Below are 57,671 nucleotides of genomic sequence, written 5' to 3'. Positions count from 1 at the left end.
TCCATGAAACTGGATATCGACAAAGGTCATCACAGCGATGAAACCGATGAAGGCAATGGCGGTAACGCGGGTGGCAAGTCCGATAAGGATCAGGATCGGCAGGATGAATTCTGCGAGGGTCCCCGCCAGCACAATAAGGCCCCACGGCAGAAAGGCAATCTGACTGCTGTCATAGCCAGCCGCTTCAACAATGGGCGGGACAATCTGGGCGTAGGCTCCGATCGAGGGTGAAAAGAGCCCTAAGGGGCCATCGCCCAGCTTTGTCAGTGCGGAATTGAGGAAATAGAACAACAGCACACTGGAAAAGATCAGCCGGGCACTAAGACCGAGGAACCATGGTTCCAGTTTGCGCTCTAGCCAGCCAAACTGGCGATCATGAAGCGAAGCAGCGGTGGTAAGGATGCTCATGGTGGGTCAACTTTCGTGATGCTGATTGGCGCTGTTATCTTGGTACGGCTTTGGCTCTCTCTGGTCTTTCACGTCGATGGAGGGAAGATGAAGGCCAGCCAAGGCGCCGGTTTCCAGAAGGCCTCCCAGATTGCGGGCGAAGTCAAAGGCTGGTGCTGCTTCAAGGGCCACTGCCGCTGCCTGACCAAGCGTTAGGCCTTCTCCGAGTGCGTTAAGAAAGGCAAAGCCGCCAGCAGGGAGTTTGATGGCCATGACATCCCATTGCGGGCGCGTAATAAGGCTGGCTTCTGCTTCTTGGGGCAAGGATGCCATTGTCTCTTGCGGTGCATCTTGCTTATGGGCGGCCCAAATGCTGTAGGCAGGATAAGGGGACGCCAGCAGGCGACAAGCCGGATGGAGCGTGAAGGTCAGCTCTGCCAGACGGTCTGGTGGGATCTGTTGCAAGCTGGTGGGATCTAGCGGGGACTGATCTGCGGCATGATAGGCTTCCTGCCACGCAAACTCGATGCGGGCCACATCGCCCATATAGGGAAAGGCTTGTACGGGCTCGAAGCCATCAAGAAAGCTGGCGAACTGGTCGCCATAGCGGCTGAGAATGGCGGTGCGCGGCGGGTGGTTGGTGATGTAAACACGGGCCATGGCGCGGAAATAATCCTCCCCAACCAACGCTGCGATCGTGGGGAAAGAAGCCATCATAGCTTCGGTGAGGCTGACGATCACATTGTTACGATAGACACCGAAGCGCTTTTGCGCCTTCTTCTCCGGCTTTGGGCCGATCACGTCTTCCGGCGTGGGATGATCGGGCTTTATTAGTGCGCTGGAAAAAGACGCCTGCCCGGTATGAAGGGATGGGCTAGCTGACATGGCGGTGCCCCAATATCAGGTCTGGCTCAGGTTCCTTGAGCCTTGTTGGCAGTGCCCGCAGCTTGTCTTCCGCCCGCATGGCTTCGGCAAACAGAATGTCCCAATCGGGGATGTTGTTGTCCCATTCGATCAGCGTAGGGACAGCGCCGGAGCGCGCCAATGTTTGGTCATAAAGAGCCCAGACAGCATCTGCGACTTCTCTGTCATGGGCGTCAATCAGTAGGGGCTCGCCTTCGTCATCTTCATCGCGGGCGAAACCTGCCAGATGAATTTCTCCCACATGTTCGACGGGGAAGGCATCAAGATAAGCAACGGGGTCATAATTCTGGTTGGTTGCCGAGACATAAACATTGTTGCAATCCAGTAGCAGGCCGCAGCCCGTGCGTGCAACCAGTCGCTCAAGGAAGGTGATTTCCGACATGGTGGAGCTTTCAAAGGCCACATAGACGGACGGGTTCTCAATGAGAATGCGTCGGCTCAAATGGTCCTGTAGCTGGTTCACATGATCAACGACACGATCAAGACTGTCCTGACGGTAGGGAACGGGCAGAAGGTCGTTGAAGAAGACCTCGTCATGGCTGGACCAAGCCAGATGTTCTGAAAAGAGGCCGGGCGCGTAGCGCTCATTGAGGGCCTTGAGGCGATTGATGTGATCTGTATCGAGCGACTTGTCTGCGCCGATGGAAGCTCCGACGCCATGCAGGGAAAGGGGATAGCGCGCAGCGATTTCGCTAAGATAGCGGTGTGGTGGCCCTCCGGCGCCCATATAATTTTCAGGGTGCACTTCAAACCAGCCGATGTCCGGCGCGGTTTCCAGAATGGTCTGGTAATGCTCCGCCTTGAGGCCGACCCCGGCTCTTGGCGGGATTTCTTTGGGTGTCGTGCCAGATGAGGCAGGTGTGATCTGGGAGATTGGCATCGGATCATTTCCTTCAAGCGATCAGACGGGCACCCCTAGAGTTTGGCGAGGAAAAAGCGATCGCGGTTGGTGCTGATGAGAAAGGTGAGGGGCGGGTTCAACTCAGGGCTGGAGCCCTTCCGGCACGGATGACCATGCCAAAAGGGCCCTGGCGCGTGGTTATATCAGCCTTCAATCGGTTCGAGGCTGCCCATACCGTTCGGGGTTTTCATGGTCGTGCAGGTGCCTTTCGGGACCAGCTTCCATGCATTGCCCTGATAGTCTTCGGTGGAGGTGCCTGCACATGTGGTGCCTGCACCCGCCTTGCAGTCATTCTGGCCTTTCAGTGCGACGCCGTAGCATTTTTCCTTTTCAGCAGCCTGAGCGCCGTCAACGGACAATGTGGTCAGAGCGCCAGCAGAAACGATGGTGGCAATGGCACCGGCGAAAAATGTTGCAGAAAGCGTATTAACTTTGGTGGACATGGTTGTCTCCAGAATATGATGAGTAAGTGAGTGGGGTCTAACGAGTATCTGTTGCCCCGGAACGCCTTCAATGCTGCCCAGAATGCCGTTCAATAGGAAATGAAATGGGAGTGAGGCCGCGCGCACGCTGCTTCACCATGCTGTGAGGGCTGCGTTATAGTGGCAATAAGTGCGACTCTCGGTTGTTTTGCGCTTGGGGCTTTTTCGTAAACTGGCAATATTTGCATCCCAAATGAGCAAAAATGTTGGATTGCGCGAGTTGCGCAAAAAATATGCACATTAATTGCTTGCCATGGAAGGTCGCTTTTGAGGCATCTAAAAATAAGTAATTTCAGTTATTTGGTATATTGTGATTAAATATTGTGCAAGTTTTTAGCGTTGTGGTGCGCTGTGTGGCTTGGAACCATTCTGGGTTTGCTTGACAGTTTCGGGATGTAAATGCGACCCTATTCTTGCGGAACATTTTTCCCGCCGCCCTTGCTGGGCGTTTCCTCCTTAGACTTTTCGGGCCGCGTTAAGCGGCCTTTTTTTTGTTTTGAGATCAAGTCGATAGGAGATGCCGTGTCTTCAAGGGCAACTGGTCAGAAGAGAGCTTGGCTCCAGGTGTCTCGCGTTTGTGAACGCGCTTGATCAGGGAGGCGCATCAGAAGAGAAAGTACGGTGTGGAGACGCAAATAAAATTACTCTGCGGCAGCTGCTGTTGGGTATAGAGCGTCGCTTGCACATTGTATAAGCAGCTCAGTGAAGCGTCCGAACAGGTCCACCAGCTCCTGAAAGTGAGGAACAGGCTCGAAAGTGTCCTCATTCATATAGAGGCTGCGATCAATTTCGATTTGCAGAGCATGGAGACCTTTTATCGGACGCCCGTAGTGCTGGGTGATGAAACCGCCGGCATAGGGGCGATTGATATCCACACGCAGCCCCAAATGGCCTAGAATGCTTTTGGCCGCACTTATCAAGGACGGGTGACAGCTGGCGCCATAGCGATCTCCCAGAACGATATCGGGGCGGTTGTTCGGATTGGCATTTTGAAACACCCGCGACGGCATCGAGTGGCAATCGATAAGGCAAGCATAGCCGAAATTCACATGCGCCAAAGCCAGCTCTCTACGCAAGCATTGGTGATAGGGCTTGTAAAGCGTTTCGATCCGCTCCAGCCCTTCCTCAAGGCTCAGCTTATGCCGGTAGATTTCCTTGCGTTCGGAAACGATGCGAGCGATGGTGCCCAGGCCGCTGCCAACCCTTGTACCGGACGTTTTGGCATAGGAGGGCAGGGGATCCTTGAAGACAATCGGGTCCAGCTCGTAGGGTTCACGATTGAGATCAAGATAGGCACGGGGAAAATTGGCCGCCATGAAGGGCACACCCAAGGACGTCACTTTCGAAAAGAGCAGATCGACATAGGAATCTTCAGAGCTACGCAATTCTAGCTCGGTCAGGCGACTGGCCTTTTTGAACTCTGCCGTATAGCATCGCCCTGAATGGGGCGAGCTGAAGAGAAAAGGCGCCAATTGTTGTTCGGGCCTCTCTATCCAAAATGGCACATCCAGCGTATCGGTTGGCTGAAAATCGTCAGGGTTCAATGCGCTCTCGGTTCTTTTCTTGTCGCCGCAGAGCGACTGATCTTGATGGACCTTCCGCACTCTTTCTGGTTTGCGCCATTTTGAGAGTCGGTCAGGGGATAAAAGTCTAAAGCTTGGCTATCTTATCTCTTGTCAGATAAGTGTATTTCAATATTATCGGGATTAAGTGCGTCTGTTACAAGGAAAAAGGGATGAAATTCGCCTGAATCAATGAGAAACGGGTTGAAATCTCTTTTGGTTCACGGGATTTTTACCCCGAGCCTATTGAATTGTAGCTTGCCAAATCCCGAATTCGGGTTAAGACGAATTTGCAAAAATATGCCCGGCTGCGGGCTGGAGAAAAATATAACATGTCGCAGATTTTGCTTGCTGAAGACGACAATGACATGCGCCGCTTCCTTTCGCGTGCGCTGCAGAATGCGGGATATGAAGTGGTCTCGTTTGATAACGGGAAAAGCGCATATGACCGACTGCGCGAAGAGCCATTCACCTTGTTGCTCACCGATATTGTCATGCCGGAAATGGATGGCATTGAGTTGGCACGGCGCGCAACGGAGCTTGATCCTGATCTGAAGGTGATGTTTATCACCGGATTCGCCGCTGTGGCACTGAACCCGGACAGCAACACGCCAAAAGACGCCAAGGTGCTTTCCAAGCCTTTCCATCTGCGCGATCTGGTGAATGAAGTCAGCAAGATGCTGGCTGCCTGAACAGGGGCTACTGGGCATCATACGCCAATTGGGGCTGTTGATATTTATGGTTTTTCACAGCTTCATTGCCCATTGATGACAGAATTGTAAAAGGGGGTTGCAATCCCTCTTTGAGGGCGGTAGAAGCCTTCTCACCGCACAGGCTGAACTCAACAGCCAACCAAGGATGGGCGTATAGCTCAGCGGGAGAGCACTTCGTTGACATCGAAGGGGTCACTGGTTCAATCCCAGTTACGCCCACCATCCTTTCCTCTCTATAGATCAAGAATATAAAGCAGTTTCTTCGCAAAAGTTGCTGGCTTCAGAGTTTTCGTTGCTTGAATGGCATGAATAGGCGATTGGCTTGATGCAGATGCTCAGTGGTAAATGTTGCCTTTGGTCGCGCTTGTTAAGCGCGTGTCTGTCCTGGCGTTCTTCGCTGCAGTCCGGTTCGGACCCTTTTTAGGATGTGCTTTGAGGCCTCTGCTAATCTGGCTCTAGCTGACAGTATAGTTGATGAAAGTTGCTGCTCATTGCCGCCAAAAGCGGGGATGCGTTGGGGCAGGGCACTTAACGCTGCAAGCAGTGAGCTGTCGCTATATGAGTGGGCGGCACTTTTCAGGCATCCCTTCCCATCCTGCAACTTGCAACAGACCTTTAACGTTGAGGACCTCACAACCACGTTCTTTCCATATAATAAGATCTTTTTGCGCCAATTTGCGCAGGGTCTTGTTTGTGTGAACGATCGACAGTCCCAATGTGTCCGCGATATGTTGCTGTGTGATCGATAAATCTGAGCATTCTTCTTGCGCAAGTCCAACTGCGGTCGCTTTTTGATGGAGATAGGCCAAAAGATACGCTGCGCGTTCTAGCGCCGTCCTGCGGCCTACACTAACCAGATGCTCATCGAGAATGCGTTCTTCTGTTGCGGCAATCCACGTGATGTCATAGCCAAGGTCAGGGTGTTTTTCGTACAATTTCATCATGTATTCGCGTTCGAACACACAAAGGGTCATGGCGGAAAGCGCTTCTACCGAGTGTTCCATCTCTCCCATGATGGATCCTTGTAACCCGATCATATCTCCCGGCATAATATAATTCAGGATTTGTCGACGACCATCTTCCAAAAGCTTTGAGCGAAAGCCCCAGCCGGTCAGTACGGTGTATATATGCGGGTTGTTGCTCCCTTCCACCAGTATCGTTGCACCGGGGTCGGTGTGTAATTCCCCCTTCTTGAAGTTGGAAACAAACTCCAACTCGTCAGGGCCGAAGTCGCGAAACTTCTTAATTTCCCTTAGAGGGCATTTTTCACAATCTGTACGTTCAGCACGCGCTTTATGGTTCTTCATGTCATCACCGGCCGTTCATCTGTCAAAGAAAAACGAAATAAAAGGACAATAGTTCCAAAAGCGTGATTTGACATGTCTTTTTTAAATGCTGTGCCTTCTGGTTTGGAGCATATTCGGCCATTCATTTATTGAGGCGCTTATCATGACTACTATAGAACCAAATTTTCTGATCGTTGAATCATGGTATGTTGTTGCCTTGGAGTTGCAGTATCACGTTGAGCGGTTCTTCGGTGGGCGGTGTCGTATAGTTTCATCAAATGATCTTGATGCTGTTCTTTTAGGCGAGGGAGCATTTGCGTGCATTATTTGTGATACGGGGCCGGTGCAGGACCTGCCCGATGATTTTTTGCGTGCGATCCAAGTCTCAAAAATCCCACTCGTTTTCACGACCTCTTGTGACACGTTTTTGATGGGGGTTCCAGGCTTTGAGACAGTTCCTGTCCTTGGCAAGCCTTATCAAGTCCATGACTTAGTCAAAGCGATCACTATGGTGATGCGAGCCTCATCGGTGCCGCCTGATTCATCCGCCCAGCAATAAGGCGCGCCTGAATAAGTCAGAACTGGTCTGAAATAGAGGCATCTTCCAAGTTGATTTTCCTCCAGATTGCTTCCGCGAAAGAATATCCGGCAAAGAGGATGACGCCGAGGCCAAGGGCAGTTAAGAACCAAACACCAAAGGGCAGATATTGAACATATGTCAAAGCGTCTTTCACATCTGGAGGCGCGCCATCACCGCTTTCGACACCCAAAAATCGTAAGATCATAATGGTCGCAATGACGGCAAATACGATGCCACGCGCGGTGAGCCCCACCATCGAGACCGGGTGAATAATCGCCATTATTTGCGTGTTGGCCTGAAAATGATCTGCATATTTCCGGGAGAGCGCTTTCCACCAATGGGCAAGAGCAATTCCGATGAAAACACAGCCAAGGGCGAGTGCGACATATTTCTGGCCGATCACCTGACCCATCTGCTGTGCCAGCCCACCGGCTTCGTTCTCACTCTCGGAGGCAAATGCTCCTGTAAGTGAGGCCGCATAAAGGGCCAACCCTGAATAGGTGAAGGCACTGGAAAGCAAACCAAGCCGTATCGCCAGGCCTTTGGCTGCCCAGCCATGATTGTCGGTATCCAGAAGCGATTGCACCAATCGCCACATAATATATCCGACCAGCCCCACGATCAGGATAAGGACAAGTGTCTCTCCGAGGGGCTGCTGTAGAATCTTGAGAACCGCACCTTTGGGGCCTTTGCTTTGAGCCGCTCCCCACGCGGCAAAAATCGCAAATCCTCCCACGATCAGATAGACGACGCCGCGTGACAAATAGCCAGCTCGCGCCAGATATATGATCCAGGTCTGTGAGTTGCTTTGCATAGCGTTGATATTTTCCTGTTCGGGGGAATTTTTCCCGGCTTCATCATGGAGCAGATGCTGCGATGACTCTAAGCGGTTTTGTCGATTGCAAATCGATTGGCCAACAGCCAGCAGAATGCTGCCCACGCAAGACCAAGGAGCCACCCTGCGACCACATCCGATGGCCAATGGACACCGAGATATATGCGACTAAGGCCAATCAAAATTACAAGGGAAAAAGTGCTGTAATAGATAAAACGACGAAGGATGGCGTGATCAATGAAACGGGCAATGATTGTCGCGATGCTGATCCAGTAAATCATCGATACCGTCGCATGTGCGCTGGGAAAGCTGGCGGTAAATGTGCGATCCAGATGGGCTACTAAATCCGGTCGGGGGCGATCAAACAGGAATTTGAGGCCGTAGGGGATAATTGTTCCACTGACAAGTGTCGCCATAAGGGTCAACCCAGCGCCCCTTTGGCGCGTGATGAAGAGGCCGGTCAGTACCAGCAACGCCACCAGCGTCAAAACTGTGCCACCGCCCAATGCCGTGAGTTCGAGGAATATTTCTTCAACCCATGGGGGGCCTAACGGACTGACTGTTTCCCCTCGTTCGATGAAATGGGACATCACCGAGAGATCAAACGCCGTTGTTGCGTCCGTTGATACAAGATAGGCAATTGCAGCAAATCCGAGTAACCCGATGATCATCACACTCCAGACAAAAGTGTCGGTCATCTTGAAAGTGTCATTCTCAACGTCGCCCTCTGTCCGTGAACCAGAGAGGGGACGCGAAGGCATTTCAGAAGCTGGGTCAGGATTTTGCATATAGTTGAACCATCAATTTTTTCGGGAATGAAATTGACTGCCCCGGCCTTTGGAGGCTTGGAGTTGGAGTTATGTCGGCAAGATTTCTTTAAAGTCGGCCTGAGGATATATTGCCTTTGCCCAAGTCTCGTCTGGTGCTGTGCTTTGCTGCTGACTTTTTATCGTTGTTCGGCATGTTGATCTCCTTTTGTATCCGCTAGATCAAACGAAACAGGAGCGTGATTGGTTCCAACAAGGTTCCTTGCCTTTTCGCGCAAAGTTACGGGTGGGCATGCGCTGGCACCGCGCAGCTTCTTTCATCCAGATAAAGCAAACTGCTATATTTGTGCCGTAGGTCTCTTCACTAGGCGGCCCAGAGCATTGCGCTCGCAACAGCGCCGATGGCACTTGCTATAATCAGCATAAGGCCATCACGAGCCGTGACCGCAAAACCGATGAACGCAAGTGCGACGGATGGGACAAACACTCCGCCGGGCACCAGTGCCAAAGGGACCATGCTCAACGCAAAAGCCGCGATCAGGATCGCTGTCAAAATGGCCCATGGTGATCGGGTCATGAAAGTCAGTCGTTCTGAAAAAAGAAAGCTCAATTTTCCGGCATAAGGCCTGACTTTCTCAATGGCTGACGCAAGGCGTTTGCCGTCAACGCCGCCCACCTGTATGAGGTTTGGTAGGGAAGGGGGAGAGTCTTTAAGCGCATATTGCCCGGCCAATATCAGGCATATAAGGCCCAGAAATATGCTTGCACCCGGGATGGCACCAATGGGCGATGCAGACACCAACCCCACAACAGAAATGACAGGGCCGTGGGCGCGTCGACCGAAGGCATCAAGGAGATCGCCGATGGTGAATTTTGCTTTGCCGTCAGCCTTTTCCTCTATGGTGTCGAGTATTTCAGATATCAGAGCGTTCTCACTCACCTGCTTGCTCCGTCATTTAAGTGGTGCGTCTCTATATCCAATGCTCCATGTCTTGTGATGTTCCCCCTTTTTGAAGGGCTTATTGTCTCTTTGGAAACTCAAGTCGGTGTTTTCCGTGCTTGTTGCAAGGACGCTCAAGCATATTTGCCAAGTCTTCTTGGAAGAACAGAGACCCGCCTTCATTGTGGTTGCAAAATCGACTGCCTTCAAAAGCTTGTGATCAGCAGGTTGGGAGCGGATCTAGGCAGGGAAGCTATGTCTGTCGATATCACTAGGATCAAGCGGTTCTGTGGTCTCGGTTGCGTGCTGGTATCGGTATGAAGGGGATTGGAATATTTCTAGTCGGTGAGAAATTCTACGTGCGAACTGTTGTCTTTCGGTAGGCTTTATCGCATTGAAAACATTGATTATTCGCAAAGTGTGGGCGAATGGATCCCATCTTTCCCACAAGAATTCTGGAACCCATTCACCTTGGCTACGTTGACTAGACAACGGCACGTGAGGTTCGAAGGTCGCGTGCAGTTCGCAATCTAATCTTGCAACATTAGGAGCTTGCCAAATGAAACGCATTCTTGCAACCACTGCCATGACACTTCTTCTTTCCACGGCTGCTATGGCTGACGATCACATGTCTTCGTTCAAGACCTATGATGAGCCTGGCGTCATGGACATTTACGCTTCTGACTTCATCGGAATGCGCGTTTACTCCGCCCAGAAGGACTATGACACGTTTGATGAGAATGCGACCGTCGATGCTGGTGCTGAAACAGAATGGGATGATATCGGTGAAGTCAATGATATCATTCTCAATCGTGATGGCAGCGTGAAAGCCGTTATTCTCGGAGTTGGTGGCTTCTTGGGTGTTGGCGAGAAAGACGTGTCTGTTGATATGGGCAGCATCAAGATGGTCAATGAAACAGGCGATGAGGGCGACTTCTTCCTGGTTGTCGATGCAAATAAACAGGTTTTGACCGACGCTCCGAATTTTGAGCGCATGATGGAAAATGCAGAAGACAGGATGGATGCTGCTGGCGCCAAGATCAAAAGCTATGCTGATGATACCGTTGAAGATGTCTCAAAGACCATGAAAGATGCCAAAGACAACATGGCTCAGACAACGAGCGAAGCAAAAGATAGCATGGTCAAGACGATGAACGAGATCCAGCGCGAGACGTTTGGGGCTCCAAACATTGAGCGTGATGGCTGGAATGTCGTTGAGATTTCGGAACTCACTGCCGATGATCTGACCGGAGCCCGTCTTTATAGTGTAAAGGATGAAGATATCGGCGAAATTGACAAGCTTCTGGTCAACGAAACCGGTGAGATCGAGAAGGCCGTTCTTGACATCGGTGGTTTCCTGGGGATTGGCGAACGCCGTATCGCCGTGCCCATGGATGAATTGGAAATCCTCCGAACCGATTCTGGCGCTGACGTGCGTGTTTACATCGACGCAACGCAGGAAGAATTGGAAAATCAGCCTGAATATAGTGGCTCTTAAGGTTTGCGGACCAAGAGAGCCTGACAGGCTGGCCATTTCTGAATTTTAAAAATGCCTCTCGTCAAATCCGGCGAGAGGTATTTTTATATAAAGATCATTCTTTCCCAATGCGCATCCGCGCTTTCAAATATGGCGCTTTCAATGAAGTAGAACATAGTCTGACGGAGGAAATTCAAGCCATTGCGCAGGGTGTAGCGACAAGGCATTTGGGCTTTCTGTCCCCTTGCGGAGCGTCCGTCCGGGACTGTAACCAACTGAAAAATCGGGGTGCCCGCGCGAGGGGACAAGTCGAGAAGACCTAAGACACAGTCTGGCCTATGCCGCCTTAATTATCTGCATAGCCAAACAGGAGGGAGCTTTATTGGTAGTTTAGCCATCTTTGATGGATTCTCCCAGAATGTCAGCCTTGGTCGCCCCGCGTGAGCCCATTGGTTTTGCGGGGCCGATGGTGGAGTCTATTTTGGTTTGCGCCTCGATCTCGGCGTTCAACTCCGCTCCCATCAAGATGATGAAGCTCGACATCCATAACCACATCAGCAGGATGATTGCTCCAGCCATACTGCCGAATGTTTCATTGTAGCTGGCGAAGTTGGAAACATAGATCGAGAAGCCGATTGACCCGATCAGCCAAAGCGCGCAAGCGGTCATTGCTCCCGTTGTCAGCCATTGCCATTTGGCCTCTTTGCGCGATGGGCCAAACCTGTAGACAATCGATAAACCGGTGACGACCAGCAGGGCCATCAGGAACCAACTCGCGGTAGAAAAGATCCCTTGTATCCAGCCCGGGATCGCGAGAATGTTAAAGATGGTCGGCAACGCAATAGCTGCTGCCACAGCGAAAACAAATCCAACAACCATAATGAGGGTCAAGGCCAGCGTGATCAGGAGCAGTTTGAAAAATCCGCGTTTTTCCTTCTCGTCATAAACAACGTTCAATCCCTGAACCAGACTGGCCATGCTGCGCGAAGCGGAGTAGAGCGACAAACTCAATCCCAGAACCAGCGCCACACCCAAGCCTCGCTCTTGTGAGCCTGCTACAGATTTCGCCTGATTGAGGATAATGGCGGCTGCGTCTTGGGGAACGAAATTTGTGATCAATTGGAGCTTGCGGGCGACTTCTACGGGCTCGACCACGAGGCCCGCGATTGCCATGAGGGCTGTTATCGCAGGAAAGACTGCAAGCAATGTGTAGAAGGCAACGCCAGCTGAGACGAGGCTTATGCGGTCTTCGATCAGCTTATTCTTAACCCTGAACAGTATGTCTATCCATCCTGAAAAGGGAATTTGAACCGGGCTTTTTGCTTGTCGACCTCTTGGCATTTCTTGCTATTTCCTCAACATCATTATGCTTGTGGCAGGACGTGAACGGCCAGACACTCTGTCAAAGATAGGCCCGAAAGGCTGGCTTCCATGTTGGATTATGGGCTACTTATATTCAATGGCGAATATTGCATTTGGTTCCCAATTTTATCGGAAGCGCATATCCGTGCGTAAACTGTATGATGGCTAGGGAGACCGCAGTTCAATGATGGTTGCTAGAACGAAGAGGGCTGCTGCTGGAAGCCTCGTTTTTCGTTTCTTGATCCGCTGTTCTGCCAAATGTCCCCAAAAACAGCAAAGACCTCAGGCGCTTTGCCCGAGGCCTTTATCGTAAAAGCACAAGGCTCTTGTTATGACGGCAGCACGGCTTCAGCTTCGATTTCTACGCGATAGGGGCCGACGAGTTTTGCCACCTGCAACAGGGTGTTGGCCGGGCAAGTGTCGGAAAAGAAGCGACCATGAGCAATAGATACCGCTTCACAATCTTCCACATCGACCAGATAGATGCGCGTGCGCACGACATGTTCCGGACCAGCGCCATGGGCACGAATGGCTCCGATGATCTTGTCGAGAATATAGGTTGCCTGTGCCCCGGCATCATTTGGCGCAACGGCATGGTCGGAGCCATGGGTTGCCGTGGTGCCTGAAACGAGAATGCGGTTACCAACGCGGACGGCGCGACAATAGCCAGCCAGCGGTTCCCACTTGGAGCCGGAGAAGACACGGGAGCGATCGGCAAGGCTGGGGTCTGCCACGGCCGGATTGACCGGTGCAATCGAAGAGAGATGGTGGGAAAGATCGCCCGATGCGGTCAGGAAGGGGGGCTTGCGATATTCGTCGCCGCAGTCACCGGGAACAGCAGACATCTGGGCAAAGGCGGCGTCCAGCGCTGCGTGATCTTCATCATCTAGGGCAAATTTAAAGACATTGAGGTTGCTGGCACGATGCTCGGCTTCGGTGATGCGCGCGCCGATGATGGTCGCTCCGACTGCCGGATGTTCCAGCACCCAGCGGCTAGCGACGTTGGAAAGCGAAACGCCGTGCTTTTCAGCGATGGTGTGGGCGGTAGATAGCAGCGACTGGAACGCATCCCAACCGCCGGCGGTATCAATGAAGCGCTTGTATTTCATGCGGCTCCAGTCGGCGATCTCCTGCGGCTCGGGTTTGCCCAGCCAATTCTCGGAGATGAAGCCGCCGCAAAGGGTGCCATAGGCCAGCAGCTTGATGCCATATTTGGCGCAAAGGGCTGAGAGGGGACCGGCAGCACGACGGTCAACCAGCGAGAAGCTGACCTGATTGGAGACGATTTTGATGCCTTCCTCAAGCGCCAGTGCCAAATGGGCCGCATCGAAATTGGTGACGCCGATGGCTTTGATGAGGCCTTCATCGCGCAGTTTCTCCATCTCGTGCATGGCGTCTAGCCAGCGCGGATCTTCAAAGCTCCACCAGTGGAACTGCAACAGATCAACCGCATCGACACCGAGGCGGTCAAGGCGTTCCTGTACACCGGCGCGAACGATTTCCGGTGTCATGGGGCCAGGTTCCGGGCACCATTTGGTAAAGGCGCGGATCGGCGTGTCCTTGGGGCTGTTTGCCAGTAAGGTTCCGGTGATCAGCTCGGCCGAGCCGTAATGGTCGGCCATGTCGAAGCTGTCAAATCCGGCTTCGGCATAGGCAGTAAGGCGCGGAGCCGTTTCTTGCGGGTCCAGCAGGTCTCCGTCCTTTTCCAGATCGGCAACCTGCCACAAACCACAAACAAGGCGGGAAATATTGAGCCCGGGGGCGAGATCGATACGATCAGGTGTGTCAGACATCTGTCTTTTGTCCTTCAGAGTGAGAATTTAAATCGCGGCGAAGGGCGCGCCGCAAGGGTGCGCGCACGGTGCCAGCCTCGCCCAGAATGCCATAGGGGCGTAGCAGCAGCACGAGGCAGAGGGCAACGCCGATGAGGACGATTTGCAGGGATGCCGCGCGGGCCTGCTGATCTGGCGGGAAGACGCTGGCAACGAGGCTTCCGGATAGGGCCCAGATGGCCCAGACCAGCACAGCACCAAGAATGGCCCCGCGCATGTTGCCCGAGCCGCCGACAATCAGCATGGTCCAAACCTGAAAGGTCAAGGTGGGCATGTAGTTGTCCGGTGCGATGAAGCCGATGAAATGGGCCTGTGCCGCGCCGCCAAGCCCCATGATAAAGCCGCCGATGGCAAAGGCCTGCAAACGATAGGTGACCGGATCTTTACCCAGAGCCTTGGCTGCCTCTTCATCTTCGCGCAAGGCACGCAGTACCCGGCCCCAAGGGGAGCGCGTCAGGCGTTGCAGAGCGAAATAGCTGACCAGAACCAGAAGGATCAGTACGCCCAGATTGGCGATGGCAAACAGGCTGGGATTCTCTGCCAGTCCCCCGAAAGGGCGAGGAATGAAGCCGATGCCGAACGGCCCACCGGTGATGCCTTCCAGATTGAGTAGTGTCAGCTGGATCACCACCGCAGCACCGAAGGTGGCGATGGCGAGATAATCCGCCCGCAGACGCAAAGTGAGAGCTCCCAGCAAAAAGCAAAGGATGCCAGCCCCCAACCCGCCACCAAGCCAACCGATGACGATTGGCAGATCGAAGCCGCCCAGTCGTCCGTCGATGGCTGGGGTCGTCAGGATGGAGGATACATAGGCCCCGACAGCCACAAAGCCCGCGACGCCAACATTGAAGAGGCCGGTCTGACCCCATTGCAGATTGAGGCCAAGGCAGATGACTGCATAGGTCAAGGCCATGGTGAGGAAGAAGGCGCCGTAGGAAAGAAGGTCGATCATGCCGCAGCCTTTCCGAAAATGCCCTGAGGGCGCAATAAAAGCATGGCGACGAGGATGACAAAGGACACCGCAGCCCTCCATTCCGCACCAATGATCTGCACCGTGAAAGCTTCGGCAAGCCCGACCATCAGTCCGGCGATCATGGCACCGGGCACCGAGCCTATGCCGCCCAGAATGGAGGCGGCAAAGAGGGGAAGCAGCAGGTCAAGGCCCATGGTGGGGCGTATCTGCACCACAACGCCGGACATGATGCCGCCAACGGCAGCGAGCGCAGCCCCCAGCATCCAGACCATGCGAATGACGGCACGGGTGTCGATGCCTGCAAGGCTGGCGAGATCCGGGTTTTCCGAAACGGCCCGCATGGAACGCCCTGCCGCCGATTTCGTGAGGAGCAGATGCACCGCAACCACCATGATAACGGCGAGCACCAGGACCAGCAGCTGGTCAGGTGTTGCTCTGAGGCCGGGCAGGATGGGGCGCGAGATCTGCAGCGCATTGGTGAAATAGGCCGGACTGGAGGTATAGATGAATTCCAGCAGATTGCGTAGCGCCAGCGCGGCCCCGAAGGACGACATCACCAGAATGATCTGGGCTGACCCTGCCTTGCGCAGGCGGCCAAAGAGCAGCCAGTCTACCGTGAGGGCAACGAGACCAGTCAGAACCATGGAGGTGATCATGGCTATGGGCACCGACCAGCCGAAGGAAAAGGGGCCAATCGGGGTGCCAAGGCCGGGCAGCAGTGCGCCCAGGGCCGCGCTTACGGTAAGGGCCAGATAGGCGCCCCATGACAGCATTTCGCCATGCGCGAAGTTGGCAAAGCGCAGAATGGAATAGGTTAGGGTGACGCCAATGGCTCCAAGACCGATGATCGAGCCATTCACGAGGCCATCCATGATGGGTTGCAAGGTCATTGGGCTGTCTCCTCGACACCGCCGCCACCAAGATAAAGCTCTGTGACCACCGGATCGCCAGACAGATCGGCGGAAGGAGCATCATGGGCCACCTTTCCTTCCACGAGGATGACGCCGCGGGAAGCCACTTGCAATCCGACGCGGACATTTTGCTCGACTAGAAGAATGGTAACGCCGGTTTCGTTGATCATCTTGATGCGGGCAAAGACCTCGTCGACCAAGAGGGGCGACAGACCTGCGGATGGTTCATCAAGGATGAGCAGGGCCGGATCTGTGATGAGGGCGCGGGCCACGGCCAGCATCTGACGTTGTCCGCCGGACAGAGCCCCTGCGCGCGTTGAAGGACGTTTGGCCAGATCGGGGAACATGGCGAACATGGCTTCAATACGCTCGGCGCGGAGCTGCTTGGGCAGGATTTGCGCCGAGATCTGAAGATTTTCGCGGATGCTCATCTGAGTGAAGATATTCTCGGTTTGCGGCACGAAGGTCATACCGCTATGCAGCTTCAGATGCGCAGGCAGGTGAGTGATATTCTCTTCTTTGAGTAGTACCATTCCCGAATGGATGGGCACCAAGCCAGCAACCGCCTTTACAAGGGTCGACTTGCCTGCGCCATTGGGGCCAAGCAGAACCACGAATTCGCCCTGCTGCACCGTCAGGTCGATGCCGTTGATAATGGGCAGATCGGGTTGATAGCCCGCATGCAGATTGTGTAACGTCAGGATGTCTTTCGTCATGCCGCATCCCCCAGATAAGCGCGCACGACCTCGGGATCGCGAATGACCGCGTTGGGGGCGCCTTCTGCCAGCTTCTGGCCCAGCGCCATTACCATCACGCGAGAACAAAGCCGCGCCACCATATCCATATTATGCTCGATCAGCAGGATCGATACGCCCTGCTCGTTAAGAGTGACGATGCGGGCCATGATTTCTTGCAGTAGGGTCGGATTGACCCCCGCTGCCGGTTCATCAAGCAAGATGACCTTTGGATCGGCCATCAGGATGCGTGCCAGCTCGAGCAGTTTGCGCTGCCCGCCGGAAAGCACTCGGGCCTTTTCATTCTCCAGATGGGAGAGCATCAGGAAATCGGTAAGGTGACGCGCCTTTTCAAGAGCGCGGGCTTCATCTTGGCGACTTTTGCCCGGGCGGAAAAAGGCGCTGATGGCACGTTCGCCAGATTGGCCTTGCGCGCCGCAGAGCACATTTTCAAGGACGGTCATCTCGGGGAAAGGGCGGGGGATCTGAAAGGTCCTACCAAGTCCGCGCCTTAATCGTTTTTCGGCTCCTTCGCGGCTGATGTCCTTACCATCAAGCAGAATGGAGCCGGAACTTGGGAGTAGGGACCCGGCCAGCATGTTGAACATGGTGGTCTTGCCCGCGCCATTGGGGCCGATGAGCCCCAGAATCTCTCCCTGATGGAGATCTAGGGATAAATCATCCACTGCCTTGAAGCCCTGAAAACTACGCGTTAGCGACCGGGCAGACAGAATCGCCTCCGTTTTTGCCGGGTCGGTTTCGATCGGACCTTGCGGGCCTTCCATGGTCTGCGTCATTCAATCCCCAGATTCTTGCGGATCTGCTTCTTTCTATACTGCCCGTTGGGTCATTGCTCGGTGCGCTTCAGACAGATTTATATCTTATATCTTTGATCAAAGATTATTGACACAAGTTGCATTTGCAAGCAAAAAAAGAGAGAGAAACAGAAAATCCATCAAGGCTGGTGGTAAACGGGTTGCTGATGGCGGGAGTGACGAGCGAACGATGAAGAACATGCTGAAGGCAGATCAGACTGTCGATGCAAAGGCCATCCCTGGGCTGGGGTCCGTTGCGCGGGAGTCCTTACAGGAGCGGGTATATCAAGAGCTGGCCAAATCGCTGATGCATGGGGTCTTCGCCGCCGGTCAGGTGTTGCGCATGCAGGCGCTGGCTGACACCTTGCAGGTGTCCATTATGCCCGTGCGAGAAGCGCTGGCGCGTTTGGTCTCCGACCAAGCGTTGGAAATGATGCCGAACCGCTCGACCCGTGTGCCGCTGATCACTGCAGAGCGGCTTGAGGATCTCGCCCGTGTTCGCTGCCTGATCGAAGGCGAGTTGGTGCGACTGGCCACACCCAAGACCGATAAAGCCACGATCAAGAGCCTGCGCGACATGACAGCAGCTTGCGAGGCTGCCTTTGAAAAGCCGCTTGATGATGAACAGGTCAGCGTCACTTCCGGGCTAAATTATCAGTTTCATTTCACCATCTATGGCATGGCAGGGTCGGACGTGCTGTTGCCCATCGTGCGCAGCCTCTGGATGCAATCGGGCCCATTTGTTCGGGCCTCGGCGCTTGTCTATGGTCGCAAGCCTTCGATGACTGCGGTGCATCATCATTGGGCTTTGATTGATGCGCTGGCCGAAGGAGATGCCGGAGCTGCGGTGAAGGCGTTGCATTCCGATATAACCCAATCCTTCAATCTGCTGCGTCAGGATATCGTCGAGGGAACAACTGATGAGTGACAGCTTCGAATTATGGGATCTCAGGGTGGAGGTTATAGCGCCGGAAGGCGGGCCGATTTATTGCGGTGCCAAGGTTGGCGACTATTTCGAGCTGCGCGGTGAGATGATCCATATGCCTCCGGGGCAGGGCTTTTCTATCTATTCGCTGGCGGCCCTTCTGCCGCTTTTGCCTGCCAAGCAGCGGGACACGCACCCCAATGACTGGATGAGCACCGATGCCGAAGTCGCCTGTCCTGATCCCAATTGCAGCACGCGCTTTCGCATCACGCGCATCCGCAAGCGCACATTCAGTCATGCCGAAACAACGGCTGTTCCGCTTGCAGCGGATACGGCACCAGAAAGTGAGACCTGAAATGACGACCCTTCCAAAATTCAGTCTGGCCCCTGACTATGCCATTTCGCGCGTGATCCGCGGCGGATGGCAATTGGCCGGCGGGCATGGGGCGATCGACAAGAAAGCGGCTGTTGAAGACCTGATTGCAACCGCTGAAGCGGGAATCACCACCTTCGACTGCGCCGATATCTATACCGGTGTCGAGGAAATCATCGGCGCCTTCCGCAAAGCCTATGCAGACAAGCACGGTTCCGAGGCGTTGGATGCCATTCATGTCCATACCAAATGCGTGCCGGATCTGGACAAGCTCTCCCGTCTTACCCGCCCGCTGCTGCAGGAAACCATTGACCGTTCGCGTGCCCGTCTGGGTGTGGAGCGTCTTGACCTAGTGCAGTTTCACTGGTGGGATTATGAGCAGGGCGATTGGCTGCAGACGATGCATTGGCTCCACGAATTTCAGCAGGAGGGCCGCTTGCGGTTCCTCAGCTGCACCAATTTCGATAGTGACCATGTTGCAAGCATGAAGGCTGATGGATTGCCGCTGACCACGATACAGCTACAATATTCCCTGCTCGATCATCGGCCCGAAAAACGCATGGCCGCGCTTGCGACCGAGCATGATTTTCATTTTCTCTGCTATGGCACGGTTGCAGGCGGATTCCTTTCGGACCGTTGGCTTGGCGTGGCTGAACCAGAAGGTGATTTGGAGAACCGGTCCCTGATCAAATACAAACTGATCATCGAGGACTTCGGTGGCTGGGATCTTTTCCAATCGCTGTTGCAGTCCCTGCGGACCATTGCTGACCGGCATGACACGGACATCTCGACCATCGCCTCTGCCGCTATTCTGGCAAGGCCCGCCGTTGCTGGCGTGATTGTTGGCGCGCGCAATCGCAGCCATCTAGCTGCCAATCTGGGCATCGGTGCGGTGACGCTAACGCCCGATGATATGGCCGCCATTGACACCATCCTATCTCAGTCGACACCGCTTGAGGGAGATGTCTATAGCCTCGAGCGCGATCGGTTTGGTCGGCACGGATCCATCATGAAATATAATCTCAATAAAGAATAGGCTTAAGCCTTCGCCAAACAGGCCCGAGATGGGCCCCTTCCTACAGGAGTGTAAAATGAAGAAATCATATTTAGCACCGTTGGCCGTTCTGGCGGGGCTTGGAGCATGCATGGCACCTGCCGTGGCGTGCGATGTTGAAGTCGGTATGGTCATGGAATTGACAGGCCCGGCCGGTGTCTATGGGCAGGCTGGCGCAAAGGCCGTTGAGATGGCCTTCAAGGACATCAACGAAGCGGGCGGCGTTTTGGGCTGCACCCTGACAGCTGATACGCGCGATAGCCAGAGCCAGGGCAACGTGGCCGTGGATCAGGCAACGCAGCTGGTCAATATCAAGCATGTGCCGGTGGTTATCGGTGGCATCATCTCCTCGGTTTCCCTGCCGATCCTTACTTCCGTAACAGCCCCTGCGAAGGTGGTTCAGGTCTCTCCGGCCTCATCTTCTCCGACGCTCACCCAGCTGGGCAAGGAAGGAAAGACAGGTGGCTATTTCTTCCGCACGATCACCTCTGATGCGCTACAGGGCACGGCAGCCGCGCAATATGCCATTGATCAGGGCCTTAAAAAGCTCGCCATCATTCACGTCAACAATGACTTCGGCGTCAACATGATGCGCGAATTCTCCGCCACCTTCAAAGCACTTGGTGGTGAAATCACCTCGGTAACCCCGTATAACGAAAAGCAGGCCAACTATTCTTCCGAAGCCACCGCGGCGCTTTCCGGTGAGCCCGAAGCACTCTATCTAGTCAGCTATCCGGTTGATGGTGCCACGATTGCTCGCGCTTGGATTTCCAATGGTGGCCCGCAGAAATTCCTGCTCAACGATGGCATGAACTCATCCGACTTCATCAAGGCTGTCGGCGCTCAATATCTCAATGAAGCCTATGGCACCTCCTCTGGTACGGATGAGACTGCTTCGACCAAATATTTCTACGATAATTTTGCAGACTTCTCCGGCGGCATTGCTCCAGATGCACCTGCTGCAGACCGCTCCTATGATGCGGGAGCGATTGTCGGTCTTGCCATTGCCAAGGCTGGCGAAGCAAAGGCAGACAAGATTCGAGATGCTATCTTTGACGTCACTGGCACTGAAGGTACGCCGATCTATGCTGGTCCGGAAGAATTCAAGAAAGCTCTGGACCTGATCAAGAAGGGCGAGAAAATTCGCTATGAAGGTGTGATTGGACCGGTCGGATTTGACCAGTATGGCGATATCACCGGGCCGTTCCGTCTCTGGAAGATTGCTGACGGGACCATTGAAACCACCGGCATGATGCAGGCTGATGAAGTGGCCGAGATCAAGGCCAAAGCAAACCAGTAATTTTTGAATAGATGCTTGAGACTGAAAGGCTGGAGGCAAGTCCTCCAGCCTTTTTTGTTGCCGTTGCGTTGGCGGCAAAAGACGGATTTATGCGAGCAATTACATTGGGTGTGTTAAAAAGTGAAAACAAATGTAAAATTATGAGAATATACTGATTGTCAAGCTGTGAAAAATTGATAGTATGTGTGAAGATATGCAAAACGCTGTTGCGAGATGAACGGATCAGGAGGAATTGGCTCTGCTTCCCAAACCCAGTCGGTTTGCAGGGTCATGATCTTAAGTCTCTGATGGCTAAAGTGTTTCCACGAATGGTACATGCTCGACAGTGCTCATTTGCCTGAAGGCAGCGCTGTGTCCAATGGCCTTATGCATATAGATACAGGGAGGAACCAACATGTGACCGCTCGGTCATGTGACAGCTCCCCTCGTGTCAAAATAGTCCTTCCCTCCTAAGGGTGCAGAGATCTCAGCAGCGCATTTCGATCTCTGCACCCGGCTTGCACAATCTTGTCGTTAAGGAGAATTTTCATGAAAGCAGCATTGGTCGTCGATACCGAGACAGTCGAAATCCAGGACGTGCCGGAGCCTGAACTCAAGGATGATGATGTCCTGATCAAGGTGAAGGTTGCCGGAGTATGCGGCTCCGACCTACATCTGTTCAAAGGGACACACGCCTTTCGCAAGCCGCCGGCAGTGCTCGGCCATGAAGTGGCTGGCGATGTCGTCAAGGTTGGCTCCAAGGTTACCAAATTCAAAGAGGGCGATCGCGTAACGGTTTTGCCTCAGGTTGGCTGCGGAGAATGTGAGTTCTGCAAGCAGGATCTGGTTAATCTGTGCCTGAACAAGAAAGTCCCTGGCACGCCAAACTGGATCGGCACATTCGTTGAATATTTCAATGCGCCCGAGGAGACCGTTTTCAAGCTTGAGGATTCGGTTACCTATGAAATCGGGTCGTTGACCGAACCGCTCGCCGTAGCTGTGCATGCGCTGGCCCGCGCTAGTATGAAAAGCCGAGATTGCGTGGTCATTCTGGGCACAGGAACCATCGGCATGCTGTGCGTGGTTGCTGCACGTGAAATGGGCTTCAAGAAGATTATCACGACTGATACGGCTCCGTTCAACCGCGAAATGTCACTCAGGCAGGGTGCTATCGTTTCCTATGATCCCTTGAAGGATGATGTGGAGGGGAATGTCAAGAAATTGACTGATGGCCGCGGCGCTGATCTGACGCTTGTCTGCGCCGGAGCCCCGAATATTCTGGATCAGGCTTCTGCATGCACGCGCCGTCGTGGTGAAATCGGACTGGTGGCTATGATCACCAAACCGATCCCCTTCTATTGCTACAGCACCGTTTTCAACGAACAAACCGTTTACGGTGCCATGACTTATGAAACATGTGACTTTGTGAAGGCGGCCGAAATGGTCAATGGCGGTGTCGATCTGTCTGCCTTTGTCACGCAAAGGCTTCCGCTTGATCAAACGCAGGAGGCGCTGGACATCCTCAATCAGAAAAAAGAGGACGTCATCAAGGTTGTTGTGACCTTTTGAGGCGGACGTTGATCGAGAGAAGATTTAACCCTGTAAATGACAATCTGACTTCGGGAGGAAGTTTGAAAATGAAGAGTCTATTGTCTCTGGCTTCAAAGCCACTGGCCTTTTGTGCCCTCGCAGCACTGGTAACTCTGGGTGTTCCCGGGCAAAGCCGCGCTGATGACGTGCTCACACTGAAGCTGGGCCATATCCAGTCTGAGAAAGACCTGTGGCACTTTGGCGCCGAGAAATTCAAGGAAGAGCTTGAAGCCCGTTCCGATGGTAAGATCACATTGGCTATCTATCCCAACTCCACGTTGGGTGGTGACCGTGATCTGGTTGAAGGCATGCAGATGGGCACGGTTGATTTTGGCCTGATTGCTGGTGTGCTTGGCAACTTCGAACGCTCAATCCAGTTGCTCGAATTGCCCTATCTGTTTCACTCACAAGATGAGTTCAATACCGTTATTCATGGTGAAATCGGTGGTGAGATCGCTCAGAATGTGCTGGATCAAGCCAATATCCGCATCCTGAATTGGTGGGATCGCGGCCCGCGTGAAGTGACCTCCAACAAGCCGATCAACGGCCTGGAAGATCTGCAAGGGCTGAAGATCCGTGTGCCTGAAATTCCTGCCATGGTCACGACCTGGCGTGAAATTGGCGCCAACCCGACGCCAATGGCCTGGAGTGAGGTTTATACCGGTCTCGAGCAGAATGTGATTGAAGCTCAGGAAAACCCGATCCCGTTCATCTATGGTGGTCGCATCAACGAAGTGCAGAAATATATCGCCTTCACCGATCACAAATATGAGTATGTCACTATCGCGATGAGCAATGTCCGCTGGCAGCAGCTGACAGAAGAACAGCAGAAAATCGTCACCGAAGCTGCCGCCGCTGCAACCGAAGCAGAAAACAAGGCTGTTAGCGAGCAGGCTGAAAAACTCCTGCAGGAAATGGTCGATGGTGGTCTGCAGGTTACCCATCCTGATAACGGTCCGATTGCGGCTGCGGCGACAAAAGCCCATGAAGCTTTTGCCAAGGACGTCAATCTCGACCTCTATAATCGCATCCAGAAAACCCTGGGCCGGTAATAGTCGGATCTGATCCTCGCCATCGCGCTGCATCCTTTTTGCTGATCGAGCATTTGCTCCTCTGCGGCCTGAAGAACCAGTGCGGTGGCCCATTTTCCACGATTTGAAAGACGGCGGAGGAGCCATCATGGAAAAGCTAGACACATTTATTCACCGAACGCTGCTCTGGACCATAGCAAGCCTCATGTTCGTCATGATGGGCCTTACCTTCACGCAGGTCGTTGCACGCTATCTGATGCATCATTCTCTGAGCTGGTCTGAAGAAGTCGGACGGTATGTCTTCGTCTGGATTTCCTTTCTCGGTCTGGCGGCGGCCTTTCGCTCGGGTGCGCATGTCGCGCTCGATATTCTCTCCGATATTCTGTCTCCCGCCCCGCGCCGGGTGCTTGCAGTCATCAATACATCCTTCATCTTCATTCTGGCGATTTCCTTGTTCTTTGGCGGCATTGCCCTGATGAAATTCGGCATGAACCAACGCAGTCCGGCGTTGGATTTGCCCATGTATCTCGTTTATCTGGTCATCCCCTTCAGCGGGATTGCCCTTGGCTATTTCGCATTGCGCGCGGTTTGGGGCCACCTGACCGCCAAATTGGAGGACTGAACAGTGCTTGGCTTGATCTTGTTTGGCGGATTTGCCTTCTTCCTCGTTCTCGGCCTGCCTGTCGGTTTCGGACTGGCGCTGGCTTCTGTCGCTGCGATTTTCTACAAGGGCTTTCCAATTGCCCTTTTCGGACAGCGCATGTTTACCGCCGTGGATTCCTTTCCCTTGATGGCCATTCCGCTGTTCATGTTGGCCGGTTCCCTGATGGGGCATGGGGGCATTACGCGCCGGATTATCAATTTTACCCTGTCCTTCGTTGGCAATGTGCGGGGCAGTCTAGGCCATGTTGTTTCGCTGAGTGGTGTTATCATGGGGGGCATCTCCGGCTCGGGCGTGGCTGATGTGGCTGCTCTGGGCTCTGTTATGATCCCCGAAATGAAAGATCGCAAATATGATGCTGGCTTCTCTGCGGCGCTTGTGGCTTGCTCGGGCAGTATCGGGCTGATTGTTCCTCCATCCATCGCCATCATCATCTATGGTGTTGCAACGCAGTCATCGATCGGCGACTTGTTTATGGCCGCCATTGCGCCAGGTGTGCTTATCGGTCTGGGCTTTCTGGCCTACTCCTATTATTTCGCGCGCAAAAAGGGCTATCCCAAAGAAGGCAAGGTGAGCCATCAGGAAAAGTGCCGCCGCTTCAAGGATGCTAGCTGGGCTCTGATGATGCCGATCATCATAATCGGCGGTATCCGGATGGGCATCTTTACCCCGACTGAAGGTGGCGCAGTGGTGTCTGTCTACGCGCTGTTTGTTGGCATGTTTGTCTATAAGGAAATCACCCTTGCCAAGATACCGCGGATCTGCATGGAGGCAGCTATTGCAACGGCTGTCATCTCGGCCATCATCGCTTCGACGTCCCTTTTCGGCTGGCTGCTGACCAGTGAGCAGATCCCGCAATATCTAGCAGGCAAGATCCTGTCGTTGACGGACAATAAATATGTTCTGTTGCTTCTCATCAACGTCATGCTGCTCATCGTTGGCATGTTTATCGACAGCGGACCGGCCATTCTGTTGCTGACGCCCATCCTCGGGCCTGTTGCATCAAGCCTTGGCATCGATCCGGTTCAGTTCGGCCTTGTCATGGTTATCAACCTCACGATTGGCCTGCTGACGCCACCGGTTGGGACTGCCATGTATGTCGCGGCGAACATTTCCGGGGTTCCGGCGCTCAAGCTGACCAAGAGTTTTGTTCCCTTTTGGATGATCATGATTGCGGTCCTGATGCTTGTGACCTTCGTTCCCGCCTTTACCACATGGGCATCCTGATGCCTTGGGGCAAAGCAGATTGCTGGATCCTTGCAAGAGAAAACAGAGAGGCATGATCGACATGACAGCCAAGATTTATCTGGTGCGACATGGCGAGACCGAGTGGAACCGTGATGACCGGATGCAGGGCCAGCAAGATTCACTGCTGACCGCCAAGGGCCGGGCGCAGGCCAAGCAGACAGGACGTGCCCTTGCCAGAGTGGGGGCTGATAATCTGCCCACCTGGGTTAGCCCGCTTGGGCGAGCAGTGGCCACCTCTGCATTGATTGCAGAGGAGGTGGCTCTGGGACCGGTCATGCTGGAACCGCGCGTCAAAGAAGTGGGGCTTGGCTCCTGGGAGGGGTGGACCGGCGAGGAGATTGCCCGTTTTCACGGGGAGGCACTCGCTGACATCCCGCGCTCTGCCTGGGGCTTTTACAGCCCGGATGGCGAAGGGTTCGAGCTTGCTGCGAGTCGCGTCAGGGAATGGCTCGGCGAGCGCACCGAAAGCGCAATCCTGGTGATCGCTCATGGCATGATCGGGCGGGTTTTCCGAGGGCTTCTGACGAGCATGACGCCCGAAGAAGCGATGATCTCAAATGTGCCGCAGGATGCCATCTGGTGCTTTCATGAAGGACATTTGACCGAATTGGCCGTGGAAGGCCTGTCGTGATGGACGTGAACTTCGCCCTGCGTGCCAAGATGCCGCCAGAGCGAAGCTTCAAGCGTAAGACAAAGGAATGGAAAGATGAGCTTGTTATTGGGCGTGATTGCTGACGATTTCACCGGTGCGACCGATATCGCCGGATTTCTGGTTGCCAATGGGATGGCTACGACACAGTTGATCGGGGTCCCCGCAGACGACATCGAGGTGGATGCAGAAGCCATCGTGATTTCGTTGAAGTCGCGATCCTGTCCCGCCGACGAAGCGATTGCAGAAAGTCTGCAAGCCCTTGAATGGTTGCGCGCGAAAGGGTGCAAGCGGATTTTCCAGAAATACTGCTCCACCTTCGATTCCAGCAAAGAAGGCAATATCGGCCCCGTGGCTGATGCTCTGCTGGATGCCCTTGATGACAGCCTGACGGTGGTTTGCCCCGCTTTGCCGATCAATGGTCGTACGATTTATAATGGCTATCTGTTCGTCAATGGCGTGCTGCTGGAAGAATCTGGCATGCGTAACCACCCCATCACCCCCATGACAGACAGCAGTCTGATGCGCCTGATGGAAGCCCAGTCTGCGGGGCGCTGTGGGGTTGTTCCCGCAGAAATCATCGATGAGGGTGTCAAGGCAGTCAAAGCGGCGCTGGAAGCTGCACGCGCAGAGGGCAAACGCTATATGGTGCTGGACAGCATTACGGATACCCATCTGGATATTGTTGGTGAAGCCGTCATGGACATGCCGCTCGTAACCGGCGGGTCAGGCTTGGGGGCAGGTATAGCCAGAGCCCTGAAACAGCCCGATCTGGCGGACGCGGAAGATGCGGCAAAAGCGGGGGCCGCCCAACCGGGACGGGGGGTTGTTCTTGCCGGGTCCTGCTCCACGATGACCAACCGGCAGGTCGCTCTTTATAAAGCCAAAGCCCCGTCACGCGCTGTCGAACCGGAGCGCTGCATGGCCAATGCTGAAGGGTATGGCAAGGAACTGGCCGCATGGGTGCTGGATCAGCCATCCGGGCCGGACAGTCTTTCCCCCATGCTGCATGCTACAGCTGACCCTGAAACGTTGCAGACCATTCAGAAGAAATATGGCGCGAAGGCATCCAACGCCATTGAGCAGACCTTTGCCGTTGTCTCGGGCATTCTGGCAGAGCAGGGCACCACGCGCTTTGTCGTTGCCGGAGGGGAAACATCAGGGGCTGCCGTCAAGGCGTTGGCGCTTTCCGGGTTTGCAATTGGCCCTCAGATCGCTCCGGGTGTGCCATGGGTACGAGCCATCGATAAACCCTATTCGCTGGCTCTCAAATCAGGCAATTTTGGCGCGGAGACCTTCTTCTTCGATTGTCAGATGCCGGAAGCGCTGGCCGGATTGAACTTGGCTGACAAATAACAATAAAGAGGTGAGCATCATGACCAACCAAGACACAATCACCCAGATGTGCAGTCTGTGCGCAAGCCTGTATGATCGCGGCTATGCCGTGGGCGGTGCCGGCAATGTTTCGGTTCGAACGGAGAGCGGAGGCTTTATCGTTACGCCAACAGGCAGCAGTCTGGGGCGTCTTGATCCTGACAAGCTGGCTGAATTCGATAAGAATGGAACTCTGATCAGCGACTATCGGCCATCAAAGGAATTCGCCTTCCATAAGGGGCTCTATGAAGTGCGGCCGGATATCGGGGCTGTCGTGCATTTGCATTCCACCTATCTTACGGCATTGTCATGCCTTGAGAATCTGGATAGAGACAATGCCTTACGGGCTTTTACGCCCTACTATGTTATGCGGGTTGGGTATTTGCCTGTCGTGCCATATTATCGCCCCGGTGCGTCTGAGATTGCGCGGGATCTTGAAAGTCTGGCCAGGAAGCATCCGGTCAATGCCTTTCTGCTTGCGTCCCATGGCGTGGTGGTTTTGGGAAAAACCATAGAAGAAGCCGTTGGCAATGCTGAGGAACTGGAAGAAACAGCCAAGCTGTTCTTCCTGCTTGATGGAAAACCGCTTCATTATTTGAATGAAGCTGAAGTGGCCGAACTTAGGCAGTAGTAGTCCGGGGAGCAATCCGGGGCAAAGAAAACAAGGGCAATGGGAAGCTTTGCGTCCGCCTTTTTATGGCGCAAGGCGAACGCATTGCATGAACTTGTAAACTGAAGGTTGCATTGTTAAGAATGACACTTGCGCTTGGCGTGCATTTGTCTAATCACTGCTGAAAACCTTGGGTGTGACTGCAAGACTGGGCCGGGCTTTGTTCCCGCAAAAAGAGGTATACCGATGATACCTGCTGAAAGACAACGTCGTATTCGTCAGGCGATTGAAACCAAAGGCATGATCAGTTTTGCCGAAATGGCTGAGATACTCGATGTTTCCCAGATGACGGTTCGACGCGACATGCAGTTGCTGGAGCGCCAGGGGCATTTGACGCTGGTTTCTGGCGGTGCGGAGCGTGTGGGGCGCTTCTTTACTGAATTGCCGATGAGTGAAAAGCGCACCCTTCAGCATGCCGAGAAAACGGCCATTGCACGGGAAGCTGTGAAAATGGTGCGACCGGGCAGTGCCATCTATTTCGATGCCGGCACGACCTGTCTTGCGATTGCCGAGGAAATCGTCAAACGGCCCGAGCTGCGTGATTCCATTATCGCGGTGACCAATGACTTCACGGTCATCAATCAGTTTATGCTGAACTCGGGCTGTCGCCTTTATCATACGGGTGGTGAAGTGCTGCGCGAAAATAAATCCTGCATCGGCGAGCTGACTTCACGCGTTATCAGTGGTCTGAATATCGACCTTGCCTTTCTTTCCTCCTCATCGTGGAATGAAACATGGATGTCTACGCCCAATGAAGCCAAAATTGCCGTCAAGATCGCGGCGATCAAAGCGTCCGAGCGCACGGTTCTGGTGACGGACACCTCGAAATTCGGCAAAGTGGGCTTTTTCAATGTCATCAAGCTGCAAGAGCTGGATGCCGTGATCACCGATAGTGCCCTGTCTCCTGACATACAGGAGCATCTTGTGCGAACCGGGGTCAATCTCAAGCTTGTTGATCCTGTCATTGATGACGAAGATCTTGATGAAGGGGCGTCGGCCTAGAGCATGATGGTCTGCTTTTAGGGCTGCTCTTCGGGAGGCACCGGAATGATCGAGCCGGGAACCGCATAGTCCTCGATCTTGTCGCGCAGCATGTCGACGAGCGTGTTGACCATCGGGTCGGGATCGTCCTCGCAGTGACGAATAACCCCGAATGAGACCCATCGTTCAGGAAGCAGAGGCCTTGTGGTGACAAGGCTGCGGTCCATAGCCAGCGTGCTGAGCCTGTCGATGATGGTTAGCCCGGCACCATGCGCTACCAGATGCTCGGTTATCTGGGATGTTCCCGCAAGAATTTCCTTCTCGATCCGGATGCTTTGCGCATCGAACATCATGTCGGTCTGGCGTCGGAGCAGCATGCCCGGAAAATTCTGCACCAGAGTTTCGCCTGCCAGATCTTCTAGCGTCACATGTGTTTTCTTGGTGAAGGGGTGGTCGGCTGGCATCAACACTTCAAATACGGCCCTGACCAGCGGTGTGCTTCTGGCCGAACGGAAGCTGATGGGTACATTGCCAAAGCTGAGATCATATTCCCGTCCATTGATCCAGCTTTCGATATCGCGGTGCGATCGCACATCCAGCGACAGTTTGACCTCGGGGTATTCCTTTGAAAATCGCGCCACGCTTGGTGCCACAACCGAAAGTGCCGTGCGGGGCATGGTCACCATTCTCAGCCGCTTGGGGCGATGGGCGCGGATTTCATCGGCAATGGCCGGGATCTCCCTGAGGCCCGCCAATATACGATGCGCTTCACGGTTAAAGGCGGCGCCTTCCTCTGTCAGGCGGAGGCGCTTTTTCTCGCGCTTGAACAAGGTCAGCCGCAACTCGGCTTCCAGAATGGCAATAAGGCGGCTGACGGCCGGTTGGCTTAAATGCATGGCGCGGGCTGCCCCGCTCACAGACCCCTCGGTAATCACCGCCTGAAACGCCATCAAGGCCTTAATGTTCATTATATAACCAGTCTAATATCAGTTAATTTTATATTCTCATATAGTATATGCATAAGCGCTATAACTCAATAAGAACTATATTGGTCGGAAGTCATTTGTTCCCCCGCATTTTTTTCCGCCTATCAAGTCGAGTTCGCCAATGTCAGTTCTTTCTCCCCGCCCATCAAGCGTCGACGCCCTAATAGCGCGTCTTCCCGACCGTCAGAGCATTGATGTCAATGGCCTTTCGGTTTCCTATCGCGCCATGGGGGAGGGGACACCTATTCTTTTCCTGCACGGCCTTTTGGGGAGCGCTGATAGCTGGGTGCTTCAGCTGCTGGGCCTGTCGAACCGTTATCGGGTGATCTCCTGGGATGCGCCCGGCTATGGTCAGTCCGATGGGGTCGAAGACCCCGATATCGAGCTGTTCGTCAAACAATTGCAGGGCTTCATTTCAGCGCTTGGTCTTGTTGCGCCAGTTCTGGTCGGCCATTCCATGGGCGGCGTGTTGGCAGCCCGGCTGGCGGCAGCCCCCCGCCAGCCGGTCTCCCGGCTCGTGCTCTCCTGTACCCATCCCGGTTATGGTGCGCCTCGCGATACGCCGCCAACGCAGAAGCTTCAGGATCGCATGGTAGCGCTCAAGGAAGAGGGGGCAGTTGCCTATGGGCGCGAAAGGGCTGGCGCCATGGTTGCCCATCCCATCGATCCTTTCTTGCTGGAGGTGGCTGCTCATGTGGCCGCTGGCACGCGGCCGGACGGCCTGTTTACGGCGACCCGCATGCTGCAATTTGCCGATCTGCGCCCGCATTACCAGCATATCGAAGTGCCTACCAAGGTGCTGTTTGCGGAACGCGATCCTGTTGTTCAGCCCGCTCTTAGCGCTGAGCTGAAAGAGCTTACACCTTTTGCGCTTCATGAAACTTTGCCCAATGTCGGACATGCCCCCTATCTGGAGGATGCTGATAGTTACGAAAGGGCCATAACCGCGTTTCTCATCGAAGAAACGGACTTGACAAAAGCGCGCTAGTCCGCAAGAGGGCGGCTCTTTTGTCCAACTTTCAGCCGTGTCGGATCGAAGCTTGTTAAAAAACTTCTTCTTAAACAGCGGCACCAAATAACAAAAATAGCGAAATCGCGTACATGCCGACTGACCATGGCAATGGCCGCGACAAAAAAGGAGGAAATCCATGACCGGATTTTTAATCGGCCTAGTGATTACCGTGGTGGTGGCTTGGCTCATCATCAAGAAGTATCAGGCCCACACAGTGCTGCTGATCGCAGGCTTGCTGCTGCTCAGCCTCACGCTGCTGGTTCAGCCAGAAACATCCATTCTGTTCAAAAATGCCAAAAGCACGGGACTGTCCCTGTTTGACATTTTCGACTATGTCCGCGGTTCTCTTGCCTATCGTGCAGCGGGCCTCGGTCTGATCATTATGTCTGCTGGCGGCTTTGCCAAATATATGGACCATATCGGCGCAACCGATGCTATGGTTGATGTGGCTATTCGCCCGCTCAAGCTGCTGAATGCGCCTTATGTCGTTCTGGCTCTGGGCTATGCTGTTGGGCAGGTACTCAACATTTTCATTCCAAGTGCGGCTGGTCTTGCCATGCTCTTGCTGGTGACCTTCTACCCAACGCTGGTGCGTCTCGGAGTGAGCGCTGCCGCAGCCGCTGCCATGATCGGCACCACTGCCGTGCTTGACCTTGGTCCGGCATCGGGCGCTTCCAACCTGGCTGCCAAAACTTCCGAACTTGATGTGGCTGTCTATTTTGCCCAGCATCAGATTCCGGTCGGTATTGCGGCAATCATCGTCATTTCGCTGCTGACCTATGTGTCCGGTCGCTATTTCGATGGCAAGGCCGGTCATGTGGCTACGGCTGAAGAAGCAAGCGAGGTTTCAGAAAATGAGAGCATCAAGCGGGCTCCAACCTTCTATGCGTTGCTGCCGATCATTCCGTTGTCCCTGATCCTGATCTTCTCCAAGCTGCTGGTCAGCTCTGTGAAGCTCAATGTGGTGACTGCCATGATCATCGGCGCCCTGTTTGCCTTCGTTTGCGAGCTGATCCGGCACCGCAATGGCAAGGATGCTGCCAAGGGCTTCATGGCCTTTTTTGATGGCATGGGCAAGATGTTTGCCCGCATCGTCAGCCTGATCGTTTGTGCGGAAGTCTTTGCTGCCGGTCTGAAGACCATCGGCATGGTCAACTTCCTCATCGATGCGGCGCAGAATGCCGGTTTTGGCATCACCGCCATGACCATCGTCATGTGCCTGATGGTGACTGTGATTGCCGTTATTACCGGCTCTGGCAATGCGGCCTTCTTCTCCTTTGGGCATCTGGCTCCCAATATTGCTTCCAGCTTTGGTGCAACGGCTGTTTCCATGCTGCTGCCGATGCAGCTGGTCGCTGGTCTGGCGCGCTCCATGTCCCCGGTCGCCGGTGTCATCATCGCAGTGAGTGATGCGGGCAATTGTACCCCGATCGATATCGTCAAGCGCACTGCACTGCCGGTTGTTGGCGGGATCGTAACCGTGGTCCTCATCTCCGTGATCTTTGCCTAAGGATCATGCTCAAAAATGGGGAAGTGGGGCTCTCACTTCCCTTTCAACTCCCATTCCCAACGTGTGAAATCGACCGGCACCCCTTTGGGGACTGGTCTGAAAGAGACGAATATGAACAGGACACCACTTGATATCGAGAGTTATCTCAAAGACCTTGAAACTCTGGTCAATATCGACAGTGGCAGCCACGACAGGGCCGGCGTTCTCAAGGTTTCGGAGTTTTTTACCGAGGAATTCTCAAAGCTTGGATGGCAGGTGTCCAGCCATGAGGTTGATGACGCTCTGGCACCTTGTCTGGAAATGCGCAGCCCAAATGCCGAAGACACATTCGACATCCTCATTCTGGGTCATGTGGACACGGTCTTCCCGAAAGGAACCGCTGCAGAGAGACCTTTCCGCATCGAGGATGGTCGGGCTTATGGGCCCGGCGTCATGGATATGAAGGCAGGGGATCTGTTTGCGCTCTATCTTGCGCGCGCCTTGCATGAAAGTGGCGAAGATATGCCCTCGATCTGCGTTGCGTTCAACAGCCATGAGGAAATCGGGTCTCGCAAGGCTCGCCCATGGATTGAGGCTCTGGCTGCGAAAAGTAAGCGGGCCTTCATTCTTGAGCCCGCCCGCGCCAATGGTGATCTTGTCTATGAGCGCAAGGGATGCAGCCGTTATCACCTGGCCTTTCATGGCAAGGCAGCCCATTCCGGTGTTGACCCGCAAAATGGGGCCAGTGCTGTCAACGAGCTTGCCCATTGGGTGATCGAGCTGCACAAGCTGACCGATTTTGACGAGGGGCTTAATCTCAATGCCGGTCTGGTTTCCGGCGGCACTTCCGTTAATGCCATCGCGGAACGGGCCGAGGCTGAGGTTGACGTTCGGCTCGTCACCCTTGAACAGGCACAGCGGGTGCAAGATCGCATCGACGCAATGCAGAAAGCGCCTTTCACCGATGGTGTGCGCGTTGACGTAAGCGGAGGCATGACCCGCCCGCCGATGAATGCAACCGAAGAAACCAAAGCACTATGCAGCCGTATCGACGCCATTGCCAAGCCGCTTGATATTCAGTTTGGCTGGCAGAAAACCGGCGGCGGGTCGGATGGTAATTTTACGGCCTCTCTTGGCCTGCCCACCATCGACGGCATGGGGCCGATTGGCGGTCGGGCGCATAGCCGTGAAGAGTATCTCGAAGTAGATAGTATCGCCGAGCGCTTTGCCCTGCTTGTTGAAATCGTGCGTGATTTCAAGAACAGCTGATCCGGTCCCCTAGACCCCACTTCCGCGCGTCCGGATCGTGCTGCAGTCCTGTTTGCATTCCTGATTATGCAGACAGGACGCTTTTCTGCACTTTTCTCTTTCTTATGGGAGTCAGTGCAGTCGCTCTCCTTCCCCCGACCCCATAGGGCCGCTCGAAGCCTGTTTTGCCTTGCAAGTCAGATCTGGCCTGCAAGAGGCATCGTGCCCTGTGTCTCTGCATGAGTCCCTTGGCATTCTCTGGGCGTGCGCCCGTAAGGGCCACCTCTCATTGCCCCAATTTCCTATACGAGCAGACAAATGAAAATCGAAAATAGTATTCTCCGACAGGCCGCGCTCAACGCGGGTATCGGAGCCGAGGAACTGGCCGTCTTCTTTTCCGAAGGGAAGGTGGTCACCTATCAGGCCAATGAATGGATCTTTCAGGAATCCACGCCGCGCCTCTGGGCCGGAGTGATCCTTGAAGGAGATCTTGAGCTTGTTCGTGGTCTGCATGGGGCCTCTCGCAAGATTGGAACCATGATCGCCGGCGCCCTTATTGCGGAGGGAGCCTTTCTTGAGGGAGATGCCCATTCCAATGGTGCCGTTACGCGCAATGGCGTGAAAATCTGGCAGATCTCCCGCGAACGGATTGAGGACATCAAGGCCAATCAGCCTGAACTGTTCTACAAAATTGTTTCGCAGATAGCCGTTGGCATCAATCGGCGCTTGCGTGTTTTGTCCAACAAGCTTTATCAGACCAGCAAGACCCTCGATGTAGAGATGAGCGGCTTCCGGCAGGAGAGCGACTCGTTGGGCACGCGGGAAATCTCAGATTCCGTCTATTACGGCGTGCAGACCCAGCGGGCGCTGGAGAATTTCCCGATCTCGGGCGTGCGGCTTAACAATTTCGATCACATGATCGAGGCGCTGGCCATGGTCAAAAAGGCGGCTGCCTTGGCCAACTATCAGCTCGGCAGACTTGATGAAGCGCGTATGAAGGCCATTTGCGGTGCTTGTGAAGAAATTCTGGATGGCAAACTGCATGAGCATTTCAAGGTTGATATGTTTCAGGGCGGGGCGGGCACCTCAACCAACATGAATGCGAATGAAGTCATCGCCAATCGCGGTCTTGAATTGATGGGCTATGACAAGGGCGATTATCGGCATCTGCATCCCAACGACCATGTGAACTGCTCCCAGTCGACAAATGATTCCTACCCGACAGCCATCAAGCTGGCGGTGCTGCTTTCCAATCGCAATCTTGTGCGGGCAATGAACGCATTGCGCGGGGCACTGGCACGCAAGGCCGAGGAATTTCAGGATGTCCTGAAAATGGGCCGCACGGAAAACCAGGATGCCGTGCCCATGACATTGGGGCAGGAATTCAGTGCCTATGCGGTCATGATCGAGGGCGCCATTGCTTCGCTTGAAGAGGCTGCACTTGCCATGCAGGCCGTCAATATGGGCGCGACGGCGATCGGCACGGGGATCAACAGTCCGTCCGGCTATGCGCCGCTTGTCGTTGAAAAGCTATCAGAGGTCAGCGGCTTTACTCTGCGTCTTGCCCCCAATCTGGTTGAAGCAACGCAGAATGCGGGCAAATTCGTGCAGATGTCGGCGATGCTCAAGCTCGCAGCGGTGCAGATTTCCAAGATTTGCAATGATTTGCGGTGGCTGTCTTCGGGGCCGCGCTGTGGCCTCAATGAAATCAATCTACCCCCAATGCAGCCAGGGTCTTCCATTATGCCGGGTAAGGTAAACCCGGTTATTCCGGAGCTTGTGAACCAGATCTGTTATCAGGTTATGGGCTATGACAGCGTGGTGTCCATGGCCGCCGAGGCGAGCGAGCTGGAGCTTTGCATGGGTGAGCCTCTGATTGCCTATGATCTTCTGCATGGCATGATGATCCTCAAAAATGGCTGTGTGACACTGGCATCGCGCTGTGTCGAGGGCATTGAGGCGAACCGGGATGTCTGCCTTGGCTATGTGCAGTCGAGCATCGGGCTGGTGACGGCACTGGTGCCTCATATCGGCTATGAGCAGTCTGCCGCAATCGCCAAGCAGGCACTCAAGACCAACGAGACGGTGTATGATCTGGTTCTGCAGAAGAAGCTTCTCTCGCAGGACGAACTGGACGAGATCTTGAAGCCGGAAACCATGACGGACCCACGTTCCGCTGGCGATGCCTGATTGGTCACAGCATTCATATTCTGAATGGAATGAAAAGGAGGGTAGCACAGGTGCTATCCTCCCTTTTTGATTGCGCGGTGAAGTGGCCTGTCACTTCCAGACAGAGAAGCCACCGTCCACCACCAGATTATGTCCGTGGACATAGTCCGAGGCGGAGGAGGCGAGGAAGAGAATAGCCCCTTCCAGATCGTCCGGTTCCTTCCCCATACGCCCTAGTGGTGTGAGATCGCTATAGCCCGAGATAAACGCGGGGTGATGGTTGCGCTCAATGCCACCGGGGGAGATGGCATTGACATTCACCCCCATCGGGCCGAGATAGCCAGCCAGATCGCGGGTCATGGCGAGAATGCCTCCCTTGGCTGCGGCATAGTCAACTGGCTGACCGAGCATACCCGCCGGCTCATAGATGCGCCTGTCCCGCCCGACAATGGCGGCAATGGAGCCGAAATTGATGATCTTGCCGTGACCCTGATCGGCCATGCTTTTGCCAAAGGCACGGCAGCAGAGCAGAGGCCCCGTCAGGTTGCTATCAATCATGGCACGGATATCGGAAGGCGTACGTTCGAACAATTTGGCAATCGACGCACCGACCCCGCCACCTGCATTGTTGATGAGGATGTCACAAGCCGGGCACCAGTTGAAGAAGGCGCTGGCTGCCGCGTCGATGGATTCAGGTTCCGTATGATCCAGCTCCAAAGCCAGGCAGTTGTTGCCATGTTCGGCACGGAGCTTGTCGCAAGCTTCTTCGGCGCGACTTATGCTGCGCGAGGAAATAGCAACAGAGGCCCCTGCAGCGGCGAGAATGTTCGCCGCTGCGAAGCCGATATTTGCTGCGCCGCCTGTGACAAGGGCGCTTTTACCCCGCAAGTCAAACAGGCTTTCAATGCGGCTAGGCATTCTTTTGCGCCTCTCTCCATTCGATGATAGGCAGAATGGCTTCTTTCATGAGGGCGCGATCATCCTTTGTCAGCGGGCGGAAGGGGCGACGGGATACACCGGCGGGGATACCCATGATCTCAAGGGCTTCCTTAGAGCCGGGCATGACGCCCACTTCGATGAGAGCATCGATTGCGCGGTTGGCAATGGCCTGCAGCTTGCGGGCTTCTGCGATGTTGCCACTGAGGGTGAACTCTCTGAGCGCGACGAAGAGATCGCCCATGAAGTTGTAGGTGGTGCCAATGGCGCCGTCCGCTCCGCTGGCAAGGCCTGCAAGGCACATTTCATCATAGCCATTAAAGAGCAGGGCATCCGGGCAGAAGGTTTTGAGCCGTTCAAGCTGATACATGTCTGACGAGGTATGCTTGATGCCAATGATGTTGGGATGCGCCAACAGTTCCGTCAGTTCTTTGGTGGAGAAGCTGGCAGTACGGGCAGGGAAATTATAGATGATGAGTGGTAGGCTTGACGCGTCGGCCAGGGCCAGATAGTGGGCCAGAACCTCTTCGCGCGAGAAGCCGTAATAATAGGGGGTGATGGCCGAAATGGCCTGATAGCCTGCTTTGGCAGCGGCATCAGCCAGCGCGATGGCTTCTTTCGTTGCGATGGTGCCCACATGGGCAATCAGGGTTAGCTTGCCTTCAGCAGCCTCGGCTGCCTTTTCAAGGCATGCGACGCGCTCATCATGGGGCTGAAGCATCGCTTCGCCAGAACTGCCTCCGACATAGATGCCCTGCAGGCCCTGCTTGCGCACAAAGCTGACAAGCTGTTCGAGGGCTTCATAATTCACGCTCTCATCCTCGTTGAACGGGGTCAGCAGAGCGGCAAAGATTCCTTTGAATGTGTCCATGATCGTATCGATTCATTGTCTCGTTTGTTGTTCGGGGAGCCGGGCGGGACAGGGCCTGCCCGGGAACTATGTGAAGCGTTGGCCGCCAGCCCTTAGCCCATCAGCAGATGGGGAATGAAGGTGACCAGAGAGGGAACTAGGGTCAGCAGGGCCAGAAGTCCGAAAAGAGGGATGAGGAATGGCAGGATGCCGATTGCCAGTTTGCCGAAGGGGATGTTGCCCACCTTGGACACCACAAACAACGCCACGCCCATGGGTGGGGTCAGGATGCCGATCATCAGGTTGAGAATAACCAGAACGCCGAAATGGATCGGGTCGATGCCATAGCTCATGGCGGCGGTTACCAGCACCGGAACAATCAGCAGCAGAATGGCCAAAACTTCGATGAAGGTACCCAGAAACAGTAGCAGCAGGTTGACGATCAGCAGGAAGGTTAGCGGGTTGCTGGAGAAATCAAGGAAGAACTGGGCCACATGTTGCGGGATCTGTTCCTTGGCGAGCACATAGCCGAACAGATTGACGCCCATCATCAAAAGGCCGACTGAAGCCGTGTGGTTGAGCGTATCGCGCAATACCTCGAACAGTTTGGCCCATGTCAGCTCGCGATAGACGACGGTTCCCAGAAGAAGGGCATAGCTGGCAGCGACCACGGCTGCTTCGGTGGGAGAGAAAATTCCGGCAAAGATGCCGCCCACGATGATCAGAGGCGTAAGAAGCGGCACAACCGCGCGGCTGAAGCTGATAGCGACCTCGCGGCAGGAAGCCTTTTCATCCTTCGGGTAGTGGCGGATCTTGGCAATGGTATAGACCATGATCATCAGCACCAGTGCGCAGAGCACGCCGGGGACTATTCCGCCAAGGAATAGGCCACCAATGGAGGTGTTGGATATCACGCCATAAACAACAAGCGGCACGGATGGGGGGACCAATGGGCCGATGATGGCGGAAGCCGCTGTTACCGAACCGGCAAATTTGGCATCATAACCGGCATCGCGCATGGCCTTGATTTCAAGCTGGCCCAATCCCGCCGCATCGGCAACTGCCGAGCCTGACATGCCAGAGAAGAGCAGGGAGGCGAGAATGTTGACATGGCCAAGTCCACCGGACACATGACCGACGAGGGCCTTGGCAAAACGGAAGATTCGTTCTGTGACACCTGCCGTGTTCATCAACTGAGCGGTGAGGATGAAGAAGGGAATGGCCAGCAACGGAAAACTGTTGAGACCGGCCACCATCCGCTGGGCTGCGAAATTGATGCCGCGCCCTTCCAGGAGCATATAGGCCAGTGAGGCGACAATCAGGGTAAAGCCGACCGGCATTCCCGCAAAGAGCAGTCCGAACCAGCCACCAAAAACATAGAACATTATAGCGACCTTTCTCGGGAATCCTGCACAAGGATCGTGTCCTTGTTGTCAGGGGATGACTGACCGGTGATCAAAAAGCGTATATTCTCGATAATGACGATGACCATGCGAAAGGCCATCAGGGCCGCACCGACGGGCAAGGCGCCATAGAGGAAAGCTTCGGAAACACCCAAGGTGACGGACACCACGCGATTGGCGCGCAGCATGCCGAAATAGCCATACCAGACCAGCATCAGCAGAGCGGCGACCACCACCATATTCAAAAGCGTGCGCAAGAGGATGCGCAGGCGGTCTGGCAGCATGAGCACGAACACATCCATTGAGATGTGCGAGCGGCTGCGGACGCATTCTGCGGCCCCCATGGCCACCATCCAGACAAACAGATAGCGGGCGGCTTCTTCTGTCCAGAAGAGCGGGGCGTGAAAGACAAATCGGGTAATCACCTGGAGCGCGATGGCGCCGAAGACAAAAATGGACAGCACGATCCCGATGGTCTCCTCAAATCTGAGAAGACGCTGATATAGAAATGACGATTTCATGGACAAAGCCTTCCAAAGCGCACCCCGCAAAGAGGAATTGCGAGGCGCATGAGTGGAGGAGGGGTCAGTCAGCCAGACTGGAGAGTTTTTCGACAATTCCCTCGCCGAACTTGCTGTCGAGTTCCTTGTAGGATGGTTCCATGGCTGCTCGGAAAGGAGCCAGTTCTGGGCGATTGACCTTGGCGCCATTGTCTTCGAACTTGCTCAGCAGGGCGGCTTCGTTATCCTTGACCACCTTATTGTTGACCAAACCGCCGGCCTTGAAGGCATCCATGACGATCTTCTGGTCTTCTTCAGACAGATCTTTCCATGTTTCCTCTGACATCAGCACGAGCTGATCCTGAACCAGATGGTTGGTCAGGGTGATGTTGCTCTGCACTTCCATGAATTTCATGGCGTCGATGATCGGGAGCGGGTTTTCCTGTCCGTCAACCTGATTGGTTTGCAGGGCCAGATAGACCTCTGCAAAGGCAACAGGGGTCGGGCTGGCACCCATGGCTTTTGCCCATTGAAGCTGAGGCGCGGAATTTGGCACGCGCAGCTTCATGCCCTTAAAGTCTTCCAGTTTCGTGATGGGCTTGTTGGATGTGGTTTCGCGGGTGCCGAAATACCAGGAATCAACGGTCCTCCAACCGTTCTCCGTGCGCATTTCTTCCAGAACGCCCTGTCCCCAATCCGATGCCAGAATTTTCTGCAGATGATCGAAATCCTTGACCACATAGGCGGTACTGGCGATCACGGCGCGCGAGACCCATGGGTCCATACCGCCAAACGGGTTCAGTGTGAAATCGAGATCACCCAGCGTGACCTGTTCCATCATTTCGGTAAAGGTGCCGAGCTGCGAATTGGGGAACACCTCAAGTTTGAGGCGGCCGTTGGATTCTTCCTCCAATACCTTGGCGGCCTCCATGACGCCTTGATATTGTGGGTCGCCCGGCGTCCCTTGCATGCCAAATGAGAGCGTGCGCGTATCCTGAGCCAGCGCAGGGCCAGCGACGAGCATGCCGGCAACCGCCAGGCAAGTCAGTACATGTTTCATAGGTTCCTCCCTTAATCATGTCTGAGTATTTTTTCCCTTTCGGGGCGCGAACCGGATGGGGCATCCAGATCGCTTTTTGCATTTCTCCTGATTTTCAAGCAGGCCGAAAGTCATCCGGCCTCGCGTGGTCCTTCGTTCGATATCCTCCCGCCTTGCGTTCCAAGCGCTCTGGCGAGGGAAATGGTCCTCCTAACCGAATTCCTGATATCGCTTCTGAACATCCTTGAGATGTTCTTCCATGGCCATCATGGCGTCGATGGGCTTGCGGTCCCTGATCGCGTTGAAAATTGCCACATGGCCTTCGAAACTCTTGGTGTTGGAAATGCCTTCATCCTTGGGCAGCGGGCGCTGGTTGATCATCCAGTCGACGAGCGCATCATGCATCGCCATGAAAATGGGATTGTCCGGAATGCTGGTCAGCAAGCGATGGAAGGCGACGTCGGTGATGGCAAAGGCGCGCGGCTTCATGATGGTCTGTTCATTCTGCCTCAACGCCTCTTCCAGTGCTTCTATCTGGGCTCCGGTTGCGTTTTCTGCCGCATAGCGGGCGACGGCCCCTTCAAGGAAAATACGAGCCTGCTCGAAATTCTGAACACCTTCGGAGGAATCCAGCAGGATGTTGGCGACTCCTGACAGAGATGACAGCAAGGCCTGCGGGGTCGGGCGCGTGACACGCGCCTTCTCTCCCATCTTGATCTTGATGAGGCCCATTCTCTCCAGCCCGAAAAGGGCTTCGCGAATGGATGGGCGTCCGACATCGAACATCTCCATCAACTCGCGTTCAGAAGGCAAGGAGCTGCCCTCAGGATAAATCTCGTCCCTGATGAGCTCTTCCAGTTTGATGCGGACCTCGTCCGACAATTTTCTGCGCAAGGATAGTTTCATGGTATAACTGTTAACCTGTTATACCAGTGGCGTCAAACAGAATCTTGATGACAAGCAGGGCCTGTTTTTCAGACGGAGGGAATTTGATGGTCTGGATAGCTGAACTGGGGAGACACTGCGGTCTTTGATCGGATTTTTTCTATATGGAAATGGATAAAATTAGACCAATTAATTCAATCGTTTGTTTTTCAATTCTCCTTTCTCTGAGGGCCGCGGGAGGCGGGAGAGGAAAATGCTCTGTGAAGGCGAAGACATTTCCCCAACTTGTTTATTGAGTGATTTTGTAAGTGGTTACACTTGGTTTGTGCAGGAGCAGCGCTGAATAAGGGGCATGTATGCCAGATGTACTAGAATAGTTAAATTTGCTGATAAATAGTGGTAAGTGTTTGATGTGGCGATTTTGTTGCCACTAGGCTGTGCGCGAATAGCGTGTGTCTTTGGGCTGGGGGTCTTTTTGCTACCCTTGTGGTTCTTACTGACATGCTTGGGTGCAAGTTTCGCGGACATTTTGCGTTCAATGAGCCGAAGGAGAATCGGCCTTTACAAACTTGTATACAAGATATATGAGATATACCGAAGAGGAGATAACAATGATCAGCAGTCTGGCTGTTGGTGGAGGAACTATGGCGGCAGGTGGCAATCATCGCGCGTTGACGACAACGCAGATTGTGCATCGCCGGCTACGCACCGAAATCGTTTCAATGCAGCGTCTCCCCGGAGAAGCGATCAGTGAGAAAGAGATCGCTTTGGAACACGGGGTCAGCCGCACCCCCATTCGCGAAGCGCTGCTGCGCCTTGCGGAGGAACGGTTGGTCGACATCGTGCCGAAATCGGGCACTTCGGTTGCGAAAATCCCCATTGCTGATGTTTTGGAATCTCAAGTGGCAAGAGCTGCTCTGGAGCAGGTGACGACGAAAGCCGCCGTTCAGCTGGCCAAGGGCAGCGACATTGCAAGAATGCGCGCGCTTATCATTGCCCAGCAGGAGCATAAGGAAGCGGAAGACTACGAGAAATTCTACGCAACGGATGAAGATCTTCATCACGCGATCGCTTTGGCGGGAGGATACCCGGGAATCTGGACGATCATCGATCGGATCAAGCTTCATGTTGACCGCTACCGGCTTCTGACCATTCAGCAGCCTTTGCGTATGGAGCGGGTGTTGCAGGAGCACGCCGATATTGTCGAGGCGATTGCTGCTCATGATGAAGACCGCGCTGCGGAGGCCATGCGGTTGCATCTTGCCGGCCTGAGTGCCGAGGATCTGAGCGAGATCCGAGATCGCAACCCGAGCTACTTTACAGGGGACTTGGAACAAGTCCTCGATAGATGGCGGAGAGAAACCACTTCGCTGAATTAGGGGCAGCTTCCTTATGGATTTAAGAGGGGTTGCCGCCGCGTTGGATCTACATGTGTTTGATCTACAAATGGAGGAAGTTATGAAACATTATAGTGCTATTGCTGCGGTCGCAGGTGTGGGGGCGCTCGCTCTTTCGGCTGTTTATGGCGCAACCCCTGTTATGGCTGAAACCGTATTTCAGGTTGCCTTCAACCAGCCGGAATCCCATCCGCAGTTCAAGGCCATGCAGAAATTCGGCGAGGCTCTGGCTGAGCGTACAAACGGCGAGTATAAAGTTGAGGTTTATCCCAACGAATTGCTCGGCGCTCAGAAAGAAGCCATCGAGATGACCCAGACCGGCACCATCGCCATGTCGCTGGCTGCTGCAAGTCTTCTGGAAAGCTGGAACCCTGATTTCGTTATCTTCAACCTGCCTTACATGTTCGACAGTGTTGAACAGCAGCGTCAGGTTGTGAACGATCCTGCAATCGTGGGTGATCTTTATCATTCTGTTGAAGATCAGGGTATCGTTGTTCTGGCTGCCTTCCATGGCGGCGTTCGCAACGTTTACCGCAAGTCCGGTCCGGTTGAGAAACCTGCTGATATGGGCGGCGATAAAATCCGCGTTATGCAGTCCGATACCAACATCGAAATGATGAACCTGATGGGTGGTAACGGTATCGCAATGGGGCAGGGCGAAGTTTACACCGCTATTCAGACCGGTGTTCTTGACGGTGGCGAAAACAACGAAATCGTCTACTCTTCCCTGAAACACAGCGAAATCGCACCATACTATTCCTATACCCAGCACCTGATGATGCCAGACTATCTCATCATGAGCGCTGACATCTACAATGATCTGCCGGACGATGTGAAACAGATCTTTGCTGAAGAACTGCCAAAAGCTGTCGACTATGAATATGAGTCCTTCGCTGAAGCTGTTGCTGTTGCAAAAGCCGACGCTGAGAAAGCCGGTGCCAAGTTCAACCAGGTTGATCTGCAGTCCTTCAGAGATGCTGTGAAGCCTCTTACTGAAAAGAAACTGAGCAGTGACGTTACCAAGAAGATCTATAGCCAGATCCACGGTGAATAATCTGTAGCAAGGTTCCAAAGCCAAGAGAGGCCGGGTGCTTGCATCCGGTCCTCATTCAAGGGCGAAGGAGGAAGTTTCAATGCATGCTATTAAGCGCTGGGCTGATCGCATTCTGGCTACGAGCTGCATAATCCTGTGCGGTCTTCTGGTGGTTGCTGTAACCTGGCAGGTTGTGGGGCGCTTTTTCTTCAATAGCTCCGGGGCATTCTCCGAAGAGCTCTCCAAAATCATGTTTGTCTGGTTCGTTCTTTTGGGAGCAGCTTTGCTGTTCGGTGAAAAAGGGCATATGGCCATCGAGATCGGCCTCGACATGATGTCTGCCAGAAAACAACTGATTTTCCAGATCATCATCAGTCTTTTGATCCTCGGGTTTGTCACCTCCATTCTGCTTATCGGGGGTGTTGATGCTGTCAACCGGACGATGCGTCAGACAAATGCGGCAATTCCGGTCATCAGAACAGGGCAGATCTATCTGGCTCTTCCATTGAGTGGCGCCTTCTCTGTTTTCTATTGTTTCTACAATATCTGGAACGATTTCAAATCCTTGACCGCATTGGGCAAGGACCAATCCAGCAAGATGGAGGGCTGACCCAGTGGCAAACGCAGCCGATATCGGCCTAATTATGCTCATTTCCATACCAATTCTTCTCGCAATTGGTGTGCCGATCAGTATCGCCATGGGGATTGGTTCCGTGGCGGCCATGACCACCATCTTCGGTTTCGATCGGATGGCAATTACCGCAGCCCAGCGTGTTTTTGCCGGAATCAATTCATTCTCCCTGCTGGCCATTCCCTTCTTCGTTCTGGCCGGGATTATCATGACCAACGGAGGTATCGCCCAAAGGTTGATCAACTTCGCCAAGGCGGTCATCTGGTTTATCCCCGGGGCTCTCATCCAGACCAACATCGTGGCCAACATGCTGTTTGGCGCGATCAGTGGCTCAGGGGTTGCCGCTGCTGCTGCTATTGGTGGCGCGATTGGTCCGCAGCAGAAGAACGAGGGCTATGATCCCAATGTCGCGGCGGCCGCCAATATTGCTTCTGCGCCTGCGGGCATGCTTATCCCACCCAGCAACACTTTCATCATCTACTCGCTCGCCAGTGGTGGCGCATCTGTTGCCGCTCTGTTCGTTGCCGGTTACGGTCCGGGCATTCTGTGGGGATTGGGTTGCATGATCCCTGCCATGTTCTTTGCGCGCAAAGCCGGATATAAATCCGAAAAGCTGGGCAGCTTCAAAGACAATGTGAAGATCACTGTTGATGCGGTTCCATCCCTGTTCCTGATCTTCGTTGTGGTTGGTGGTATCATCTCTGGTATCTTCACGCCGACGGAAGCCAGCTGTATTGCTGTTGTGTATGTAACGATCCTGTCGTTCCTATATCGCACCATCACGGTCAACATGATCCCGCGCTTCCTGTTGGCGACCGTCAAGACAACATCCATGATCATCTTCATGATCGGTGTTTCTGCCATCATGGGCTGGATCATGGCTTTTGCCAAAATCCCGAACATCATTGCGGACTCGCTTCTGAGCATTACCGACAGCCCGATCCTGATCATGATCATCATGAACTTCGTGATGCTGCTGCTGGGCTGCGTGATGGATCCGACCCCTGCGATCCTGATTTTCGCTCCGATCTTCCTGCCGATTGCCATGTCTCTTGGTTTTGATGTGGTGCATTTCGGTGTGTTGATGGTCTTCAACCTCTGCATCGGTACGATTACGCCGCCGGTTGGACCCATTCTTTTTGTCGGCTGTCGAATAGCGGATTTGAAGATCGAGCAGGTTGTCAAACCGATGTTGCCTTACTTCCTGATCCTGTGCTGTTTGTTGATGGTTGTCACATTCGTACCGGAAATTTCACTCGCTCTGCCTCGTCTGGCAGGCCTGATGAATTGATCATCGCAAGCAAGGTGTAGAAAATGGAATTGCCGAGCATCTTTGCTCGGCAACAGGAGAGTTTTGACCTTTCCGCCCTCGCTGGCGCAAAGGTCAGGCAGGCGACAGCTCACCGGGCGGCAACGCTCCAATGAGGTCGCCTCATGAAGGAGAAACAAAATGAAAGCTCTAGTATATACGGCCCCGCATAAGGTGGAAGTTCAAGACGTTCCTGTGCCCGAAGGACGCAGCGGAGCTGCCAAAATCAAGATGCACTATTGTGGTGTTTGCGGCACCGATATCGGCATTTTTGCAGGCAAACATCCGCGCGCAACGGCGCCACTGGTGCTTGGGCACGAATTTGTTGGTACCATCGAGGAAATTCAGGATGGGTCCGGGCGCTTTGCTCCGGGAGACCGCGTAGTTGCCTATCCGCTTTTGTCCTGTGGTGAATGCCTTGCATGCCGCACCGGCCATCCGCATGTCTGCAAGAGCCTGAAGCTCATCGGTATCGACAAGGACGGTGGCATGGCTGACTGTGCATGGGTCGATGAAGATGTACTGTTCAAGGTTCCTGACACGATGACCGACAAGATTGCCGCTCTGGTCGAGCCTCTGGCCGTCGTTGTGCGCTCTCTGCATCAGGCCCGTTTTGATGTGCTGAATTCTACGGTTGTCACTGGCGCCGGTCCGATTGGCGTTTTGACGGCCATCGTTCTCAAGCATTCCGGTGCATCCCGCATTGTTATTTCCGATGTTGATCAGGCCCGCCTTGACGTCTGCAAGGATCTTGGTCTGGAAACTGTCAATGTGAGAGACACCAATCTTGTTGACTATATCAACGAGACCACCAACGAAGAAGGCGTGGACATCGTGTTCGAATGTTCCGGCGCTCCAAGCTCGGCAGCTGAAATGACCAAGCTTTGCCGTATCGGTGGCACCATCTGCATGACTGGCATTCACAAGGAAGAACGTCCGGTTGATTTGCGCGACATGAACTTCAAGGAACAGCTCCTGATCGGCTCACGCGTCTACACCAAGCAGGAATTCGAAATGTCTGTTGCCTATGCGCAGACCATTGCCGAAGACCTTGAAAAAGTGGTGACCCAGATTGTTCCGCTCTCCGAATCCGAAGGCATCTTCGACATGATCGCAGATCCGGCCGTCAACACGGTCAAGGTTCTCGTCGATTGTCAGGCATAAGAAATTCAGAAAGACTAAATTATGAACCCATATGACGTAAAAGGTCAGAAAGCCATTGTAACGGGCGGTACGCGCGGGCTTGGCAAAGGTATGGCCGAAGTGCTTCTTGAAGCCGGTGTTGAAGTGGTCATCTTTGGCTCGGGTGCCAGCGTGCATGATGTGGCCAAAGAATTTTGTGATCGCGGATTTACCTGCCATGGTCTGACCGTGGATCTGGCAGACGCCAAGGCCCGCGAAGAGGGCTTTAACAAGGCGCTCGAAGCATTGGGCGGCGATCTGGATATTCTGGTCACCGCAGCGGGCGTGCAGAAGCGTCACAAGAGCGAGGAATTTCCGCTTGATGACTGGAATGCCGTTCTGGAAGTCAACTTGACTGCTGTCTTCGATCTCTGCCAGCGGGCTGCCCGCGTGATGCTGCCAAAAGGGCGTGGTAAGATCGTCAACATCGCGTCGCTGCTGAGCTTCTTTGGTGGCTATACCGTTCCGGCCTATGCGGCCAGCAAGGGCGGCATTGCCCAGTTGACCAAGGCGCTTTCGAATGAATGGGCCAGCCAAGGCATCTGCATCAACGCACTGGCTCCGGGTTACATGGCAACCGACATGAATACGGCTCTGCTGGCTGATGAAGGCCGGAATGCCGAGATTTCTGCGCGCATCCCGACCCATCGTTGGGGCACGCCGGATGACATGAAGGGGCCGCTGCTGTTCCTTGCCTCTGGGGCTTCCGACTATGTGAATGGCACCATCATCCCCGTCGACGGCGGATATCTGGGCCGCTAATCGCGCCGCATTTTGAAAGTGAAAGATAAGCTTATGAAAGTCATCGTATCTGATTGTGACCACGAGTCGATGCAGATCGAAAAAGATGTGCTCGCTGAGGCCGGTCTGGATTTTACCCATATGGCCGCTCGTACCGAGGATGAGGTGATCGCACAATGCAAGGGCGGTAACATCATTCTCAACCAGTATGGCAAGTTTGATGACCGCGTCTTCACGGCTCTGCCGGAAGTCAAGCAGATCGTGCGGTATGGCGTTGGTGTCGACAATGTCGATCTTGAAGCGGCAACCCGTCATGGCGTGCAGGTTTGCAACGTGCCTGATTATGGCATGCATGAAGTGTCCGACCATGCTCTTGCTCTGATGATGGCGCTGATCCGGAAGATCCCGGCCACTGTCAGCCACACCCGCAATCGCGAGTGGGACTTCCGCAAGATGGCCCCGATCCGTCGGATTTCCGAAATGACCGTTGGCGTTTTGGGTGTTGGCCGCATTGGCGGACTGTTCGCCAAGAAGGCTCTGCCGCTCTGCAAGGAAGTTCTGGTTCATGATCTGAATAGAACAGATCTTGAAACCAAGATCCCCGGCGTCAAGCAGGTTAGCCTGGAAGAGTTGCTGAGCAAGAGCGACGTTGTCTCTGTTCATTGCCCTCTATCCGATGAGACGCGGAATCTGATCGATGCCGACAAGCTCAAAAGCATGAAGCAGGGTGCCATCCTTATCAATACCGCCCGTGGCGGCATCATTGATGAAGAAGCGTTGGCTGTCCAGCTGGAAGCCGGAGCCCTTGGTGGCGCCGGGCTGGATTGCATTTCTGCCGAGCCAATCGACAAGACATCGCGCCTTCTGGATATGGACAATGTCTTTATTACCCCGCACATGGCTTATTATTCAGAAGAGTCCTCTGCTGAACTCAAGCGCAAGGTTGCTGAGGAAGCTGTGCGGTTTGCTAAGGGTGAACCTGTTCATTACCCGGTCAATCAGCTCTAAGAGCCTGATTTATCCTCCCTCTGACCGGTAGAGTGTCAATCACCCCGCACGGTCCGGCCCCAAGTGGCCGGACCGTCAAACAGTTAGGAGACTGGTCTTGTGATATATGGTCGACTTGATAACTTGTCCGAGGTTGCTTCGACGCTGCCTCAGACCATCCTTGAGGGGCTTCGTTTCCTCGCAGAAACCGATTTGGTAGCGTTGCCCGAAGGGCGTAATGAAATCGACGGGGACCGGATGTTTGCCATGGTGCAGGATTACGAGCCCAAGCCGAAGGATGAAGCCAGACCCGAAGCGCATAAACGCTACATCGATATTCAGTATGTCGCCAAGGGTACGGAACTGATCGGAACGACAGCCCTTTCCAAGGCCCCGAATGTGGTCGAGGATCTGCTCGAACAGAATGATGTCTATTTCCTCGACGGACTGAAAGAAGAAAGCATGCTGGCAATGTCCGAGGGGACCTATGCAGTCTTTTATCCGTGGGATGTGCATCGCCCAGGCTGCTCGGCAGGAGAAGCATCTCAGGTCCGAAAGATTGTGGTCAAGATTGCAATGGAGCCGGCCAAGGCCTGAGGTTGGCCCATTGTGCTGAACGCTCTTGGCGCCCGAAGCCTCTGTTCGTCAAACCAGCCATCATGACCGGTGGATCAGGCTTGATGGCATGAGGCCTTGAGTGTCCCTGCAACAAGAGAAGAGTTCGGGTGGAAGTGCTGGCAAGAGAGAAAACGGCCCGTGTGGGTGTCGCAAATGCAGCAGGATTGCTGCCGGTTTGATGACGGTTTCACTCCTTGAGAGTTGTTGATTGTCGAAAACAGGACAATTAAATGCGACTTTTCTCTTGGCGCAGGAAATATGAAGAGTATGAATGGATGTATGGATTCATTTTCGTTGTTACCAACTGGTAGATGACCATACCGATTTGAGCGAACACGCAAAGGAGATGCCTAATGGATATCCGCTATTCCGTTAATCAGAAACACTTCAAACGGATGACCACGGAAGAGGTCGCCGAAGAATTCAAGATCACTAATCTTTATGTTGCCGATACCATTCAGGCCGTCTACAGCCATGTCGACCGCATGGTCACCTTCGGCTGCATGCCTGTTAGCGAAACCGTTCCTCTGGACAAAGGCATCGAATGCATGAAGACATTCGGCACCGACTATATTCTGGAACGGCGTGAAATCGGTATTTTCAATCTCGGTAATACCGGCACCATTGTTGCTGATGGAGTCAGCTATACGCTCGATTTCCAGGATTGCCTCTATATCACGCGCGGCACCAAGGAAGTGACCTTCCAGAGCGCTGACGGGTCTAACCCGGCGAAATTCTACATGGTCAGCGCTCCGGCGCATAAATCCTGCAAGACCACCTTCCTCAAAATCGCCGATGCCAAGAAGGTTCCGCTGGGCGATCAGGAAAACTGCAACAAGCGCGTCATCAACCAGTTCATCCATCCGGACGTTCTGGAAACCTGCCAGCTGTCCATGGGCCTGACCCAGTTGGAGCCGGGCAATGTCTGGAACACCATGCCAGCGCACACCCATGAGCGTCGCATGGAGATCTACACCTATTTCAACCTGCCTGAAGATCAGGCCGTGTTCCATATGATGGGTGAGGGCGATCAGACCCGCCATCTCATGATGCATAACGGTGACGCTGTGATCAGCCCGTCCTGGAGCATTCATGCTGGTTGCGGCACCTGCGCCTATACCTTCATCTGGGCAATGGGTGGTGAGAACCAGACCTTTGATGACATGGACGTCATTCCGATCAACGAACTGCGCTGATCTGAAAATTAGACGGGCTGCCTTTGCTAAAAGGCGGCCCGTTCTCATCTTTCAACCCGCAAGGGCGCTGCTGGCGCCTTTGCGGGTTTTGTTTGTTGGGGCGGGTTTTGTCTATCAAGAGGACGGGAGGCTTAGTGCGTTCCCTTCAAAATCGCCTCGGTCAACTCGGAGACTCTAATGCCCTCGGCTGGGGAGCAGGGATTGGGGGCGCTATCAAGAAAATGCGCTACGACGCGCTCAATGAAGGGCTGGTGCACATGCTGAGGGTCTTCAAGCTCGATCAGTTGCTCCGTGCCCTCGATGGTGAGTGAGATGGGAGAGGGGGCAAAGAATCGCATGCTGGCCACACCCTTTTCGCCATGAAGCGTAACCCGTTCCTCATTTTCTCCTGACGCGTAAGCGCAGAGGCCGATCGCTGGAAAGGCTCCATAATCCAGCATGAAGGTCACCAGATCTTCGGCCTTGGTGTTTTGCCCTTGTGTTTTGGTAAGGCCAGCGACAGAGGCTGGCGTACCAAACAAATAGGTTAGCCAGTCGAGCGTGTGCGATTGCATGTCGACGAACAGACCGCCGCCATTGATGGCCGGATCGGTTTTCCAATGATGCCCGGGGCCATCCTCGGCACGCATCAATTGGCGTACTTCAATCATGCGCAGGGCACCGATTGTGCCGTCTTTGGCGATCTGACGCAGTTTTTCAAACCGTGGCAGCGCGCGCCGATAGTAGGCAACGCAGAGTTTGCGCCCGGTTTCCTTGGCAATCGCCTCCATGGTTCGGCATTCTTGCGGCGTGAGCGCCATGGGCTTTTCGACCAGAACATCCTTGCCCGCTCGCATGGCGCGAATGGCATAATCGGCGTGCGTGTGAGGCGGTGTCGCGATATAGATGGCTGTCAGATCAGGGTTTTGAATGAGTGCGTCCGCATCCGCCGTCCAGTTAGCCACCCCGTGCCGCTTGGCATAGTCGGCGGCCTTATCAGGATCGCGTCGCATGACGCAGCAAAGCTCTGATCTCTCGGTCTTTTGCAGCGCTGGGCCGCTCTTTTTCTCGGTGACATCACCGCAGCCAAGAATGCCCCAACGAACCAGTTTTTGATCTTGCACTGACATATCACCTCCTGTTGTTTGCCGCCTTCATTTTCGCAAGACAGCGATGCCGCAAGGATATACCGGCAACTGAGAGAGGCGCAATCAGAACCGCTGGCTAATCGCAATGAATGGGGGTGGCTTGTGCGCGGCAAAGGCTATGCCCAGCTCGGTATGCAGTTGGAGCCTGCGCAAAGCTGATAGGGAGGTTCTTGCGGGCTTGCTTGAATAAGTCGGTGAGCCGTCAGATTGTGTGTTGATTGCAGCCCGGCAGGCAGAATGCGCGCCGGGCTGTAAGGCTGGGCCCTTCATTAAAGGGTGATATCTGCAGCTGTAAGGGCACTGGTGTCGACCAGGCGCACTTCAAAGTCTGCCGTGGTGTCTCCATTCACATCCGCATAGAGCATGATGTCGGAACCGTCGTTTTCATACCAGACAGAATTTGCCGTTGCTGTGGTGCCGGTGAAAGCAAAAGCATCATTGGCTCCCGTGGCGCTGTCGGCGTCGATGCCGGAGAGATCAATCTTATCTTCCCCGTTATCGAAGCCGTAGATCGTGTCATGCAGGGCATCGCCAACTTTACTGTCGTTGATGGAGTTGAAAATAAATGTGTCAACGCCATTATCCACGCCAGCATACATGGAGTCTGCGCCGAGGCTGCCGATCAATCTGTCTGCGCCGGATGCCGCATAGAGAGTGTCGTTTCCTACGCCCCCGTTGAGGATATCATTGCCGTTGCCCCCGTTCAGGATGTCTGCACCTTGATGGCCGTAGAGTTTATCAGCCCCGTTGCCACCAAAGAGCTTATCGTTGCCCAGATTGCCGCTGAGTGTATCATTGCCAATGTGGCCGTTGAGGGTATCTGCTCCGCCCTTGCCTATGAGGGTGTCGTTGCCAGCAAGACCGTTGAGCGTGTTATTGCCCATGTTTCCGACCATCTTATTGTCTTGCATGTTGCCGGTGCTGTTGATGTTGCCTTTGCCGATCAGCGTAATATTCTCGATATGCTGGCTGTTGGCCTTGAGATTGTAGTTTGACGAACTGAAGACCTGATCGACGCCTTGATTGGCGGCTTCATTGATCTTGTCTCCGTACGCATCGACATAGTAGGTGTCATTGCCAAGATTGCCCGACATGGTATCAAGGCCGAGGCCACCGTTAAGCGTATCATTGCCGAGATTGCCGATCAGCGTATCATTGCCCTGATTGCCAATGAGCACATCAGCACCGCCCTTACCGATAAGGGTGTCGTTACCTACGAGGCCTCTCAGGGTGTTGTTGCCCGAGTTGCCGGTCATGGTGTTGGCTTGCATGTTGCCGGTGCTATTGAGATTAGCATTGCCCGTCAGGGTTATATTCTCGATATACTGGCTGTTGGCTTTCAGATTGTAGTTGGAAGAACTGATAACCAGATCTATGCCCTGAAATGCCACTTCATTTACCGTGTCGCCATAAGCATTGACATAATAGATGTCGTCGCCATTGTTGCCGGTCATAATGTCAATGCCGGCGCCGCCAATCAGCCTGTCTGCGCCATTGCCACCTTCTAGGACGTCATCTCCACCATTGCCCCGAAGGGTGTCGTCGCCATCTTCGCCGCGCAGGCGTTCGCCGGCGGCGGCACCAATGAGAGTGTCGGCATAATCGGTGCCGCGGACTTCTTCAATGCTGGAGAGCGTGTCTGTGTCTCCAAAGCCATCGATTGCCTTGCCGGTTATGAGGTTGACGGTAACGCCGGAGGTTCCTGTGAGGCCGTTCTCGTCCTCATTGAAAGCATCCTTGCGATAATCTAGGGCATCATAACCGGAACCACCCTGGAAGGTGTCGTTGCCGGCCAGTCCCTGATAACGGGCATAGTCCTGGTTGGCGCCAATGAAGGTGTCGTCATACCTTGTTCCGCGGAAGGATTCGATGCCCGTGAAGGTATCGACATTGTTATAGGCGTCGTTGATGGTTCCGTTCTGAATGCTGACGGTGATGGCATTGGTGCCGCCATATTGATAGTGATTGTTATAATAGACCTGATCGAAACCGGCACCCCCATTCAGGGTGTCATTGCCCTGACCGCCGATGAGTATATCGTCACCGCCGTTGCCATTGAGGATATCTGCACCAGAATCGCCCCACATCTTGTCTGCGCCGGAGCCACCATTGAGTGTGTCATTGCCGTTATAACCATCCAGTTCAAATGGTTCGGCATCAGTGCCTACAGCCTCAATGTTCAAGGTATCTGAGCCGCTCAAGATGATTTCAAACAGAGCGTCAAGCTCGGACACACTGCCCCATTGCGAGAAGGGGAGAGAAAATCCGCTGATCGTTGCATAGACGGTGCTGCCATTGGCATTGGTGTATTGAACAGAAGTCAGCGTCCCTCCGGTCAGGTAGTCCTGAGCGTCGAACGTAAAACCAGTGCCGTTCAAAGTGGTCAAAGATCCGTCAAAGTTTTCGATGGAAACGCGTGTGGGCGTGTTGACGGGTGCGTCTCCGTTCTCGTCGAAAACCTGAAGCCACTGCCTAATGCCTGTGTTGGATGCAAAGATGGTGCCCTGAGCCATGAAAAATCCTTCGGTATCGTTGCTGCTTGAAGGCAAAAATGCTGCCTAGCGTGTTGTATTGTTTTAAAAGTTGCTTTTGAATTATTGTTGGTAATGAAATTAACATCCAGCTTCGAAAATTGGAATATATCTAAAATGTAAATGATCAGATTGCACTATTTGCAATTTTTATGAAATAATAAAATGCCATTGATATTAATTACTTGTCTTTCATTTGTGGTCTAAGTGTTATTGTGTATATCATTTGGGGCAGGCATTGTCTTCTCGTTCGTGAGATACTATGAAACGGCTTGTCAGTCATTCCGGTTTTATTTGGTCGTATTGTCTTTTGCTTGCTATGAGGCATCGGTTGTCAGTGAGCGGAAAGACGCACGCGCGTCTAGAAGCCATCAAAATCACCTAAAAATAGACCTGCTATACATTGGATGTTTTCGTAATTTTCAGGGATTTCAAGGCAAATATTCTTGACAAAATCATAAGAAAACCGATATTCATAGGATGAATTAAGGATGCGTCTGATGGTCGGTTTTACGCCTGAAATTGCTTCTTCGTGACGAAAATCGGCTCGATATGCGATGCGTTGGCGGTGTAGGACCAGTCTAAATCGACTAAAAGCCGGCCAAAACGCGAGACGCGGGCAATGAATTTACGAAAGGGCTGCGGGAGAATGAGCAAGAGACCACCGATTGTTTTGAACCCAATGGACACGATAGCGGTATTGCCTCATGGAGCGAAAAAGGGTGAAGATCCCCTTGAGCTTGGTGCGCCGCTTGAGAGCAACATCATGCCGGGGCACAAGATTGCTCGCAAGGCACATGAACAGGGCGAAGCGATCATCAAGTTCGGCCAGATCATCGGCCGCGCTACCCAGCCGATTGGAGCTGGCGAGCATGTGCATTCTCACAACTGTGCCTTCTCTGACCATGGTCAGAATTACGAGATCGGTTGCGATTATGAAGCGGCTAAAGCTGCTGTCCCCAATCTGGAAGCCCGTACCTTCATGGGCTATAAACGTGCCAACGGCACAATCGGCACGCGTAACTATGTCGCCTTGTGCTCCACGGTGAACTGCTCTTCTACAGTTGTGCATCGCGCCGCTCAGGAGCTGCAAATTGAAGGCGCGTTCGACGCCTATGAGAATGTTGACGGTGTTGCGATCTTCACCCATGAATCCGGCTGCGGCATGAACAACAAGGGTCTTGGCTTCGAGATTCTCGACAAGGTTCTCTGGGGGCATGCGACCCATCCGAATGTGGGTATGGCCCTGTTCATCGGCCTAGGCTGTGAAGTCATGCAGATTTCCAAGATGCGCGAGAATTTCGACGATCCGAACCAGAGCTTGATGGATCGCTTCATCTCAATGACCATTCAGGAAGAGGGCGGCACGCGCAAAACCATCGATGCCGTAAAGGCCAAGGTGCGCGAACTGCTGCCTGAGCTGAACAAGGCCAAGCGTGAAGAGTGCCCGGCCTCGGAACTGAAGATCGCTCTGCAGTGTGGTGCATCCGATGGATTCTCTGGCATCACCGCCAACCCGGCTCTTGGCGTGGCCTCCGATATGCTTGTTGGTCTTGGGGCAACTTCGATCCTGTCCGAAACTTCTGAGATTTATGGCGCTGAGCAGCTTCTTCTGCGTCGTGCCGTGAGCAAGGAAGTGGGTGACAAGCTGGTCTCCCAGATCCACTGGTGGGAAGACTATGTTGAGATGCATAAGGGTAGCCTCGACAACAACCCGAGCCCGGGTAACAAGGCTGGCGGCCTGACCACCATTCTGGAAAAATCTCTTGGTGCAACGGCCAAGTCTGGCTCTGCTCCGCTGACGGCTGTCTATGATTATGCCGAACGTGTGACCGAGCATGGCTTCGTCTTCATGGATACCCCGGGCTATGACCCGGTTTGCGGTACCGGCCAGATTGCAGGCGGCGCGCATATGATCATCTTCACCACCGGGCGCGGCTCTGCCTATGGCTCCAAGCCAGCCCCGACCATCAAGGTGGCTTCCAACGATCATCTGTTCGCTTCCATGCCGGATGACATGGACATCAACTGCGGTGACATCCTCTCTGAAGGCGTGACATTGGAGCAGAAGGGTGCCGAGATCGTGGAAGAGATCCTCAAGGTTGCCTCAGGTGCGCCGACCAAATCGGAAGCCCTCGGCCTTGGCGATAACGAGTTTATTCCCTGGCATATCGGCGCGGTGATGTAAGAACCGCCTCTTCGGTGCCCCAGAGGGGCGCCGAAAGCCTATCAAGTAGAAGAATTCAGAAGGATACTGAATATGCAACGCGTGAATGAGAGCAATCTTGCAGGCCGGGCTCGTCCGACAGAACGGATCATCCAGTTTGGTGAGGGCAACTTCCTGAGAGCCTTCATGGATTGGAAAATCGATCGCATGAATGAAGATTGCGGCAGCGACTATGGCGTCGTCATTGTCCGCCCGATTGATGGCGGTGTGCCGATTTCGCTCAATGACAGCGATGGTGTTTACACGGTTCTCTCCCGTGGCGTTGGCCCGGATGGAGAGGCTGTGTCTGATGCCCGCCTCATCTCAGCCGTTCGTCGTGAACTGAATGCTGTCAAACAGTGGGACGAGGTTCTGGCGCTGGCTCGTAACACCGACTTTGTGGCCGTGGTCTCCAACACCACCGAAGCCGGCATCGTTTACAATGCCGATTGCAAGGCAACGGACACGCCACCGGCTTCCTATCCGGCCAAGGTGACCCGTCTGCTGCTGGAACGCTTCAACACATGCGGCGGCGTCGATGCTCCGGGCTTCCACTTCCTGCCGTGCGAGTTGATCGACCACAATGCCGATGAGCTGGAAAAATGCGTGCATCAGCATGCCAAGGACTGGGATCTGGGTGCAGATTTCATGAGCTGGTTGGAAAGCAAGAATGCCTTCTTCAACACGCTGGTTGACCGCATCGTGCCGGGCTATCCGCGTGATGAAGCCGCCGATATCGAGAAGGAACTGGGCTATCTTGATCCTCTGATGGTAACCGGCGAACTGTTCCACTTCCTTGTCATTGAACAGCGCGAAGGCAAGCCTGATCTTTGCCTGCCGATGGCGGAGAAGGATGCGGGCACGGTGATCGTGCCAAATG

The 57,671-nt window shown here is 54.1% G+C and carries 54 protein-coding genes and 1 tRNA gene (1 of these 55 running past the window's edge); 31 read left to right on the top strand and 24 right to left on the bottom strand.

Annotated elements, in window-relative coordinates:
- From BM258_RS12685 to BM258_RS12665, 5 genes are all read right to left on the bottom strand, one after another.
- Positions 1-408, bottom strand: the 5' portion of a protein-coding gene (locus tag BM258_RS12685; RefSeq protein WP_090072819.1) for a DoxX family membrane protein. 168 nt of this gene lie to the left of the window's left edge; the window shows 408 of its 576 coding nt (coding positions 1-408); its start codon is at positions 406-408; the stop codon falls past the left edge of the window.
- Positions 409-414: 6 nt separating this feature from the next.
- A complete protein-coding gene (locus tag BM258_RS12680; protein WP_090072817.1) occupies positions 415-1,272 on the bottom strand; it encodes an HvfC/BufC N-terminal domain-containing protein in 858 nt (285 codons plus the stop codon).
- The gene (gene bufB, locus BM258_RS12675; protein WP_090072816.1) at positions 1,262-2,191 is read right to left on the bottom strand and encodes an MNIO family bufferin maturase; all 930 of its coding nucleotides are present in this window, start codon (positions 2,189-2,191) and stop codon (positions 1,262-1,264) included. The genes BM258_RS12680 and bufB overlap by 11 nt, the downstream gene beginning before the upstream one ends.
- 164 nt (positions 2,192-2,355) lie before the next feature.
- Complete coding sequence (locus BM258_RS12670; protein ID WP_090072814.1) at positions 2,356-2,655, bottom strand: BufA1 family periplasmic bufferin-type metallophore; 300 nt, start codon at positions 2,653-2,655, stop codon at positions 2,356-2,358.
- A 680-nt stretch (positions 2,656-3,335) separates the two neighbouring features.
- Entirely contained in the window at positions 3,336-4,238 is a 903-nt protein-coding gene (locus tag BM258_RS12665) for an N-formylglutamate amidohydrolase (RefSeq protein ID WP_210186738.1), read from the bottom strand.
- 350 nt (positions 4,239-4,588) lie between these two features.
- Between BM258_RS12665 and cpdR the strand changes: the two genes are divergently transcribed.
- Positions 4,589-4,948, top strand: coding sequence for a cell cycle two-component system response regulator CpdR (cpdR, locus tag BM258_RS12660; protein WP_090072812.1), 360 nt, complete (start codon positions 4,589-4,591; stop codon positions 4,946-4,948).
- A 168-nt stretch (positions 4,949-5,116) separates the two neighbouring features.
- A tRNA-Val gene (locus BM258_RS12655) sits at positions 5,117-5,191 on the top strand.
- 332 nt (positions 5,192-5,523) lie between these two features.
- On the opposite strand, the gene BM258_RS12650 is transcribed toward BM258_RS12655, so the two are convergent.
- Positions 5,524-6,276, bottom strand: coding sequence for a Crp/Fnr family transcriptional regulator (locus BM258_RS12650; protein ID WP_090072810.1), 753 nt, complete (start codon positions 6,274-6,276; stop codon positions 5,524-5,526).
- A gap of 142 nt (positions 6,277-6,418) precedes the next feature.
- On the opposite strand from BM258_RS12650, the gene BM258_RS12645 reads away from it, so the two are divergent.
- Positions 6,419-6,814: a hypothetical protein gene (locus BM258_RS12645; protein WP_139229265.1), complete on the top strand. Its 396-nt coding sequence runs from the start codon at positions 6,419-6,421 to the stop codon at positions 6,812-6,814.
- A 16-nt stretch (positions 6,815-6,830) separates the two neighbouring features.
- Here the strand turns inward: BM258_RS12645 and BM258_RS12640 are convergent, their stop codons facing one another.
- The 3 genes from BM258_RS12640 to BM258_RS12630 all read right to left on the bottom strand — a co-directional run bounded on the left by BM258_RS12640 (position 6,831) and on the right by BM258_RS12630 (position 9,377).
- Complete coding sequence (locus tag BM258_RS12640) at positions 6,831-7,649, bottom strand: DUF1206 domain-containing protein (protein WP_090072807.1); 819 nt, start codon at positions 7,647-7,649, stop codon at positions 6,831-6,833.
- A 68-nt stretch (positions 7,650-7,717) separates the two neighbouring features.
- Complete coding sequence (locus BM258_RS12635) at positions 7,718-8,368, bottom strand: phosphatase PAP2 family protein (RefSeq protein ID WP_175528054.1); 651 nt, start codon at positions 8,366-8,368, stop codon at positions 7,718-7,720.
- Positions 8,369-8,801: 433 nt separating this feature from the next.
- The gene (locus tag BM258_RS12630) at positions 8,802-9,377 is read right to left on the bottom strand and encodes an exopolysaccharide biosynthesis protein (protein WP_090072802.1); all 576 of its coding nucleotides are present in this window, start codon (positions 9,375-9,377) and stop codon (positions 8,802-8,804) included.
- A gap of 559 nt (positions 9,378-9,936) precedes the next feature.
- On the opposite strand from BM258_RS12630, the gene BM258_RS12625 reads away from it, so the two are divergent.
- Positions 9,937-10,875: a PRC-barrel domain-containing protein gene (locus BM258_RS12625; protein WP_090072801.1), complete on the top strand. Its 939-nt coding sequence runs from the start codon at positions 9,937-9,939 to the stop codon at positions 10,873-10,875.
- A 369-nt stretch (positions 10,876-11,244) separates the two neighbouring features.
- On the opposite strand, the gene BM258_RS12615 is transcribed toward BM258_RS12625, so the two are convergent.
- From BM258_RS12615 to BM258_RS12590, 6 genes are all read right to left on the bottom strand, one after another.
- On the bottom strand, positions 11,245-12,195 hold the full coding sequence (locus tag BM258_RS12615; protein WP_090072797.1) for a YihY/virulence factor BrkB family protein: 951 nt from the start codon (positions 12,193-12,195) through the stop codon (positions 11,245-11,247).
- Between the two features lie 350 nt (positions 12,196-12,545).
- A complete protein-coding gene (locus tag BM258_RS12610) occupies positions 12,546-14,009 on the bottom strand; it encodes an aldo/keto reductase (RefSeq protein WP_090072795.1) in 1,464 nt (487 codons plus the stop codon).
- A complete protein-coding gene (locus BM258_RS12605; protein ID WP_090072793.1) occupies positions 14,002-15,000 on the bottom strand; it encodes a branched-chain amino acid ABC transporter permease in 999 nt (332 codons plus the stop codon). The genes BM258_RS12610 and BM258_RS12605 overlap by 8 nt, the downstream gene beginning before the upstream one ends.
- Complete coding sequence (locus tag BM258_RS12600; protein ID WP_090072791.1) at positions 14,997-15,911, bottom strand: branched-chain amino acid ABC transporter permease; 915 nt, start codon at positions 15,909-15,911, stop codon at positions 14,997-14,999. Before BM258_RS12600 ends, BM258_RS12605 begins: the two co-directional genes overlap by 4 nt.
- Positions 15,908-16,648 (bottom strand): ABC transporter ATP-binding protein, encoded by a 741-nt coding sequence (locus BM258_RS12595; protein WP_090072790.1) that lies wholly within the window; start codon positions 16,646-16,648, stop codon positions 15,908-15,910. The genes BM258_RS12600 and BM258_RS12595 overlap by 4 nt, the downstream gene beginning before the upstream one ends.
- The gene (locus BM258_RS12590; RefSeq protein WP_319568137.1) at positions 16,645-17,463 is read right to left on the bottom strand and encodes an ABC transporter ATP-binding protein; all 819 of its coding nucleotides are present in this window, start codon (positions 17,461-17,463) and stop codon (positions 16,645-16,647) included. The genes BM258_RS12595 and BM258_RS12590 overlap by 4 nt, the downstream gene beginning before the upstream one ends.
- A gap of 208 nt (positions 17,464-17,671) precedes the next feature.
- Here BM258_RS12590 and BM258_RS12585 point away from each other — a divergent pair, with 208 nt between their 5' ends.
- From BM258_RS12585 to BM258_RS12530, 12 genes are all read left to right on the top strand, one after another.
- Positions 17,672-18,409 carry a GntR family transcriptional regulator gene (locus BM258_RS12585; protein WP_244544695.1) on the top strand — a complete coding sequence of 246 codons (738 nt, stop codon included), beginning with the start codon at positions 17,672-17,674 and terminating at the stop codon, positions 18,407-18,409.
- On the top strand, positions 18,402-18,761 hold the full coding sequence (locus BM258_RS12580; protein ID WP_090072786.1) for a TIGR04076 family protein: 360 nt from the start codon (positions 18,402-18,404) through the stop codon (positions 18,759-18,761). Before BM258_RS12585 ends, BM258_RS12580 begins: the two co-directional genes overlap by 8 nt.
- A gap of 1 nt (position 18,762) precedes the next feature.
- On the top strand, positions 18,763-19,815 hold the full coding sequence (locus BM258_RS12575) for an aldo/keto reductase (protein ID WP_090072784.1): 1,053 nt from the start codon (positions 18,763-18,765) through the stop codon (positions 19,813-19,815).
- A gap of 55 nt (positions 19,816-19,870) precedes the next feature.
- On the top strand, positions 19,871-21,133 hold the full coding sequence (locus tag BM258_RS12570; protein WP_090072782.1) for an ABC transporter substrate-binding protein: 1,263 nt from the start codon (positions 19,871-19,873) through the stop codon (positions 21,131-21,133).
- 528 nt (positions 21,134-21,661) lie between these two features.
- Positions 21,662-22,681, top strand: coding sequence for a zinc-dependent alcohol dehydrogenase (locus tag BM258_RS12565; protein ID WP_090072780.1), 1,020 nt, complete (start codon positions 21,662-21,664; stop codon positions 22,679-22,681).
- Positions 22,682-22,749: 68 nt separating this feature from the next.
- Positions 22,750-23,754, top strand: coding sequence for a TRAP transporter substrate-binding protein (locus tag BM258_RS12560; RefSeq protein WP_090072778.1), 1,005 nt, complete (start codon positions 22,750-22,752; stop codon positions 23,752-23,754).
- Between the two features lie 127 nt (positions 23,755-23,881).
- On the top strand, positions 23,882-24,355 hold the full coding sequence (locus BM258_RS12555) for a TRAP transporter small permease (RefSeq protein WP_090073131.1): 474 nt from the start codon (positions 23,882-23,884) through the stop codon (positions 24,353-24,355).
- Between the two features lie 3 nt (positions 24,356-24,358).
- The gene (locus BM258_RS12550) at positions 24,359-25,621 is read left to right on the top strand and encodes a TRAP transporter large permease (protein WP_090072777.1); all 1,263 of its coding nucleotides are present in this window, start codon (positions 24,359-24,361) and stop codon (positions 25,619-25,621) included.
- A 52-nt stretch (positions 25,622-25,673) separates the two neighbouring features.
- The gene (locus BM258_RS12545; RefSeq protein WP_090072775.1) at positions 25,674-26,273 is read left to right on the top strand and encodes a histidine phosphatase family protein; all 600 of its coding nucleotides are present in this window, start codon (positions 25,674-25,676) and stop codon (positions 26,271-26,273) included.
- 81 nt (positions 26,274-26,354) lie between these two features.
- Entirely contained in the window at positions 26,355-27,647 is a 1,293-nt protein-coding gene (gene otnK / locus BM258_RS12540) for a 3-oxo-tetronate kinase (RefSeq protein ID WP_090073129.1), read from the top strand.
- A gap of 19 nt (positions 27,648-27,666) precedes the next feature.
- The gene (gene otnC, locus BM258_RS12535) at positions 27,667-28,296 is read left to right on the top strand and encodes a 3-oxo-tetronate 4-phosphate decarboxylase (protein WP_090072773.1); all 630 of its coding nucleotides are present in this window, start codon (positions 27,667-27,669) and stop codon (positions 28,294-28,296) included.
- Between the two features lie 225 nt (positions 28,297-28,521).
- Positions 28,522-29,337, top strand: a complete 816-nt coding sequence (locus BM258_RS12530) for a DeoR/GlpR family DNA-binding transcription regulator (RefSeq protein WP_090072772.1) — start codon at positions 28,522-28,524, stop codon at positions 29,335-29,337.
- Between the two features lie 17 nt (positions 29,338-29,354).
- Here BM258_RS12530 and BM258_RS12525 read toward each other — a convergent pair whose 3' ends face one another.
- On the bottom strand, positions 29,355-30,284 hold the full coding sequence (locus BM258_RS12525) for a LysR family transcriptional regulator (protein WP_090072770.1): 930 nt from the start codon (positions 30,282-30,284) through the stop codon (positions 29,355-29,357).
- Positions 30,285-30,423: 139 nt separating this feature from the next.
- Between BM258_RS12525 and BM258_RS12520 the strand changes: the two genes are divergently transcribed.
- The 4 genes from BM258_RS12520 (at position 30,424) to BM258_RS12505 (ending at position 36,241) form a co-directional block, all read left to right on the top strand.
- The gene (locus BM258_RS12520) at positions 30,424-31,290 is read left to right on the top strand and encodes an alpha/beta fold hydrolase (RefSeq protein ID WP_090072768.1); all 867 of its coding nucleotides are present in this window, start codon (positions 30,424-30,426) and stop codon (positions 31,288-31,290) included.
- A gap of 160 nt (positions 31,291-31,450) precedes the next feature.
- On the top strand, positions 31,451-32,824 hold the full coding sequence (gene dcuC / locus BM258_RS12515) for a C4-dicarboxylate transporter DcuC (protein ID WP_090072766.1): 1,374 nt from the start codon (positions 31,451-31,453) through the stop codon (positions 32,822-32,824).
- Positions 32,825-32,935: 111 nt separating this feature from the next.
- Positions 32,936-34,072 carry a M20 family metallopeptidase gene (locus tag BM258_RS12510; protein WP_090072764.1) on the top strand — a complete coding sequence of 379 codons (1,137 nt, stop codon included), beginning with the start codon at positions 32,936-32,938 and terminating at the stop codon, positions 34,070-34,072.
- 297 nt (positions 34,073-34,369) lie between these two features.
- Positions 34,370-36,241 carry an aspartate ammonia-lyase gene (locus BM258_RS12505; protein WP_090072762.1) on the top strand — a complete coding sequence of 624 codons (1,872 nt, stop codon included), beginning with the start codon at positions 34,370-34,372 and terminating at the stop codon, positions 36,239-36,241.
- Positions 36,242-36,331: 90 nt separating this feature from the next.
- On the opposite strand, the gene BM258_RS12500 is transcribed toward BM258_RS12505, so the two are convergent.
- The 6 genes from BM258_RS12500 to nanR form a co-directional block, all read right to left on the bottom strand.
- Positions 36,332-37,138, bottom strand: coding sequence for an SDR family oxidoreductase (locus tag BM258_RS12500; protein ID WP_090072759.1), 807 nt, complete (start codon positions 37,136-37,138; stop codon positions 36,332-36,334).
- A complete protein-coding gene (locus BM258_RS12495; protein ID WP_090072757.1) occupies positions 37,131-38,027 on the bottom strand; it encodes an N-acetylneuraminate lyase in 897 nt (298 codons plus the stop codon). Before BM258_RS12495 ends, BM258_RS12500 begins: the two co-directional genes overlap by 8 nt.
- Positions 38,028-38,119: 92 nt before the next feature.
- Positions 38,120-39,391 carry a TRAP transporter large permease gene (locus BM258_RS12490; protein WP_090072756.1) on the bottom strand — a complete coding sequence of 424 codons (1,272 nt, stop codon included), beginning with the start codon at positions 39,389-39,391 and terminating at the stop codon, positions 38,120-38,122.
- Positions 39,391-39,930: a TRAP transporter small permease gene (locus tag BM258_RS12485; RefSeq protein WP_090072754.1), complete on the bottom strand. Its 540-nt coding sequence runs from the start codon at positions 39,928-39,930 to the stop codon at positions 39,391-39,393. The genes BM258_RS12490 and BM258_RS12485 overlap by 1 nt, the downstream gene beginning before the upstream one ends.
- Before the next feature lie 64 nt (positions 39,931-39,994).
- Positions 39,995-40,969 (bottom strand): sialic acid TRAP transporter substrate-binding protein SiaP, encoded by a 975-nt coding sequence (locus tag BM258_RS12480; protein ID WP_090072751.1) that lies wholly within the window; start codon positions 40,967-40,969, stop codon positions 39,995-39,997.
- A 189-nt stretch (positions 40,970-41,158) separates the two neighbouring features.
- On the bottom strand, positions 41,159-41,854 hold the full coding sequence (nanR, locus tag BM258_RS12475; RefSeq protein ID WP_090072750.1) for a transcriptional regulator NanR: 696 nt from the start codon (positions 41,852-41,854) through the stop codon (positions 41,159-41,161).
- A gap of 590 nt (positions 41,855-42,444) precedes the next feature.
- On the opposite strand from nanR, the gene BM258_RS12470 reads away from it, so the two are divergent.
- The 9 genes from BM258_RS12470 to kduI all read left to right on the top strand — a co-directional run bounded on the left by BM258_RS12470 (position 42,445) and on the right by kduI (position 50,927).
- Entirely contained in the window at positions 42,445-43,212 is a 768-nt protein-coding gene (locus tag BM258_RS12470; RefSeq protein ID WP_090072748.1) for a GntR family transcriptional regulator, read from the top strand.
- A 79-nt stretch (positions 43,213-43,291) separates the two neighbouring features.
- Positions 43,292-44,284, top strand: coding sequence for a TRAP transporter substrate-binding protein (locus BM258_RS12465; protein ID WP_090072747.1), 993 nt, complete (start codon positions 43,292-43,294; stop codon positions 44,282-44,284).
- Between the two features lie 79 nt (positions 44,285-44,363).
- A complete protein-coding gene (locus BM258_RS12460) occupies positions 44,364-44,873 on the top strand; it encodes a TRAP transporter small permease (protein WP_090072745.1) in 510 nt (169 codons plus the stop codon).
- Positions 44,874-44,877: 4 nt separating this feature from the next.
- Entirely contained in the window at positions 44,878-46,185 is a 1,308-nt protein-coding gene (locus BM258_RS12455) for a TRAP transporter large permease (RefSeq protein ID WP_210186737.1), read from the top strand.
- 159 nt (positions 46,186-46,344) lie between these two features.
- A complete protein-coding gene (locus tag BM258_RS12450) occupies positions 46,345-47,367 on the top strand; it encodes a zinc-dependent alcohol dehydrogenase (RefSeq protein ID WP_090072743.1) in 1,023 nt (340 codons plus the stop codon).
- Between the two features lie 21 nt (positions 47,368-47,388).
- Positions 47,389-48,147, top strand: coding sequence for an SDR family NAD(P)-dependent oxidoreductase (locus tag BM258_RS12445; protein ID WP_090072742.1), 759 nt, complete (start codon positions 47,389-47,391; stop codon positions 48,145-48,147).
- A 33-nt stretch (positions 48,148-48,180) separates the two neighbouring features.
- On the top strand, positions 48,181-49,134 hold the full coding sequence (locus tag BM258_RS12440) for a C-terminal binding protein (protein WP_090072740.1): 954 nt from the start codon (positions 48,181-48,183) through the stop codon (positions 49,132-49,134).
- A 99-nt stretch (positions 49,135-49,233) separates the two neighbouring features.
- Positions 49,234-49,710 (top strand): NanQ anomerase/TabA/YiaL family protein, encoded by a 477-nt coding sequence (locus BM258_RS12435; RefSeq protein WP_090072739.1) that lies wholly within the window; start codon positions 49,234-49,236, stop codon positions 49,708-49,710.
- A 374-nt stretch (positions 49,711-50,084) separates the two neighbouring features.
- Positions 50,085-50,927, top strand: coding sequence for a 5-dehydro-4-deoxy-D-glucuronate isomerase (kduI, locus tag BM258_RS12430; protein WP_090072737.1), 843 nt, complete (start codon positions 50,085-50,087; stop codon positions 50,925-50,927).
- A 131-nt stretch (positions 50,928-51,058) separates the two neighbouring features.
- Here kduI and BM258_RS12425 read toward each other — a convergent pair whose 3' ends face one another.
- The gene (locus BM258_RS12425) at positions 51,059-52,036 is read right to left on the bottom strand and encodes a Gfo/Idh/MocA family protein (RefSeq protein WP_090072735.1); all 978 of its coding nucleotides are present in this window, start codon (positions 52,034-52,036) and stop codon (positions 51,059-51,061) included.
- A gap of 287 nt (positions 52,037-52,323) precedes the next feature.
- A complete protein-coding gene (locus BM258_RS12420; RefSeq protein WP_090072734.1) occupies positions 52,324-54,567 on the bottom strand; it encodes a calcium-binding protein in 2,244 nt (747 codons plus the stop codon).
- A gap of 667 nt (positions 54,568-55,234) precedes the next feature.
- Here BM258_RS12420 and BM258_RS12415 point away from each other — a divergent pair.
- Both BM258_RS12415 and BM258_RS12410 read left to right on the top strand, forming a co-directional pair.
- Positions 55,235-56,773: a UxaA family hydrolase gene (locus BM258_RS12415; protein ID WP_090072732.1), complete on the top strand. Its 1,539-nt coding sequence runs from the start codon at positions 55,235-55,237 to the stop codon at positions 56,771-56,773.
- Positions 56,774-56,845: 72 nt separating this feature from the next.
- Positions 56,846-57,671 (top strand): mannitol dehydrogenase family protein (locus BM258_RS12410; protein WP_455423302.1); only part of this gene is annotated, 826 nt, incomplete at its 3' end.

Origin of the sequence: Cohaesibacter marisflavi, assembly GCF_900115225.1 — a bacterium.
Taxonomy (GTDB): domain Bacteria; phylum Pseudomonadota; class Alphaproteobacteria; order Rhizobiales; family Cohaesibacteraceae; genus Cohaesibacter; species Cohaesibacter marisflavi.
This window is presented reverse-complemented; position numbering and strand designations above follow the sequence as displayed.

Excerpts from the sequence above, each read along its gene's own strand:
- BM258_RS12500 (WP_090072759.1), bottom strand. The coding sequence starts at position 37,138 with ATGCCTAGCCGCATTGAAAGCCTGTTTGACTTGCGGGGTAAAAGCGCC.
- BM258_RS12545 (WP_090072775.1), top strand. The coding sequence starts at position 25,674 with ATGATCGACATGACAGCCAAGATTTATCTGGTGCGACATGGCGAGACC.
- bufB (WP_090072816.1), bottom strand. The coding sequence starts at position 2,191 with ATGCCAATCTCCCAGATCACACCTGCCTCATCTGGCACGACACCCAAA.
- dcuC (WP_090072766.1), top strand. The coding sequence starts at position 31,451 with ATGACCGGATTTTTAATCGGCCTAGTGATTACCGTGGTGGTGGCTTGG.
- BM258_RS12485 (WP_090072754.1), bottom strand. The coding sequence starts at position 39,930 with ATGAAATCGTCATTTCTATATCAGCGTCTTCTCAGATTTGAGGAGACC.
- BM258_RS12555 (WP_090073131.1), top strand. The coding sequence starts at position 23,882 with ATGGAAAAGCTAGACACATTTATTCACCGAACGCTGCTCTGGACCATA.
- BM258_RS12510 (WP_090072764.1), top strand. The coding sequence starts at position 32,936 with ATGAACAGGACACCACTTGATATCGAGAGTTATCTCAAAGACCTTGAA.
- BM258_RS12425 (WP_090072735.1), bottom strand. The coding sequence starts at position 52,036 with ATGTCAGTGCAAGATCAAAAACTGGTTCGTTGGGGCATTCTTGGCTGC.
- BM258_RS12645 (WP_139229265.1), top strand. The coding sequence starts at position 6,419 with ATGACTACTATAGAACCAAATTTTCTGATCGTTGAATCATGGTATGTT.
- BM258_RS12575 (WP_090072784.1), top strand. The coding sequence starts at position 18,763 with ATGACGACCCTTCCAAAATTCAGTCTGGCCCCTGACTATGCCATTTCG.
- BM258_RS12650 (WP_090072810.1), bottom strand. The coding sequence starts at position 6,276 with ATGAAGAACCATAAAGCGCGTGCTGAACGTACAGATTGTGAAAAATGC.
- BM258_RS12445 (WP_090072742.1), top strand. The coding sequence starts at position 47,389 with ATGAACCCATATGACGTAAAAGGTCAGAAAGCCATTGTAACGGGCGGT.
- BM258_RS12420 (WP_090072734.1), bottom strand. The coding sequence starts at position 54,567 with ATGGCTCAGGGCACCATCTTTGCATCCAACACAGGCATTAGGCAGTGG.
- BM258_RS12615 (WP_090072797.1), bottom strand. The coding sequence starts at position 12,195 with ATGCCAAGAGGTCGACAAGCAAAAAGCCCGGTTCAAATTCCCTTTTCA.
- otnC (WP_090072773.1), top strand. The coding sequence starts at position 27,667 with ATGACCAACCAAGACACAATCACCCAGATGTGCAGTCTGTGCGCAAGC.
- cpdR (WP_090072812.1), top strand. The coding sequence starts at position 4,589 with ATGTCGCAGATTTTGCTTGCTGAAGACGACAATGACATGCGCCGCTTC.
- BM258_RS12600 (WP_090072791.1), bottom strand. The coding sequence starts at position 15,911 with ATGACCTTGCAACCCATCATGGATGGCCTCGTGAATGGCTCGATCATC.
- BM258_RS12460 (WP_090072745.1), top strand. The coding sequence starts at position 44,364 with ATGCATGCTATTAAGCGCTGGGCTGATCGCATTCTGGCTACGAGCTGC.
- kduI (WP_090072737.1), top strand. The coding sequence starts at position 50,085 with ATGGATATCCGCTATTCCGTTAATCAGAAACACTTCAAACGGATGACC.
- BM258_RS12525 (WP_090072770.1), bottom strand. The coding sequence starts at position 30,284 with ATGAACATTAAGGCCTTGATGGCGTTTCAGGCGGTGATTACCGAGGGG.
- BM258_RS12490 (WP_090072756.1), bottom strand. The coding sequence starts at position 39,391 with ATGTTCTATGTTTTTGGTGGCTGGTTCGGACTGCTCTTTGCGGGAATG.
- BM258_RS12635 (WP_175528054.1), bottom strand. The coding sequence starts at position 8,368 with ATGACCGACACTTTTGTCTGGAGTGTGATGATCATCGGGTTACTCGGA.
- BM258_RS12610 (WP_090072795.1), bottom strand. The coding sequence starts at position 14,009 with ATGTCTGACACACCTGATCGTATCGATCTCGCCCCCGGGCTCAATATT.
- BM258_RS12560 (WP_090072778.1), top strand. The coding sequence starts at position 22,750 with ATGAAGAGTCTATTGTCTCTGGCTTCAAAGCCACTGGCCTTTTGTGCC.
- BM258_RS12470 (WP_090072748.1), top strand. The coding sequence starts at position 42,445 with ATGATCAGCAGTCTGGCTGTTGGTGGAGGAACTATGGCGGCAGGTGGC.
- BM258_RS12640 (WP_090072807.1), bottom strand. The coding sequence starts at position 7,649 with ATGCAAAGCAACTCACAGACCTGGATCATATATCTGGCGCGAGCTGGC.
- BM258_RS12595 (WP_090072790.1), bottom strand. The coding sequence starts at position 16,648 with ATGACGAAAGACATCCTGACGTTACACAATCTGCATGCGGGCTATCAA.
- BM258_RS12625 (WP_090072801.1), top strand. The coding sequence starts at position 9,937 with ATGAAACGCATTCTTGCAACCACTGCCATGACACTTCTTCTTTCCACG.
- BM258_RS12570 (WP_090072782.1), top strand. The coding sequence starts at position 19,871 with ATGAAGAAATCATATTTAGCACCGTTGGCCGTTCTGGCGGGGCTTGGA.
- BM258_RS12505 (WP_090072762.1), top strand. The coding sequence starts at position 34,370 with ATGAAAATCGAAAATAGTATTCTCCGACAGGCCGCGCTCAACGCGGGT.
- BM258_RS12590 (WP_319568137.1), bottom strand. The coding sequence starts at position 17,463 with ATGACGCAGACCATGGAAGGCCCGCAAGGTCCGATCGAAACCGACCCG.
- BM258_RS12670 (WP_090072814.1), bottom strand. The coding sequence starts at position 2,655 with ATGTCCACCAAAGTTAATACGCTTTCTGCAACATTTTTCGCCGGTGCC.
- nanR (WP_090072750.1), bottom strand. The coding sequence starts at position 41,854 with ATGAAACTATCCTTGCGCAGAAAATTGTCGGACGAGGTCCGCATCAAA.
- BM258_RS12605 (WP_090072793.1), bottom strand. The coding sequence starts at position 15,000 with ATGATCGACCTTCTTTCCTACGGCGCCTTCTTCCTCACCATGGCCTTG.
- BM258_RS12440 (WP_090072740.1), top strand. The coding sequence starts at position 48,181 with ATGAAAGTCATCGTATCTGATTGTGACCACGAGTCGATGCAGATCGAA.
- BM258_RS12520 (WP_090072768.1), top strand. The coding sequence starts at position 30,424 with ATGTCAGTTCTTTCTCCCCGCCCATCAAGCGTCGACGCCCTAATAGCG.
- BM258_RS12680 (WP_090072817.1), bottom strand. The coding sequence starts at position 1,272 with ATGTCAGCTAGCCCATCCCTTCATACCGGGCAGGCGTCTTTTTCCAGC.
- BM258_RS12565 (WP_090072780.1), top strand. The coding sequence starts at position 21,662 with ATGAAAGCAGCATTGGTCGTCGATACCGAGACAGTCGAAATCCAGGAC.
- BM258_RS12480 (WP_090072751.1), bottom strand. The coding sequence starts at position 40,969 with ATGAAACATGTACTGACTTGCCTGGCGGTTGCCGGCATGCTCGTCGCT.
- BM258_RS12415 (WP_090072732.1), top strand. The coding sequence starts at position 55,235 with ATGAGCAAGAGACCACCGATTGTTTTGAACCCAATGGACACGATAGCG.
- BM258_RS12450 (WP_090072743.1), top strand. The coding sequence starts at position 46,345 with ATGAAAGCTCTAGTATATACGGCCCCGCATAAGGTGGAAGTTCAAGAC.
- BM258_RS12495 (WP_090072757.1), bottom strand. The coding sequence starts at position 38,027 with ATGGACACATTCAAAGGAATCTTTGCCGCTCTGCTGACCCCGTTCAAC.
- BM258_RS12530 (WP_090072772.1), top strand. The coding sequence starts at position 28,522 with ATGATACCTGCTGAAAGACAACGTCGTATTCGTCAGGCGATTGAAACC.
- BM258_RS12585 (WP_244544695.1), top strand. The coding sequence starts at position 17,672 with ATGAAGAACATGCTGAAGGCAGATCAGACTGTCGATGCAAAGGCCATC.
- BM258_RS12580 (WP_090072786.1), top strand. The coding sequence starts at position 18,402 with ATGAGTGACAGCTTCGAATTATGGGATCTCAGGGTGGAGGTTATAGCG.
- BM258_RS12465 (WP_090072747.1), top strand. The coding sequence starts at position 43,292 with ATGAAACATTATAGTGCTATTGCTGCGGTCGCAGGTGTGGGGGCGCTC.